The sequence below is a fragment of the Microvirga rosea genome, from assembly GCF_020595095.1.
GTDB classification, from domain to species: domain Bacteria; phylum Pseudomonadota; class Alphaproteobacteria; order Rhizobiales; family Beijerinckiaceae; genus Microvirga; species Microvirga rosea.
Window position 1 is genome coordinate 225,258 of record NZ_JAJDOP010000004.1, and the last position, 57,671, is coordinate 282,928.

A 57,671-nucleotide genomic window follows, 5' to 3' on the forward strand; every position below is an offset into this window, starting at 1 on the left:
AGCGGGCGCTCGGCGGCGTGGCGCGCTTCTTCCGTATCCTGCTCGATGAACTCGGTGATGCCGTTGACGAGCGCATGCTCGATGCGCTTCTCGACCGGCCAGGAACGCCATTCGAGATCGGCGGCCTTCACGGCGCCGGAGCCATCGCCCTTGAAGCGCGGCGCGGCCTCGAGCAGCCGCTCCGTCGCGTCCGGACGGCGATTGAGCACAACATCCTCGCACAGCTCGCGCAATTCGGGATCGATCTCATCGTAAACCGCGAGCTGTCCCGCATTCACGATGCCCATGTCCATGCCGACCTTGATGGCGTGGAACAGGAACACCGAATGCATTGCCTCGCGCACGGGCTCATTGCCGCGGAAGGAGAACGACAGGTTCGAGACACCGCCCGAGATATGCGCGTGCGGCAGCGTCTCGCGGATGATGCGCGTCGCCTCGATAAAGGCGACGCCATAGCCGTCGTGCTCTTCGATGCCCGTCGCGACCGCGAACACGTTCGGATCGAAGATGATGTCCTCGGGCGGGAAACCTACCTCCTCGGTCAGGATCTTGTAGGCGCGGGTGCAGATCTCGACCTTGCGCTCGAGCGTGTCCGCCTGCCCTTGTTCGTCGAACGCCATCACGACGACCGCAGCCCCATAGGAACGGCAGATCCGCGCGTGCTCGATGAAGGATTCGATCCCCTCCTTCATCGAAATGGAGTTCACGATCGCCTTGCCCTGAATGCACTTCAGGCCTGCCTCGATCACGGCGAACTTCGACGAATCCACCATGACCGGAACCCGGGCGATATCGGGCTCCGCCGCCACCAGGTTCAAGAATTCCACCATGGCCTTCTCGGAATCGAGAAGACCTTCGTCCATGTTGATGTCGATCACCTGCGCGCCGTTGGCGACCTGATCCCGCGCCACGTCGAGCGCGGCCGCATAATCGCCATTGGTGATGAGCTTGCGGAACTTCGCCGAGCCCGTCACGTTCGTGCGCTCGCCCACGTTGACGAAGGGAATATCGGGCGTCAGCACGAAAGGCTCGAGGCCGGACAGCCGCATCATCGGCTTCACCACCGGCACCTGCCGCGGCGCCTTTCCGGCAACGGCCTCGGCGATGGCGCGAATATGATCCGGCGTCGTCCCGCAGCATCCACCGACGACATTGACGAGACCCGCATCGGCGAATTCCGCCAGCATGCCGGCGGTCGCCTCCGGACGTTCGTCATAGAGGCCGAATTCATTGGGCAGGCCGGCATTCGGATAGGCACAGACGAGGGTGTCGGCCGCCCGGCTGATTTCCTGAACATGCGCCCGCATCTCCCGCGCGCCGAGGGCGCAGTTAAGACCGATGGCGAACGGCTCCGCATGACGCACCGAATGCCAGAAGGCCGTCGGCGTCTGGCCCGAGAGGGTGCGGCCGGACAGGTCCGTGATGGTTCCGGAAATCATCACCGGCAGCTTCACGTCGCGTTCCGCAAAGACCTTCTGCGTGGCGACGATGGCGGCCTTGGCGTTGAGCGTATCGAAGATGGTTTCGATGAGGACGATCTCGGTCCCGCCGTCCACCAGCCCCCTCACCTGCTCCGCATAGGCTTCGCTGACCTGATCGAACGTCACCGCGCGATAGCCCGGATTGTTCACGTCCGGCGAGATCGACAGGGTGCGGTTCGTCGGACCGATGGCGCCGGCCACGAAACGGCGGCGACCGTCCTCTTTCTCCGCCTGCACGGCCGCTTCACGGGCAAGGCGCGCGCCGTGGAAGTTGAGCTCGTAGACCAGCTCCTCCATCCCATAATCGGCCTGCGCGATTGACGTGCCCGAGAACGTGTTCGTCTCGACGATGTCGGCACCGGCCCGAAAATAATCGAGATGAACCTGACGGACCGCGTCGGGCTGCGTGAGGATCAAAAGGTCGTTGTTGCCTTTGACGTCCTGCTTCCAGTCCTTGAAGCGCGCGCCTCTGAAGTCCTCCTCCGAGAAGCCCGATCGCTGCAGCTCCGTACCCATGGCGCCGTCCAGCACAAGAATGCGGCGGGACGCAATCTCGCGAAGGGCCTTCACAATCTCGGCGCCATTGGCAGGGCGGGCAACATCAAGCGTCATCGTTTCTTCTTTCATCCGCCCGGATCGTCGGATCCGGGCCTTCTACCTGTCGGCAAAACAGCGAAAAGCCCGGCGCGGGGGCCGGGCGTGGAATTCTTGTCAGGCGGCAACCCTTTCGGCCTGGTTACGCAGCCCCAACAGTCGGCAGATCGCGTAAACCAGATCCGCCCGGTTCATGGTGTAAAAGTGAATTTCGTTGACGCCGCGATCCACGAGATCGATCACCTGCTCGGCGGCGACCGCGGCGGCGATCAGCTTGCGGGTTTCCACATCGTTGTCCAGGCCTTCGAACCGGGCCGCCAGCCAGGCGGGAATGCTCGCGCCGGTCTTCGCCGCGAAATTCGCCGTCTGCTTGAAATTCTGCACCGGAACGATGCCGGGGATGATCGGAATGTTGATGCCCCGCGCCCGCACCCGGTCGAGATAGCGGAAGTAGACGTCGTTGTCGAAGAAGAACTGCGTGATCGCGCGGTCCGCCCCGCAATCGACCTTCTGCTGCAGCACGTCGATATCCGCGTCGAGGGAGGCCGCTTCCGGATGCTTTTCCGGATAGGCGGAAACGGAAACCTCGAAATCGCCCACGGACTTGATCCCGGCCACGAGATCGCAGGTTCTCCGATAGCCGTCGGGATGAGGTTCATAGGCCGTTCCAAGCCCCCCGACCGGATCGCCCCGCAGCGCCACCACATGACGGACGCCCGCATCCCAATAGGAGCGCACGACGTTGTCGACCTCGTCCTTGGTCGCGGCGACGCAGGTCAGGTGAGCGGCGGGCTTGAGCTGGGTCTCGCGAACCAGCCGGGACACCGTGGCATGGGTCCTCTCGCGGGTCGATCCGCCCGCTCCGTAAGTGACCGAAACGAAGTGAGGATCGAGGGGCGCGAGACGCTCGATGGACGACCACAGGGTGGCTTCCATCTCGTCGGTCTTCGGCGGGAAGAACTCGAAGGAAACCTTGATGGGGCAGGAAGCCTGGCGGCTTGGGCGATGCGCGAGCGGCAACATCAGGCGACCTCTCTGTCGGATGCGGCGAGGGGCCAGTCCGTCATGACGCGGCGGTCCTGTCCCAACCAAAGGGAAACGATCAACTGCTCATCGCCATTCTTGGACGGAGCGATCTGGCGATTGAGGAGGCAGTCGAGCCCGGCTTCGTCGAGCCAGTCCGCCACCTGCTCGGGCGCGAAGCCCAGGCGCCGGTGCGCCTGCGTTTCACGCAGGAATTCGAGATTGTGAGGGGCGAAGTCGACCACCAGAATCCGCCCGCCCGGCGCCACCAGACGCGATGCCTCGCGGATCGCCCGCGCGGGATCGTCCAGGTAGTGCAGAACCTGATGGATCACCACGAGATCGAACGTGTCGCGCGGGAAAGGCGGCGCATAAATATCGCCCTGCCGAAGCTCGATGCCGCGCAAGCCCGCCTTTTCGAGATTGGCGCGCGCGACGGACAGCATGGCATGACTGGCATCGAGGCCGACCGTCCGCAGGGCCCGCGGCGCGAGGAGCTGGAGCATCCGCCCGGTGCCGGTGCCGAGATCCACGAGGTTCCGGATCGACTTCTCGCCCAGAACGTCGAGCACCGCCGCCTCGACCGTCGCTTCGGGAGCATGGAGCGACCGGATCCGGTCCCATTCCGGAGCCAGCCGCGAGAAAAAGGCCTGCGCCGCATGAGAGCGCTGGTTGCGGACGGCCTCGAGGCGCGTCCGGTCGTCGAGGAGAAGCGGATCCGACCGGTTCAGGCTGTCGAGCATCGGCCGGATGATCCTCGCCGCGTCGCTGCGGTCCGTCAGGCGGAAAAACGCCCAGGCGCCTTCCCGGTGCCGCTCCACAAGGCCCGCCTCGACCAGGAGTTTCAGGTGCCGCGAGATGCGCGGCTGGGACTGGCCCAGGATGTCCGTGAAATCGGAGACGGACAGCTCCCCTTCCGTCAAAAGAGCGAGAATGCGCAGGCGCGTTTCCTCCGCGGCGGCCCGAAGGATGCCGAGAGTCAGATCCAGCGATGGCGATGCGGCGTCCGACACGATCAAAACTCGCTCTCACATATAAAGATATATTTATATCTTCTTTGAGAGAGGAGGCAAGTCAAACCTTGGGTGGCCGACAGGTTTTATAGCCCGGACCGTGAGAATCCCGGAGGCAGGACGAAGCGAGGCCGTCCGGAAAGCCACGGCCACGGTCGCGCGGGGGGTTGGTAAGGCCGGAAAGGGACAGGCCGGCCGAAGGAGGCGCCGATTACCGGAACGGCGGCTCGTCGAAGCTGCGCAGCTTGCGCGAATGGAGCGATGTCCGCTGATCGCGCAAGATGTCGAGGGCCGCAAGACCGATCATCAGGTGTTCCCCGACCGCCCTTTGGTAGAAGGCGTTCGCCGCCCCTGGGAGCTTGATCTCGCCGTGAAGAGGCTTGTCCGAGACGCACAGAAGCGTGCCGTAGGGAACCCGCAGCCGATAACCCTGGGCCGCAATCGTCCCGCTTTCCATGTCCACGGCGATGGCACGGGACAGGTTGATCGGTCGCCGCTCCTGGCTCCAGCGCAGCTCCCAGTTCCGGTCGTCATAGGTCACGACGGTTCCGGTGCGCAGGCGCCGCTTGAGCTCCTCGCCCCGTTCCCCCGTGACCCGTGCCGCCGCCTCCTGCAACGCCACCTGGACTTCGGCCAGGGCCGGAATGGGGATTTCCGGCGGAACGGCGTTGTCGAGAATCCGGTCGCGGCGCAGATAGCCGTGGGCGAGCACGTAATCGCCGATGGTCTGCGATTGGCGCAGCCCGCCGCAATGGCCGACCATGAGCCAGCAATGAGGACGCAGGACGGCCAGATGGTCCGTGATGTTCTTGGCGTTCGACGGGCCGACCCCGATATTGACCAGGGTGACCCCATGCCCGTCCCGGCGGGTCAGATGGTAGGACGGCATCTGGAACCGATGCCAGGGCGAGGAGCCGATCAGCTCCGCGACCGCATCCTCCGAGAGCCCTCCTTCCACCGTGATGCCGCCCGGCAGGATCAGCTTTTCGAACGGACTTTCGGGATCGGCGAGTTCGCTCACGGCCCAGCGCACGAACTGGTCCACGTAGCGGTGATAATTGGTGAGCAGAATCCACGGCTGCACCGACTGCCAATCGCTGCCGGTGTAGTGCACGAGACGGCGCAGGGAATAGTCGGTGCGCGCCGCGTCGAACAGGGAGAGCGGACGGGGAACGTTTTCATGAAAATCCCAGATGCCGTCGGCGATCTCGTCACCCACGCTGGCGAGAAGCGGCGTCGGGAAGAACTGGGCAAGCTCCGCAGCGGAATGCGCGCCGCGACCGAGTTCGTCGCCCCGCTCGAAAACGTACGGATACGGAATTTCCTGGCGGCTGACGCCGACCTCGAGAGTGACCCCATAGTCGCGGACCAGGTGTCTCAATTGTTCGAGCAGGTAATTTCGAAAGAAGGCCGGCTGGGTGATGGTGGTCGCGTAGGATCCCGGCCCCTGGAGCTTCGCATAGGCGCGCTGCTTGACGGGCGGGAGCGACGTCGCCTTGTAGACGACCCGCAGCTCCGGATAGCGGAACCGCTCCCTCTCCTCGGCCGTCGGCGGGATCTTGGTGGCGAAGAAATGTTCGAGCGCATGACGCTGCGCTTCGATGGCGGCGTCGTAAAGCAGCGTCAGCTTTTCAACGGCTTCTTCGGGGGAGGCGACGGAATGCAAGGTTTTCATCGGATCTGCGGGCACGGTGACGTCATGAGGGAAGTTCGTGCCTCAAGGGTCTTACACTGTTTCAGCCAGGAACCCAACTGGCATCCCGACGGGAATGAAAGTCCCCTTCAGAATGACAGCCGTTCGCCCTGCCAATCGAAGAATTGACCGCTATCCGCCAGGGAGAGGCGGTCCATCAGCGCAATGATTCCCGCCGCGCTTTGTTCCGCGGAGATGTCCGCGCCCCTTCCGCCCATGTCGGTACGGACCCAGCCCGGATGGACGCAGACGACCGTCATGCCGTGCGGGGCCAGATCCGTCGCAAGTGCCTGCATCACCTTGTTGACGGCGGCTTTGGAGGCCCGATAGGCGATCCGGTCCGATTTGGCATGGGCCAGCGATCCCATGCGGCTGGAGATGGTCACGATCTTCGGCGCGCCCGAACGCCGGAGATGGGGCAGGAAGGCCTGAGCAACCCGAAGCGGCCCGAGGGTGTTGATCCTGAGCGTTTCCAGAAAACCGTCGAAATCCATATCGAGGGTGGATTGCCGCGCAGGGCCGATCACCCCCGCATTGTTGACCAGCGCATCGATGGGCTCGTCGACGGAGCGAGCCGCATCGACAATCGACGCCTCGTCGAGAATATCGAGCCTGACGACCGTGAGCCGGCCGCTATCGCGATGCACGCGCAAGTCCGGCGCGATCCTGCCTTCGTCCCGCACGGTGCCGATCACGCGATCGCCGCGCGCAAGCAGGGCGCGGACAAGCTCCTGCCCGATTCCGCGCCCCATCCCCGTGACCAGGGTGGTGGTCATGTCCTTACCGCGTGAACTTCTTGTACTTGATGCGGTGAGGGATCGTGGAGTCGACACCGAGGCGACGCTTCTTGTCCTCCTCGTAATCGGCGAAGTTGCCTTCGAACCATTCCACGTGGCTGTCGCCCTCGAACGCCAGGATGTGCGTCGCGATGCGATCCAGGAACCAGCGATCGTGGCTGATGATCACGGCGCAACCGGCGTAATCCTCCAAGGCCTCTTCCAGCGCCCGCAAGGTATCCACGTCGAGATCGTTGGTCGGCTCGTCGAGGAGCAGCACATTGGCGCCCGACTTGAGGATCTTGGCGAGGTGGACGCGGTTGCGCTCACCGCCGGAGAGAACGCCGACCTTCTTCTGTTGATCGGCTCCCTTGAAATTGAACGCGCCGCAATAGGCGCGGGCATTGATCTCGCGCTTGCCGAGATAGATCACCTCGTTGCCGCCGGAGATTTCCTCATAGAGCGTCTTGTTCGCATCGAGCGTGTCACGGCTCTGATCCACATAGCCGAGCTTCACGCTCTCACCGACCTGGATCGTGCCTTCGTCCGGTTGCTCCTGGCCGGTGATCATGCGGAACAGCGTCGTCTTACCGGCGCCGTTCGGCCCGATCACGCCCACGATACCGCCGGGCGGCAGCTTGAAGGACAGGCCATCGATGAGGAGCTTGTCGCCGAAGGCCTTCTTAAGACCGTCGAACTCGATCACGTTGTTGCCCAGGCGCTCGGCGATCGGAATGATGATCTGAGCCGTGGTCGGCCCCTTCTCGGCAGCCTTGGCGACGAGATCCTCATAGCGCTGGATACGGGCCTTCGACTTGGCCTGGCGGGCCTTCGGAGAGGCCGAGACCCATTCGCGCTCGCGCTCGATGGTGCGCTTGTGGGCTTCTTCCTCGCGGCCCTCCTGCTCGAGACGCTTCTGCTTCTGCTCGAGCCAGGACGAATAATTGCCCTCGTAGGGAATGCCGCGTCCGCGGTCGAGTTCGAGGATCCAGCCGGTCACGTTGTCGAGGAAGTAGCGGTCGTGGGTGACGATCAGAATCGCGCCCGGATAGGACCGCAGATGGCCTTCGAGCCACGCGGTCGTTTCGGCGTCGAGATGGTTCGTCGGCTCGTCGAGGAGCAGGAGTTCGGGCTGTTCGAGAAGCAGCTTGCAGAGCGCGACGCGGCGGCGCTCGCCGCCCGAGAGCTTGTCGACGGCCCAGTCGTCGGGCGGGCAGCGCAGGGCGTCCATGGCCTGATCGACCTGCGAATCGAGGTCCCAGAGCCCCTTGGCCTCGATCTCGTCCTGGAGCTGGGTCATCTCGTCCGCAGTCTCTTCGGAATAGTTCATGGCGAGCTCATTGTAACGGTCGAGGATCGCCTTCTTGGCGGCGACGCCCTCCATGACGTTCTCGCGGACGGTCTTCGACGGGTCGAGCTGCGGCTCCTGGGGCAGATAGCCGACGCGCGCCCCCTCGGCGACCCAGCCCTCGCCATTATAATCGGTATCGATGCCGGCCATGATCCGGAGCAGGGTCGATTTACCGGCGCCGTTGACACCCAGCACACCGATCTTCGCATCCGGGTAGAAGGACAGATGAACATTGTCCAAAACCTTCTTGCCGCTCGAATAGGTCTTGGTGAGACCACGCATGTGGTAGATGAACTGACGGGACACGGAAAACCTGCTGAATAGGGTCGTGATGAGGGAATTGCAGGTCAGTTAGCAGGGGCAGCCAGCCGGGGCAAGGCGCAGCGCGGTCGCCCCCTTCCGGGCGGCGATCCCGACTAGGCTCGGGCCCGACCCCAAGCACTTCACCCGCAATCGGGTTTGAAAATCCGAGGCGGTTCCCTCAAAGCCCGAACGGATAGGTCTCGGGCATCCCCTCCCCGTGCGCCTCGGTCAGAGGGGTCACGGCCCTGGTCTCGTCGAACCAGACGAAGGCATCGAACTGGTCCGCCAGCACCGCTTCGAAGTAGTGGCTGTAGAGCTCCGTGTCGGGCCGGTAGATCACGCCGATCGCCCGCTCCAAGCGTGGCCGCGACAGGGCTTTCCGCAAGGCGAGGCGGCCGCTTCCCCGCCACTCCGTGAGAAACCGGCCGAGACCCGCGTCCCGAAACACCCGCTCATGGCTGTCGGACCTGGCCGGGCGAATGTCCTTGATCTCCATGGGATCGTCCCAGTCGCTCGCGGCGGCCACCGTCCCGCGATCCGTTCCGAATCCGATCAACACCGCCTCATCCCGAAAGGCGGTGCGGCACAGCTCTCCGATATTGAATTCACCCTGCCAGCCCATGGCGGTCGCAGCCGCATTGCCGATATGGGAATTGTGCGCCCAGACCACGGCCTTCGCGCCCGGTTCTCGCCGATCGAGGAGGCTTTGGAGCGTGTCGAACATGTGTCGGTCGCGCAGGTTCCACGACTCCGTCGCACCCTCGTACATGATGCGGTAATAATGTTCCGCCGCGCGTACGATCTTGGCATTCTGGACGGCATCGAAGAACATCTCGCCTCCGTCCGCCTCGAAATAGTCGAGCCTCTTGCCCAACAGGTCCTGAAGCTGCTTCAGGAGCGCCTGATCGCACGGCTTCTTCTGACCGGTCAGGACCGCGCGGCCATAGCGGGCCGGATCCGATTGCCACGGGCTGAGGCAGCCGTAACGCCCCCTCGCCTCCCCGGCGGCTTCCGGATCCACCTTGTCGAGATAGTCGAGGACCGCCTGGATGGACCCGTTGAGACTATAGACATCGAGGCCGCGAAACTCCGCGCGGGCTTCCTCGGGCTTTTCCCTGTTATGGTCGCGCAACCAATTGACGAAATCCGCCACGTCCTCGTTGCGCCACATCCACGCCGGAAACCGCTGGAAGGCCGCATCGTCCCCGTCGGGCACCGGGCGATGCCGCACATAGGCGTCGATCCGGGCGGCGTCCGGCCAGTCCGCCTCCACGGCCACGATGCAAAAGCCATGGCGTTCGACGAGACGGCGCGTAATCGCCGCCCTGGCACGGTAGAATTCCGACGTGCCATGGGTCGCCTCGCCCAGAAGGACGACCCTGGCGTCGGCGAAACGGTCGAACAGCGCCCCGAAGGCTTCGACATCCTCCAACGGCGGCAGCGGTTCACCGCTGGCGCGGACGAGGCCGATCGTTTCGTCGAGGGTGTCGTCGCTCTCGCGCTCTTTCCAGGACAGACCTGCCATGATCCGACTCCAAGCGAAGTGGCAGGCGCGCGACGCGCCTAACCTTCACTCACCAACGGAAGGTGCGGCAGCCTGTTCCAGCCTAAATGCCGCGGACCAAACCACCATCCACCAGGATGTTCTGGCCCGTGATGTAGCCCGCATCGTCCGACAGAAGAAACGCCACGGTCTTGGCGATCTCGTCCACCGTGCCGTAACGCCCCATTGGAATGCGCGACGTGCGCTCGGCCTTTTCCGGCAGACTGTCTATGAAGCCCGGCAGGACATTGTTCATGCGTATGCCCGCCTTCGCATAACGCTCGGCGTAGAGTTTCGTGAAAGCCGCAAGCGCCGTGCGCAGTGCGGCCGAGACAGGGAAATCGGCATCCGGCTCATAGGCCGCGAAACTTGAAACGTTCACGAAGGCACCGCGGCCCGCCTTTTCCATGAGCGGGGTCACGAGCCGCGCCGTCCGGACCGTGTTCATCATCACCACATCGAGCCCCGTGTGCCAGTCGGCGTCCGGGATCGCCAGGAGGTCGCCTTTGGGCGGATGACCCGTATGGTTCACCACCGCATCGATGCGCCCGAACGTATCGAGAGCGGATTTGACGAGACGCTCCAGGTCGGCGGGCTCGGTGACCGATCCCTGGACGGCAAGGGCATCGGTTTCACGGGCGACATCCTGCAGGCCCTCCGAGCGAGCCAGAAGAGCCAGGCGGTAGCCACGCCGGTGCAATTCCTTCGCGATGGCGGCGCCCATGCCTTTGCTGGCGGCGGTGACGATGGCGACTTGGGTCATGAGGTCTCCGGGTCCGATCGATGAGTGTGGGAAAATTCAGACGGTTTGCGCCATCAGGGCCGCGAAGGCTGCTTCCGCCGCCAGGACGGTCGTCATCTGAACGGTGTGAGCGAAGCGATAGGCGTCCCCGTAGATGGTCTCGTCGGGGAATTCCGTGATGAGGGTGAGAGGCGTCGGATGCCGCTCTTCCGCGGTTATCAGGCAAGGAATGCCGTTGATGATCTCATAAGGCTTGCCGCCTGAATGGATCGCGCAGATCTCGATCTGGCGCCGGTTGAACTCCACCAGTCCGGGAACGGCCGCCAGGCCATTCGTGACGGCCTCCACGAGCGTGCGGGCGGTCGCAGCCCAGGACGGATGATGGCGCATGATCAGGAAGAAGCCCTTCGGTATCGCCCAGAGTTCGAAACCGCGCGGGAGATATCCGGTGAAGGGCCGTGTCCATTCATGGGCCGGGTAGCCGTGAAGATTGACGTGAAGCTGTGCGCCAGACAACTCCAGCGCCTGGTTCCGCGCCCCGATTTCATAGGTCGGGTTGCCGCGGTCGAACTCCACGTCGCTGCCGAGCGAGGTGTAGCGTGCCGCATGGTGCATATGGCGCGGATTGGACTCGCAAAGGCGGCCGTGAAGCGCATAGCCGTCGGGATTCTCGACCGCGATCAGGGCGACGTTGGCATCCGGATCGGCAAGAAGACGCCGGACCGCCCGCAAGGCACCGACAGGCGCGGAAGTCTCGTTCGCGTGCTGCCCCGCCGAGACCAGCACGGCAGGCCGCGTTCCGGCCCTGTAGATCCCGCGCACCGGCCGTCCTTCCCGCGACACCGCTTCGAAGGTCTCGCCCGGAAGGCCCGCGAGTTCGCGATGGATCTGGTCGAGACCCGGCGCGGCATCGGCGGTTTCGAGCACCTGCTCGGCTTTCGCGGGGTCTTGGGGGCGTCCGAACGGACGAAGCGCCACGTGCACATGGGGATCGCCCTCCCCGGCCCGGATATCCGGCACGATCTGTCCCGGCTGAAGGCTGCGATCCGCCGGAGGCCGGCCGGATCTGTGCTTGAAGAACTCGAGGAGAGAGAAATAGAAATCCTCATGGAGCGCTTCGCGGGTGCTCATCACCTCGTCGCCGTAGGCAAGAGGACGCTCGATCCCGGCGATGGTCACGTCGATGGCAAGCGTCTCCGCATAAGGCTCTTCGGCTGGCCATGCATGCGATGCAACGGCCTGCATGACCTCCCGGAAGACGATTTCGATATCGGTTTCCAGAGCCTCGTCCTGATCCCGGCTACCCGCAGCCCGGATCCAGCCGGTGGGACATAGATCAACTTCTCCCAGATGGTTGGAACGAAGCCGGTTCGGCGCGAAGACCTCGTGCTCCGCGCGTCGCCCGTCGGCGTAGTCGGCAATCACATGGTAGATCAGCGCGTCGTTGCCCGGAACGAAGACCGTTTCCACGCCGTCAAGCATGGCCGCGAGCGGGTAGGCCTCGGACAGGAAACGGATCTCGCTCGCCTGCGGATGAACCGGATACGTGATCTCCACCCGCGCGAGGCCGTCGGTCTCGATCTCCTCCAGGAAGGCATGAACGAGCGGCTTGTAGGCGCTGCGCAGGCGCGCCGCGACACCGGCCTCGGTCAGGATCGCCTCGGCTCCGCGCCGGGCCGGTTCATCCTCGAAGACCCAGGCGTCGAGACGGGCTCCTCGCCTCTCCGGCACGGACCAGGCGGCCACGAGAGCATCGAGGGTGCGCGGCACCCGTTGGTCGAGCAGAATGGTCATCGGGAAGTCTGTCCTGTGGGGTCGAGATAGTCGCGAAGCCAATCGCCGAGAAGGTTGAGGCCAAGCACGGTGAACATGATCGCCAGACCCGGAAACACGCTGACCCACCAGGCGGATTGCAGATAGGTGCGTCCATCCGCCAGCATGCCGCCCCAGCTCGGGATCAGCGGATCGACGCCAAGTCCCAGAAACGTGAGACTGCTTTCGAGCAGAATGTTGTTGGCCACGTTCAGCGTCATGAGAATGACGATCGGCCCGAGCACGTTCGGCAGGATGTGCTGGAAGATGATGCGCCCGTTGCCGACCCCGATGGCGCGGGCGGACAGGATGAATTCGCGGTCCCGCAACGCCAGCACCGATCCGCGCACGAGCCGCGCATATTGCACCCACTGCGCGATGATCATGAAGAAGATCACCTTGTCGACACCCGTTCCGAGGATCGCCAGGAACATGATGGCGATCAGGATGAACGGCAGCGCCAGCTGAATGTCGGCAAAGCGCATGAGCACGATTTCCGCAACGCCCCGGTAATAGCCCGCGACAAGGCCCACGAGCGTGCCGAGCACGACGGCTCCCAAGACCGAAAGAACGCCGACCGTCAGCGAAATGCGACCGCCCACGACGACCCGGGCGAGCACGTCGCGTCCCAACGGATCCGTTCCGAGGATATGGGCCGGGTTCTGGAACGGGGGCAGGAGACGGGCCATCAGGTCCATGCTCTCGCCCCCATCGGGAAACAGAAGGCCCGAGAACAGCACCGCGAGAGTCATTCCGCCTGCGAGCACGACGCCAAGGACGAGCTCGAAGGATCGAAACCACCGGCGCGAGGCAGGGGCGGCCTGAGCCAAAGCCATGAACGTCACTCCGTCCGGATGCGGGGATCGATCAACCCGTAGGCGATATCGACCATGAGATTGATGAGGACGATGAACAGGGCGAGCACGGTGATCGTGCCCTGAAGAACCGGATAATCGCGACCTGAGATCGCATCGAAAGCGAGCGTTCCCATTCCGGGCCAGTTGAAGACGCGCTCCACGATCACGATGCCGCCGACAAGGCCGCCGAACTGCAGGCCGATATAAGTGACGAGCGGGATCGCCGAATTGCGCAGCGCATGCTTGTAGAGCACCACCCGGTCCCTCAGCCCCTTGGAGCGGGCCACCATGATGTATTGCTGCGACAGCGTCTCGAGCATGGAGGTCCGCACCAGCCGCACATTGGTGGCGGTCAGGATGATCGCCATGGTCAAGGCGGGCATGATGAAGCTTTCCGGCCCTTCCATTCCGCTCGGCGGGAGCAACCCCAGCGTGATGGAGAAGAACAGCACCATCATGATCGCCAGCCAGAAATTCGGGAACGACAAGCCGACGAGCGACACGATCCGGATCAGCTGATCGGGCCAGCGGCCCCGGTTGACCGCCGCGTAGACACCGAGCGGCACCGACAGCAGGATCGAGATGAGAAGAGACGTGAATGCCAGAAGGAGCGTTGCCGGCAACGCCTTGGAGATCAGGAGCGAAACCGATGTCCCGCCCATGAAGCTGCGGCCGAAATCGCCGACCAGCAGGCCCTTCAGGAAGGTCAGGTACTGCACGATGAAAGGCCGCTCCAGACCGAGCGCCTGACGAATGTTCTGAAGGTCCTTTTCGGTGATGTTGCTGCCGCCTGCCAGCATCACCGCCGGATCGCCCGACAGCCGGATCGCGAAGGACACGATCAGCGTCACGGCCAGGATGACGAAGATGGCCTGCAGCAACCGCTTGAAGATGAAGCCCGCCATGAGGCAATCTCGCTTTCCGACTTGAACCGAGGCGGTCCCGCTCGAGCGGGACCGCCGTTCTTAAGGTATCGCCCGGACGCGTCGCCCGGGGAGCCCGTTACTCGACCGTGACATCCGTGAAACGGAAGCGGCGGTCGGACGGGGGTTCGAAATTCTTCAGGCGCTTGTTCACCCCGAAGATCGTGTTCTGGTTGTACAGGGGGATTTCCAGAGCCTGATCGGCGACGTAGCGGGCAACTTCCTGGAGGAGCTTCTCGCGCTCCTTGACGTCATAGATGCTGCGCTGCTTTTCGAGCAGGGCGTCGAGCTTCGGATCCTTGTCGTAGGGGTTCCACTTCTCGCCCGAGTGATACATCAGATAGGCGGTATTGTCGTAGTCGAAGGTCCAGCCGCCCCAGGCATTGTGCCAGGCTTCGCCGGTCTTGCCGTTCGGGATGATGTCGTTGAGCAGGACCGGCGGCTCATAGGGCTGAAGCGACGGCTTCAGGCCGAGGGCCTGGAGGAATCCCGCTGCCGCCTGAGCGACTTCACGGAAAGTCGCTTCGTTGCCGCGGAAATCGATCTTCACCGGAGCGCCGGGCTGCACGCCCGCCTGCTGCAGCATCTGCTTGGCTTTCGCGAGATCGAAGGGCAGCGGCTTGAGGTTCGGATCATATCCGAAGGACAGATCCGCCTGGAAGCTCGCGATCGGCTTGCCGTGACCGAGCAGCACCGCCTTGATGATCGCCTCCCGGTCGATGCCCATGATCAGCGCCTTGCGAACGTTCACGTCCTTGGTGATGCCGTTCTTCGTGTTCAGGCGCAGCGCCACGACCGTCGGGCCGGTGATGCTGATGAGGCTGAGCTTCGGGTCCTTCTCGACCGTCGGCGCGAGGCCGAAGGGGATCTGGGTCGCGATGTCGATGCGGCCGGCCTGCAGTTCCGCAATCTGGGTGTTGGCTTCCGCGATCATGCGGAAAACGACCTTGTCGAGTTTCGGCGTGCCGGCCCAATGCTCCGGAAAAGCCTCCAGATTGATGCTGACCTTCGGCTCGTAGCTTACGAATTTGTAGGGGCCGGTTCCCACCGGATGGGTGTTGAAGTACTCGTCACCCTTTTCCTGGAGGTACTTGGGCGGGACGATCATCGCCCCATAACCCGCAAGCTTGGTGAGCAGCACTGGATCCGCCTGCTTCATGACGAAATCGACGGTATTCGGGTCAACCACTTCCACATGATCGATGGAATTATAGTTGGATTGCTGCGGACCCTTCTTGCCTTCGTCGCCGAGCAGACGATCGAAGGTGAATTTCACGGCGTCCGCGTTGAACGGCTCACCGTTGTGAAACTTCACGTTCTCCCGCAGCTTGAACCGGATACGGCTGTTGTTGTCGAGAAACTCCCAGCTGGTCGCAAGACCAGGTTTGAGTTTCATATCCGGCCCGCGTGCCGTCAGGCCGTCGAAAATGTTGTTGCCGACCGACGACCAGTCGACAAGAAACGTATCGATCGGGTCCCAGCTGCCCGGATCGATGGCGACGGCAACGGTCACCGTTCCCGCCGCCTGCGCCTGCGGCGCAGCGAGAGGCGCAAGCGCGGCTGCGGCCGCAAAGCTCAGCGCCTTGAGGGTGGTCGACATCTTCATTCTGCTCTCTCCTCTGGAAGTTCTTGTCATGCGGCTCCGCGGAGCTGATCCGCTTCGACCGCGACCCAATGGCCCGGTCCCACCTCGCGCATCCGATGAATCGCGGGCTCCTGGCCGACGGGCCGGACGGGGCTCGGAATTTCGCCTTCGATGCGTGTCTTGGCTCTCTCGCGCTCCGGATCCGCAATCGGAACGGCCGAAAGAAGCTTGCGCGTATAGGAATGCTGAGGGTTCTCGAACACCGCCTGCCGGGTGCCGATTTCGACGATCTGTCCGAGGTAGAGTACGGCCACCCGGTGACTGATCTTCTCCACCACCGCCATGTCGTGGGTGATGAAAAGATAGGACAGCCGCCGCCGCTCCTGCAGCTCCATGAGAAGGTTCACGATCTGCGCCTGGATCGACACGTCGAGGGCGGACACGGACTCATCCGCGATCACGAGTTTCGGATCGCTCGCCAGGGCCCGCGCGATGCAGATGCGTTGGCGCTGACCGCCGGAAAACTCGTGCGGATAGCGTTTCGCATGCTGCGGCTGCAATCCGACCTGCTCCAGCAATTCATGCACCCGCCGATCAATGGCCTTGCGATCTTTGAGAAGGCCGTGGACGACGATGGGCTCGGCGATGCTGAAGCCCACAGTGTGCCGCGGGTCCAGGGACGCGAACGGATCCTGGAAGATATACTGGATCTGCTGGCGCAAGCCCCGCCGCTCGGAGGGTGACATGGCGTTCATGTCGCGGCCGTCGAAACGCACGGTCCCGCCGGTCGGCTCCACCAGCTGCTGAAGCGTCCGGCCGATGGTGGATTTGCCGCTGCCGGATTCACCCACGAGCGCCAAGGTCTCGCCCGGGAAAATGTCGAAGCTGACCTCTTCCACGGCATGCACCCGGTGCGTGACGCGACCGAAGAACGTCTTGCCCACGTCGAACCGGGTGGTCAGCTTTTCGACCTGAAGAATGGGCTTCGTGTAATCCGCCGTGTCCTGGACATGGGTCGCGCCTGTCTGCTTCGGCACGCCTCCGTCCATGATCATGACGGGCGTGCGCTTCGGCAAAGGCTGTCCCGTCAGGCTTCCGAGCCGGGGAACGGCGGACAGGAGCGCCTTCGTATAAGGATGCTGCGGCGAGGCAAAAATCTCCCGCACGGGAGCCTGCTCCACCTTCTCACCCTTCCACATCACCACCACATCGTCGGCCATCTCGGCGACGACGCCCATGTCGTGGGTAATGAAGATGACGGCCGTGCCCATCTCGGCCTGGAGATCCCGGATGATGTTGAGGATCTGAGCCTGAATCGTGACGTCGAGAGCCGTGGTCGGCTCGTCGGCGATCAGCAGCTTCGGTCCGCAGGCGAGCGCCATCGCGATCATCACGCGCTGACGCATACCGCCCGACAGCTGGTGCGGATAGCGATCGAGCAATGTGTCCGCGTCCGGGAGACGAACCTTCTGCAGAAGCTCTTTGGCTCTCAGGCGCGCGTCGCGAACATTCAGCCCTTCGTGCAGGGTCAACGCCTCGCCGATCTGGTTGCCGATGGTGAAAACCGGATTCAGCGATGTCATCGGCTCCTGGAAGATCATCGCGATCTCGTTGCCGCGAATCTCCCGAAGCCTCGCATCGGAGGCGCCGACAAGGTCGAGCGCCGGTCCGTCGGACGGGCGAAACAGCACTTCGCCGCTGGAAATCCGCCCGCCGGTATAATCCGTCAGGCGCATGATCGCGAGGGATGTGACCGACTTGCCGGAGCCGGATTCCCCTACGATAGCGAGCGTTCGTCCCGGTTGAACGTCGAAGCTCACGTTCTTCACGGCCTGGAAAGGGGTCGGACCGGCGCCAAACTCGACCGAAAGAGAACGAACCGAAAGAAGCGGGCCGTCCTGCCGTTGGGAAGAGGGTGAATTATCCGACATGGATCCTGCTCATCGAAAAGTCGCTGGCGCTAAGGAAAGGCCGCTGTACCTCTTTAATACCTTTCCACATCGCAGTCGCTGCCGACCATCGTCAAGCCTGCCCCGACCGTGAGCCGGCAATATTCCGAGGAAAGGAGCCTGATGCGACACCAGGCTTCTCCGGCGACCGCTACTCCGTTACCCATTCGCCGCCGCGCATGAGCGGCTCGGCTCGTCCATCGGCCGTGATCCCATCGACATCGACCTGGCCTGAGCCGATCATCCAGTCGATGTGAATCAGGCTGCGGTTGGCGCCACGGGCCGCCAGCTCGTCCTCGCTCATCGATCCGCCGTCCTTGATGCACTTGCTGTAAGCCTGGCCCAAGGCAATGTGGCTCGATGCGTTCTCGTCGAAGAGCGTGTTCAGGAAAAGTAGCCCGCTTCGGGAGATCGGAGAGGAGTTTGGCACCAGCGCGACCTCTCCGAGCCGGCGGGCGCCCTCATCCGTCTCCAAGACCTTGCCGAGAACGGCCTCCCCGGTGCGGGCCTTGCTCTCGACGATCTTTCCGCCCTCGAACCGCACCTGAATGTCCTGGATCAGCGTGCCCTGGTAGGAGAGCGGCTTGGTGCTCGTCACGGTGCCGTCCACGCGATCCTTATGCGGTGTCGTGAACACCTCCTCGGTGGGAATGTTGGCGTTGCAGACCACGCCGTTCTTGGCCTTCGTGGAGCCCCCGTTCCACTCGTGGCCGTCCGCGAGGCCCACGCGAAGGTCCGTGCCCGGCCCCCGGAAATGCAAGGCCGCGTAGCTCTTCGCGTTCAGCATGCGGGTCCGGGCCTGGAGGCTGGCGTTGTGCTCCTGCCATGCGCCGATGGGATCGGGCGTATCGACGCGCGATGCGGCAAAGATCGCGTTCCACAGCTTGGCCACGGCGACGTCTTCGGGATCGTTCGGGAAGACCGCCTTGGCCCAAGCGGGCGTGGCGGCGGAGACGATGGTCCAGTTCGTATCGAAGCCGGCGATCAGGTTGAGGGCCGGCATATAGGCCTTCGAGCGGGCCCGGTTGGCGCGGGACACCTTCTCCGGATCCTGCTGAGCCAGAAGCGACGGGTCCTCGCCGACGATTGCGAGACGCGCGGCTCCGTTCTTGAACGCCGTTGCCATGCCCTCGTAAAGCCAGGCCGACGCCGTGTCGAACGTATCCTCGTGGCCGTAACGGAACCGCATGAGAGCGGCCTGCTCGTCGGAGAACAGCGTCGTCACCAGGGATGCACCCGCCTTATAGGCGTGTTCCGTGATGCGCCGGGCAAGAGCGACAGCCTCGAGAGGCGCCGTCATGACGACTTCCTGGCCCGGCTTGAGGCCGAGCCCCACCCGCACCGCCACCTCGGCCAGACGGTCGAGACGCTCCGCGTGCGAAGCGGCTTCGGACGGGTTCCGGAATTGCTCGTTCATGATCCTGCCTTTTGGAAAGAATGATGTTGGGGGCAAGCTACACCCCCTGGCACCGGGCGCAACCCTCATGCGGCGCCGTCCACCCGCGGCGCCTGCGACACCACGTCAGAATCCATCGCGACGCTTTTGACGATCGCGTGAACCCTAACCCCAGGGGCGAGGCGCAGGTCCTCGGCGGACTTGCGGGTGATGCGCGCCACGAGGCTCTCGCCCCCGCAATCGAGCATGACGTCGGCCCCCGGCCCGCCGGAGGCGTCGAGGGATACGACCGAGCCCGGCAGGACGTTCAAGGCACTCATGGATAGCGGGCGCTCCAGGGACAGGATCACGTCGCGGGCGCGAATGCGGACCCTCAAGGACGCTCCCACGGGAAGCCCGATGCGCGGGACCGTCAACGGCCCGGCCCTGGTTTCGAGGACCGTCAGGGCAAACTCGTCCTCGTGACGCAGCACCCGTGTCTCGACGAGGGTGCCGGCTTCCATTGGCCCATGGGAGGCGAAGAGATCCGTATGCCGCAGAACCTCGGCGGCGGCGCCGATCGCGGCGACGCGGCCCTCGGAGAGAACCACCACGGATGTCGCAAGCCGTGCAATCTCCGGCACCGAATGACTGACGAGCACGATCGGCACCTGCCCCTCGTCCCGAAGGCGCTCGATATAGGGATAGATCTCGGCCTTTCTGTCATCGTCCAGCGACGCCAGGGGCTCGTCCATGAGAAGAAGCTGCGGGTCGGCCAAAAGCGCTCGGCCGATCGCCACCCTCTGCTTCTCGCCGCCGGAGAGCGTCGGCGGCCTGCGGTCGAGGAGGTGCTCAATTCCGAGAAGCGCCACCATAGTCCCGAAATCGGCGCTCCTTTCCTTCCGGGGCGTGAACCACCTTCCGAAAAGCAGGTTCTGCCGAACGGTCAGATGGGGAAACAGCCGCCCCTCCTGGAAGACGTAACCGATCCGCCGCCGGTGCACCGGCACATCGATTCCACGTGACGTATCGAGCAGGGGACGGCCGTTGACGGCGATCCGGCCCTCCGACGGGCGGATCAGACCGCCGATCGCGTTGACGAGGGTGGTTTTCCCCGCTCCCGAACGGCCGAACAGGGCGGTCAAACGCCCCTGCGAGTGAAATCGCGCCTGAAGCGTGAAGGCACCCTGCCGATGCTTGATGTCCACATCCAGGCTCATCAGGCTGCAAGCCTCCGTTGGAGCCGGCGCGCAAACAACTCGGACCCCCAGAGGGCCATGAGGGAGAGGACGATGGAGACGAGCGTCAGGCGGAGCGCCCCGCCCTCCCCTCCGGGAACCTGCGTGAAGGTATAGATGGCGGTGGGCAGGGTTTGCGTTTCGCCTGGAATGTTCGACACGAACGTGATGGTCGCACCAAATTCACCCATCGCCCTGGCGAAGGACAAGACCATCCCGGCCAGGATCCCCGGAAGGATCAAGGGCAGCGTCACCAGGAAGAAGACCCAAACCGGACCGGCACCGAGCGTCTCCCCGGCCTGTTCGAGCCGCCTGTCCACCGCCTCGACGGAAAGGCGGACGGCGCGAACGAGCAGCGGAAAGCCCATGACCGCGCAGGCCAATGCCGCGCCGGTCCAGCGAAACGCGAACACGATACCGAAGTGCTCCGCCAGGAACGCACCCACGGGTGCGCGGCGACCGAAGGTCAGCAGAAGCAGGTAACCGACCACGACAGGCGGAAGGATGAGCGGGAGATGCACGACAGCATCGAGGAACTGACGGCCGAAGAAGCGTCCGCGCGCCAGGAGCATCGCGACGGCGATTCCGGGCACGAGGCTCCCGACCATCGCCGCTATGGCGACCTTCAGGCTCAAGGTCACCGCTGCCCACTCGGCAGGAGAAAGCCACTCGCTCAAGAACCGGAAACCGACTTGTCGAGGATCGTGAATCCTTGCTTTTCAAAAAGCGGCCTGACTTTCGGCGACCGCAGAAAATCGAGAAACGCCTTCGCGTCCGGGTTCACCGACGCCCTGACCCTCGCAAGAGGATAAACGATGGGCGGGTGGCTCCCGTCAGGGAAGGTCCCGGCGATCCGGACGCCCGGATCCGAGGCGGCGTCCGTTCGATACACGATCCCGAGCGGCGCCTCGCCGCGGGATACGAGAAGCAGCGCGGCGCGCACACTCTCGGCCTGCACCACGCGATCCTTGACCCTGTCCCAGGCCCCGAGCTTTTCCAGGGCGCCCTTCCCGTACTTCCCTGCTGGAACGGCATCAACGTTGCCCATAGCGAGACGGCCGTCCTTCAAGGCTCCGGCCAAGTCGAAACCGGGCTGAACGGCGAATTCGCGGGGATCGTCCCCGGCCGCGACGAGCACGATCGAATTGCCGAGGAGATTGACGCGGGAATCCGCATCGATCAGTCCTTTCGCCGCCAGATCGTTCATCCAGTCGAGATCGGCGGAGAAAAACAGATCGGCCGGCGCTCCCGCTTCGATCTGCTTGGCGAGCACATTGCTGCCTGCATAGGATATGGCGATTGTCCTGCCTGTTTCCCGCCGCCAAGCCTGAGCCGCGTCATCGAGAGCATTCTTCAGGCTCGCGGCGGCGAAAACGACCAGATCCCGGTTCTGCGCCATCGCCGGCAGCACGGCTCCCGCCGCAATCGCCGCACCGACGAGGAGCGTTCGCAGGAAGCGCCGCCCGATATCGAAAATCCGTCCCATAAGCTGCCGTCCTCGGCTGGAATCCCGTTGCGCATCCTAACGGAGCAGCCTTCGTCTTCAAGCTGCCCGGCGCCGGGAACGGGGCTCGCGCGACACTTTTCGGTAGACGGAACGTCCGAGCCTGTATCCGAGCAGCGCGAGCACAATGGCCGTATAAACCAGCGGCTCCGGCGGCCAGGATTTCACGACCAGCAGGAAATGCAGCACAGCCCCGATGGCCGCCACATAGACGAGCCGATGGAGCCTCGCCCATGCCTGCCCGCCGAGCCGGCGGATCGCCGCGTTGTTCGATGTCAGCGCCAGCGGCACGAGGATCACGAAGGTGGCCATGCCGATCGTGATGTAGGGCCTCTTCACCAGATCCGCCCCGATCGCTTCCAGATCGAGGCCCTGGTCCAGCACCAGATACGTGACGAGATGCAGGACGGCATAATAGAAGCAAAGGAGACCGGTCGCCCGGCGATAGCGCAGCAGATTGATGTCGAAGATCTGACGCAAGGGCGTGATGGAGAGCGTCACGACCAGGAAACGAAGCGCCCACAGCCCGAGCGCCTGCTCCAGATAGCGCATGGGATCCGCGCCGAGATTGTCGTTGATGCCCTGATAGAACAGCCACACCGCCGGAATGAAACCGACGAGATAAACCGCGATCTTCGGCACGGGAGGAAGCTTGAAGCGCGCTTTGGCTTCCCGGCGTGGGCTGCGGGCGTCCATCAGTAGAACTTTCGCAAATCCATGCCGGAATAAAGCTGGGCCACCTGCTCGGCGTAGCCGTTGAAGGGCAATGTCGGCCGTCTTTTGACGAACAATCCGCCTTCACCGATGCGGCGCTCGGTCTTTTGGCTCCAGCGCGGATGATCGACGCTCGGATTGACGTTCGCGTAGAAGCCGTACTCGTCGGAAGCCTGCCGGTTCCACGAGGTCTCGGGCTGCTTTTCCACGAAGCTGATCCGCGTGATCGATTTGATGCTCTTGAAGCCGTATTTCCACGGCACCACGAGCCGGATCGGTGCGCCGTTCTGGTTCGGCAAGGGGTCGCCATAAAGGCCGACCGCCAGGATCGCGAGAGGATTCATCGCCTCGTCGAGCCGCAGACCTTCCACATAAGGCCAGTCGAGAACCGGGAACATGGATTGAAGCCCTGGCATCTCCTCGGGACGATTGGCGGTCTCGAACGCGACGTACTTGGCGCTCCCGAGCGGCTCGACCCGCTTGATCAGGTCGGCCAGGGCAAAACCGTCCCACGGGATGACCATGGACCACCCCTCGACGCAGCGCAGGCGGTAGATCCGCTCCTCCAGGGTGCTGGTCTTGATGAGGTCATCGACGGAAAACTCTGCGGGCTTCCCCACCAGGCCATCGACCTTCACCGTCCAGGGCGTTGTCTTGAGGCTCTTGGCGTAGGTCGCCGGGGCCTCCTTGGCGACGCCGAATTCGTAATAGTTGTTGTAGCTGGTCACATCCTCGCGGCCGGTCAGCTTCTCGTCGGTCGAAAACGGGCTCTTGACCGTCGTGAGGGAGGCGGCCCCGGACGAGCCTGGGAAACCCGCCGCGAAAGCGAGACCGGCTGCGCCGCCCATAAGTTGACGGCGGTTCAGGTAGACGCTCCGAGGCGTGATCTCGGAGGGGAGGATATCGGAAGGGCGGCGGATGAGCACGGCGGCACCTCGTTTGGAACCCACATGCTCTGGGTACACCCGAGCGAGGCAAACGTGAAAGCACGTTTGCGTTATAATGCCCGCTCCGGTGGGAAGGCGTTTCCGCCGGCCTCAGGCGTCGGCGACGCGCTGCCCGTGCTCGTCGAACAGGTGCGTCTGCCGGGCCATCGGCTTCAGCCCCACAGGGTCCGAAGGTTTCAGGCTCACCCGGTCGCGAACCACGACGGTCAGGTTGCCGCCCTCCGCCTTCACGATCACTGTCGTGTCGGAACCGGTCGGCTCGACCACCGCAACCGTCGCCGGAATGGTCCCGGCCGTCCCGGCCGCGACGATTTCCAGATGCTCCGGGCGGACGCCATAGGTGGCCTTGGCCCCTGCCTGCAGGGGTGGCCGGCGATCGAGCGGCAGGAGGGCCCCGCTCGGCAGGCGAAGGCCGCCCTCCTCCAGGGTGCCGTCGAGGAAGTTCATGGCGGGCGAACCGATGAACCCGGCCACGAACAGGTTGGCCGGACGATCGTAAAGGTCGAGGGGCGCACCGATCTGCTCGACGATGCCGTCATGCATCACCACGATCTTGTCGGCCATGGTCATGGCCTCGATCTGATCGTGCGTCACGTACACGGTCGTGGTCTTCAGGCGCTGGTGCAATTCCTTGATCTCGGTGCGCATCTGCACGCGCAGCTTGGCGTCGAGGTTGGACAGGGGCTCGTCGAAGAGAAACACCTGCGGGTCGCGCACGATGGCCCGGCCCATGGCCACGCGTTGGCGCTGCCCGCCCGACAGCTGGCGCGGGTAGCGGTCGAGGAGCGGCAGAAGCCCCAGCGATGAAGCCGCGTCTTGGATCCGCTTTTTCTGCTCAGCCTGGGAGGCGCCCTTCAGCTTGAGGGAGAAGGCCATGTTCTCCGCCACCGTCATGTGCGGATAAAGGGCATAGGACTGGAACACCATCGCGATGTCGCGATCCTTCGGCGGCACATCGTTCACGACCCGTGGCCCGATGCGGATCTCGCCGTCGGTGATGTCTTCCAAGCCCGCGATCATGCGCAGCAAGGTCGATTTCCCGCAGCCAGAAGGGCCGACCAGGATAACGAACTCGCCGTCCTCGATATCGACGTTGACGCCCTTGATGATCGCAACCGGTCCAAAGGACTTGCGGATATTGCGGATCGACACATTGGCCATGTTTTACTCCGTGACAGATCTGCGCCGTCTCACGGGGCGCCGGTGTTTCCTTCGTCCGCCCACGGCTGTGCCGCTCGAGCGAACTTCTTTGTGATTTCGCGTGGATTGGTGATCGCCGTCCCTACAACGACCGCATGCGCGCCCCGCTCGAATGCGGCGGCAACGAGTTCCGGCGTGTCGAAGCGGCCTTCCGCCACCACCGGCACCGGTACGGCGGCCACGAGAGCGGAAATCAGGTCGAGGTCGGGCCCCTTGTCTTTCATCGCCGCCGTCTCGTCCGTATAGCCGGACAGGGTCGTTGCCACGTAGGTTGCTCCAAACGCGGCGGCCGCCCGGCCCTCGTCCAAGGTCGAGATGTCGGCGAAGACTTCGCGCCCGAGTTCTTGTCGAATGCGGGCGATCAGGCTTTCGGCCGACTCGCCGTCTCGGAGGCGAGGCGTCGCGTCGAGGGCGATGATGTCCGCGCCGGCCCGCGCGATGCGTGAGGCGGCTGCGAAATCAGGCGTGATGTAGACGGGAAAATCGTCATTGAAGACCTTGTCGATCCCGATGATCGGCATGGTGGTCAACGCGCGGATGGCCGCGACATCCTTGATGCCGTTCGCCCGGAAGCCTTTGGCGCCGCCATCCATGGCGGCCCGGGCCATGGCGGACATGAAGATCGGGCCGTGCAGCGGATTGTCTTCGCGGGCCTGGCAGGAGACCAGGAGCGCGCCTTTCGGAATATGCATGGACAATCTCCTATTTCACGGCACCGGCTGTCATGCCCTGAATGAACTGGCGTGACAAGGCAATGTAGAGGAGCGTGATCGGGGCGGCCGCGATAGTCAGGCCTGCGAACAGCATACCCCAATCGGTGGTGTATTCCCCCATGAAGGTCGTCAACCCCTGCGGCAGGGTCTTGGCCGAGTCGGTTTGAATGAACACGAGAGGGAAGAAGAAGTCATTCCAGATCGGGACGGCGTTCTGAATGGCCGCGATGGCCATGGGCGGCCTCGCGAGAGGCAGCATGACCGACCACATGATGCGCGGCTCCGACGCCCCATCGATCCGCGCCGCATCCTCGAGCTCCGCGGGAAGCGAGCGCAGGAATCCCGCCATGATGAACACCGCCGATGGGAGGCCGATCGCCGTGTAGGTGACGATAAGGCTCCACCGGCTGTCGAGGAGATTGAGATCCCGCAGCAGAATGAACAGGGGAATGACCGCCAGCTTCAGCGGCAGCATGAGGCCCGCGAGAAAGAACAACAGGATGAAAGTGTTCGTGCGGGATTCGTAGCGGGCGACCGCATAACCCGCCATGGTGCCGAGAACCAGGATGAGGATGATCGACGCGCCGGTCACGATGATCGAGTTGACGAAATAGGTCGGCATCGACGTTTCGCCGAGCACCCGGGCAAAGTTCTGGACCTGAGTGAAGTCGGGCAGCGCGAAGGGATGCTCGAAGATCTCGCCGGTCGTCTTGAAGGCGGAGAACACCATCACCACGACCGGATAGAGCATGATGAAGGAGTTCATGATCAGAATGATCTGGGCCAGAAAGGCGAATGAGATAGGACGCGGCTGCGCGCTCTCGGTCATGGTGGTCAAAACTGGATCTCCCGACGGCGCAGCCACAGGGTCAGCATCGATGCGAACACGACGATGAACAGGAACAGGAGGGTGGCGAGCGCAGAGCCCTGCCCGAAATTCTGGATGCTCGCGCTCTGGTTTCCGAACGCCGTCCGGTAGAATACGAGGCCCAGAACATCCGTCGTCCCGAAGGGGGAGCCGTCGAGCCCGACCATCACGTAGGGAATTTCAAACCAGTTGAAGGCGCCGATGAAAAGGAGCGTGAACAGGATGGTTGTGCTGGGCGCCACAAGGGGCCAGACGATGCCCTTCAGGAGTTGCCATTCCGTCGTGCCGTCGAGGCGGGCGGCCTCCACGATCTCGGAGGGAATGCGCTGCATGCCCGCGAGGTAAACGAGGGTCGGAAAGCCGATGAAATGCCAGGCATTGGCCAGGATGAGCGCACCGAGAGCGGTCGAGGAATCGCCGAGCCAGGGCTTGGCGAGGGAATCGAGCCCGACCGAATAGAGCGCCTGGTTCACGATGCCGAAATTCGGATTGAGAAACAGCTTCCAGAGGAAGCCGACGATGATCGTCGACAGCACCACCGGGACGAACACCGCAACCCGATGGAAGCGGAAGCCGAAGGGCTCCTTATAGAGCAGCCAGGCGAGGAAAAACCCGCCGCCGTTCTGGATGATCATCAGGGCCACGAGAGCATAGACATTGTGCAGAAACGCGTTCCACACCACGGGTCCCATGGTTGCCCCGAAGAGGACTTCGCGGAAATTCGCAAGGCCGATGAATTCGCCCCGCGCCAAGCCGCGCCACTCATAGAAGGCGTAAGCGAAGGCCGACAGGATCGGATAGACCACGAACAAGGACATGAAGACGATCGGCGGGACGACGAGAAACGCCACCCAGCTACGATGTTTCAGCGTTCTAGCCTGTTTGGGCGAGACGGGCATGGGCGGAACCCCAAAAGAAAAGGCGGCGAGCCCGCGAGCCCGCCGCCATGGTCGGTGTTATTTCTGGAACGGCTTGTAGTAGGTCGCGACGCCCTTGTTGATCTCGGCGGCAGCCTGCTCGGGGGTCTGCTGACCCGCCAGCATCTTCTGAACGTTCGACTGCAGCAGAACCGAGCCGCTCGGCTCCTGATAGCGGAACCGGACGAGCATCAGGTAGGACATGGAATGCTCGGCGAGCTTCGCCACCTCCTGCGTGATCGGATCCTCGATCTTGATGCCCTTGATCGGCGACAGGTTTTTCAGGGTATTGGTGAAGGCCGTGCCGTATTCCGGCGTCGCCAGGAAGCGAACGAACTTCAGGGCGGCGTCCTTCTTGTCGGACTTCGCATTCACCGCATAACCGCCGTCGTAATAGGTCGCGATCAGCGCCTCATCCCCCGCCTTCAGGACCGGAGCCGGAAAAACTCCGAGATCGAGGGTGGGGTTCTGGTTCTTGAAGTTCGCAACCTCATATGACCCGCCCGCGAACATCGCCGCGCGTCCGGCGACGAAGAGCTGCTGCGACGACGGGTAATCGACTCCGGTGAAATTCGGCGCGAAGTACTGGCTCACATCCTTCAGCTTGGTCAAGGCGTTGACGAAGCGCGGATCCGTGAAGTTCGCCTTGCCGGAAACGATATCCTCCTCGAACTGCTTGCCGAGCATGGAGGAGAGAAGACCGCCGACGATGGTCTCGTTTTGCCACGCCGTGGCTGTTCCGTTCGAGAACGGATTGATGTTCTTGGCCTTGAGAGCCTGGCAGAGAGCCATCAGCTCGTCCCAGGTCTTGGGCGGGTTCACGCCCGCATCCTTGAAGATCTTCTTGTTGTAGACCACGAGCTGGGCCTGCATGGCGAACGGCACCGCATAGACCTTGCTGTCGGAGCGGAGAGTTTCGGCCGCCAGGGCGGAGTCCGGGAAGTTCGCCAGCTCCGGAACGTTCTGCTTGTCGAGGGCAAGCAGGTAGCCGGGCGTTGCGATGGATTCGAGATTGCCGTAGGCGCGCGCCTGGATCACGTCGGGACCACGGCCGGCCGCGAGAGCGGTCGAGAGGATGGTCTGGTAGTTTTCCGGAGCGTAGGTCTCGAACTTGACCGAGATGTCCGGCTCCTTCTCCTGAAACTTCTTGATGATGTCCTGGTAGAATGTCTTGTCCTCCTGGCGCCAGCTCCAGAAGGTCAGCTCGGTCTTGGCCATGGCGGCCCCGGCGGAAAGAAGGTAGCCGCCCATGGCGACGCCCATCAGCATGCGTCTCGTCAAATTCATCGTGAGTCCCCTCATTGTTGGATTCTCCTCCTTTAACACCGAAAAATTTGCCTTTTGAGGTCCATCTTCCGGAATCCCATCGGTTCAGCCTTCGGCCGCGATGACCAGAACGGTCGCGTCGTCATGCGTTTTGACGCGCCGGAACGTCTGCCTGGTCTCGTCACGGCGCTCCCGGTCCCGCAATTCGCCGAGCAGCTCTTCCCCCTTGCCTGCGGCCAGGGCCCTGTAAAGGGTATCATCCGTATAGGCATCGAACACATCCACAAGGCGCATGAAGCCATCGGTCGCCAGGACAACCGGCGCCCCCGCCTCGACAGGGGCCGAGAAGCGGAGTTCCCTCCCCGCCCACGGACGCAGCGGATTCACGACCCAGTATCCGTCGGGATGATTCAGCTTCGTTCTGTTTTCGAGAATCTGGCGCCGAACCGCGTCCGGCAGGTCTGCGGATCGGTCATGGCCGTCCTGAAGCGCCGCCAACGTCCGTCGTTCGAAGGGCTTCGCCCGCTCGTCCGTCCAGCGGAGAACTCGTCCCTCCGACAGCACGAGCGCGACGACATCTCCCAGGAAGAAGCCCTTCAAGGCAAGAGACCCGGGCGGCTCCCTTACGGCTGAGATCAGTCCCAGACAGGCGGAAGGACCCGCCTCCTCCGGGACTGGAACGCCGGCAGCCCGTGCGAACGCCTGAGCGGCGTCATCTTCGAGCTGCCGCAGCAGCTCATCCACCCGGCCGTCCGGATGTCCGGCATTGGCCAGCTGGTCTCCGATGAACCGAGCGAGCCACGCGGCATCGCTTTCAGCCCCGGCGATCCGGCCTTCGGACACCCCGGTTGCGCCATCGACGATCCATGCGAGATCACCCTGCAGACCACACGCGTCCTCGTTGACGCGGGAGCCGGGAAGCGATTGCCGGTAAAGGGACCGGAAGCGGGTATGATGGCCAGTTTCGCTCACGCTTCACTGGTCTCATATTGGTCGCGTCCTGTCCATAGTGGTCTTATGGTTTTCACAGGTCCGAACGGACAGCTATCGCCGCGGAATTTACGAGACCAGATCGGCTGCTTCGTCCACAACGGACCACTCGTGCGTAATCTCGGCGACAGCGCCGAGCATGATCGAAGCCGAACAATATTTCTCTTTCGACAAGGAAATCGCACGCTCCACCTTCGCAGGAGCCAGGTCCCTTCCGGTCACCCGGTAAACGATATGGATCTTCGTGAAGACCTTAGGATCGGCCTCGGCGCGTTCGGCCTCCACTTCGACCACGCAATCGGTGACGTTCTCGCGCCCGCGCCTGAGAATCTGCACCACGTCGAAAGCCGTGCAGCCCCCAAGGCCGATCAGCAGCATCTCCATCGGCCGAATGCCGAGATTGCGCCCGCCGTATTCCGGAGCGCCATCCATCACGATGGCATGGCCGCTGCCCGATTCACCGACGAATGCCATCCCGTCGACCAATTTCACTCGTGCTTTCATGGTAAAACCAAACCTCGCCTTTGCTCTTATCCATCGCCTTATAGGGCCTCGCCGCAGGAAGCAGAACGATTTTCGCCGCGAGGCACGACCGGCGGGTCATGCGGAAGCACGATGATGTTCTTCATCGCGCGGACTTGCGGCGCGGACTTTTGACGGGCATGTCTCCTGACCGGGTCGCGAAGCGGCAATTGCGAAACAGCATGGAGTTTGGATCATGGCGGGAGTTTCACGGGTGGGGGTTGCGACCCGCTACAGCGATCTCGTGATCCTGGACGATGTCGCCTATTTTTCGGGCTACGTGCCTGAAACGAGCGTGGGGCAACCGGTGGCGGAGCAGACCAGGGACATTCTCGAACAGATTGCCCAATCCCTGGCCGAAATCGGCAGCGACAAGACCAAGGTTCTGCACGCCACGATCTGGCTCGCCGATATGGGGAATTATGACGCGATGAACGAGGTATGGGACAGCTGGGTTCCGGCAGGACATGCCCCTGCCCGCGTCTGTGTCGAAAACAAGCTGGCCGATCCCAGTTACGCCATCGAGATCCAGGTCACGGCCGCCCTCTGAAGAGACGGACGGCGCTTCCTTCAACGAAGAGAGGTGCCCGTCCAGGACGGGGGATCGCTGGCCGGAAAGGACTCGAGATCCGCCTCCTCGACCATATCGCCTTTTGGGTTCTCATCGGTCACAGCATCGGTCACGGTCGCAAACTCGGTGTGTCCGAACCCCTTCCTGTAGTCGAGAACCGAGAACACCTCCGGGACGACCTGGAAGAATGCGACTCCCTCCAGGGCTTCGGAGGCATATCGGGTCAATTGGGGATACTTGAGGACCATCATTCGCCCGGCCCGCTGAATCTCGGACAGGTCGGTCAGAAGCGTCGCCCGGCCCGCCAACGACAGGCCGCGGATATCTTCCCAGCTTTCATAAGGCAGGTTGATGGCCGCGGAAATCCGATCATCATAGGCGATGTTCTGAGCCTTCTGAGACTGGACCGCACAACCGAAATACAGAAGCAACCCGTTGTTGGCGAATGAAACCGTGGTCGCCTGCGGATAGCCGTCCTCGCGCAGGGTTGCGAGGGTCATATGTGGCGCCCGGTTGAAGATTTCGATGATCTGCCGCCGCAATATCTCGTCCATAACCTTGCACTCCAAGGCGGAAAGCTACCCTGCCACGATGAAAACCAGTTTGGCGCTGCGTTCAAACGCCAACAAGATCATCCTTTATCGCCACTGAAACCGCCGTTCGTCATTCGAAATAATGTTGCATATCTTTCGTTCGACCGGGAAAACGGCTCGTCCTATTAAATTTTTCAACGCCGAAATTGTTGCAGAATAAGGAAAAAAACGAATGTAACAAAATCCACTCTCTGGCCGGAGAGCAGACAGCGTTCCGGTTTTGCGCGAAACCATGAACAACGCGAAACATGGAGGTCGCCATGACCCAAGACTTCGATCTGATCGGTGCACTGACAAGCTTCTCCGTCGGAACTCTGGATGGCCGCGATGCCATGATGGTGATCGAGATCGCCGCGACCCCCGATGATTTTGCGCGCGGCATTCGGCATCAGATGCCGGTCGCCATGACGGCGGATCGGGCCCGCGAACTCGGTGAGGCTCTCCTCATGGCGGCCGAGGCGGCGCTCATGGGCGATGCGCCGACGAATGCGATGAACTGACAATTGTTCTTCCCGCTGCGACGCCTGTGCGGCAGCGCTTCAAAGGTGAAGCGGCGGCATCCGAAAGAACAGAACCGGGTTCTCAAGCGTCGTCGAGGATGGAGTTAGCGTTTTGAAGGGCCTTGGAGACGCTCTTCCTGTTGCTTCTTCTCGCCGGTTCGGCAATCGACCCCCAGGCCGGTCGGTATGACCAGCGGCAGCTGAGCGTCGATGCCAGACACCTCGCGAAGAATCTTGAGCTCGATCAGCGTGGCAAACTCGTTGATGTCCCGCACCGGCTGCATAAAGGCGCCAATTCCGCCGATAACGCAGTCACGATAGTAGATATCGAGAATATCCATATCCCAAGTGGCCTCCGGGTTCTTAACCATGACGGGAAGTCCGTTAATGGTGACGCCCGATCCTGCGATCTGATCGCGGGCGTCCGTCACCGCCCGTCCATCGTTATTGGTGCCGTCCCCTGAAACGTCGATGACCTGACGAACCGCCTCGACCTCCGCCTGTCGCAAAAGCCTCGCACTGAAATCCAAAGCGGCGGAAATCGACGTGGTCGTTCCACGCCGTGTAGGCTGGAAGGACAGTCTTTGGGCAAAAGTGCTGGCTGAATCGGGCCCATCGACGACCGTCCAAGGGACCACGATGGTTTGATCGTCCATCGACGACCACTCCACATAAGTTACGGCAATTCTTCCAAGAATGCCCCTCTGGATGGCCTTGTGCACAAGCGGCGATCTGAACGCCTCGACGAATCCGTCGCGCTGCAGCTTCTGCTCATTTGGGTCCATGGACGAAGAAACGTCCACCGCAATCACGAGAGCAAGATCGAGTTTCGGTTCTGCTTGAGCGGGACTGATCAGGGGAAGGATGGCGACGGACAGGCACAGACACAGGAACCGGGGCAAATGAAACATTGCCGCCTCCATTGAGGATGATTCCCAGCCGCAAACGGGCATACGCAACGGTTCCGCCCGGATTAAGGCGTGAACGGAATCAGGTCTTCGGAAGTTCCAAGTCCCTTGGGAATTTCCGCCGCTCGGACGGAACCTCGAGGCGCAGGGGGCAGGACGGCCCGCCAAGCATGTTTGATCGGCTCGCCTCAATCCAGCCTTTGAGTGTCCCCGAATAGGTTCAGAAATCGAGCTCGAGGAGAACCGGCTGGTGATCCGAGGCCTGAGTTTCCTGATTATACGTAACGGCCCTTACCCGGGACTTGAGATCCTCCGTCACGAAGATGAAATCGCAGCAATGGGGAGGTCCGTTCGTCTGATCGTAAATGCAGAAGGAACTCGGATGAGGCGCATCGCCCTCCAAGACCCGCCAGGAATCGAGGAGTGCCGGCGCTCCGTTGTCGAAGGTGTCCGAGATACGCTGTTTGATGGGATCGTCCGGGCGCATGTTGAAATCCCCGGTCAGAATCGCGGAGGACGTCGTCGGGAATCGCACATAGGTCCCCTCCCCGTCGACCCGAGGCACCGTAACCCTATCGTGAGCCGTGCGATGCGCCTCGCGGATGCCTTCCACTTGCGCGCGCCGCAGTTTGTCCGACGAGTATTCCAGGTGGGTCGTCATGATCCGTAAAGGACCGGTCGCCGCGGCAATGTTGGCTTCGAGAACGAGCCGCGGCATGTTGCGAGTCGCCGCCGCTTCCCACGGCAAGGTATAGCGCAGGACCTGCGCGACCGGGAGGCGAGAAAGGATCATGTTGCCGAAACGGCGCCGCCGGCCAGCCTGGCCCGGAATATCCAAGGCCACGCCTTCGACAGCCGCGTAGCCCGGCAACAGGTTCGCGAGCACGGCGAACTGGTCGGCGCCATCGTTGCTCTTGAGATTGTCGAAGTTGTCCGACACCTCCTGAAGGCACAGCACATCGAAATCCGCGATGCTGCGGGCTTCGTCGACGATGCGCTGAAGATCGACACGTTCATCGATCCCCAGTCCCCACTGGATGTTCCAGGTGATGAGCCGGAGCATGACTGATCCTGTTTGGCTTATTGGCCTACTTTGCTCAGGACGTCGGCCTTGAGGAAGCGCTCGATGACGATCATGAACAGAACGGACGGCACAAGAAGAATGAGAGCGGTGATGGACGCGATCTGATAGTTCCCGCCCATGCTGGCGTTGTATAAGAGGAGCGGCAGGGTTGTCACCTGCGGCACGCCGACAAAGAACGTCCCGGTGAACTCGTCCAGGGACTCGAGAAAAACGAAAATGGCGCTGGCCATGATTCCGGGCGCAGCCAGCGGCAGGGTAATGGTGAAGAAGGTCCGCAAAGGCGACGCACCGATGTTGCGCGCCGCCAGCTCGAGATCCTTGTCCACCGCAGCGAAAGCCGCCGCCGCAATCCAGACGGAATAAACAAGGCCATGGGCCGCGTGGACCAGAACCACCCCGGTGATCGTACCCGTCAAGCCGATGCTGTAGAAGACCCGCGCGACGTTGATGTAGATCGCAACCGACGGAAAGGCTTGCGGCAGCAGGAACAGGATCATCAATGCCGTCCGCCATGGCAGCTTGAGGCGAGCGAGCGCATATCCCGCCGGAACCGAGACCGCCAGGGCAACCACAACCGTCAGACAGGCGATCCCGACGCTCGTCGCCAAGGACGACATGGCATCGCCGGTCGGACGAAAAACGACCTCCCAATAACGAAGGCCGTAGGACACGGGCAGCTTGAACGGCGCGTACCAGCGCTCCGCCACCGACCATAGCGCCAGGTTCGCCAAAGGTCCGAACAGGAGAAAGGCGAAAACGGCCAATCCAAGCATCTTGAGCAGGACTGCGCCGGCCGACCAGATCTTCCCAGCTGTCGCGGAGCGAACCACGGCGGGCCTGCGGTTGTGCTTCGGCAACCCGAGAGGAAGCGGTCCGGAGGCTCCGGGTGTCAGCTTCATCTCCCCGCTCATATCTGCGCCTCCCGCTTGACGTTGTGGCGCAGATAGATCCAGGCGACGGCTCCGGCGATCACATAGGAGATGACGCCGAGCGCGTTGGCGGTTGCGTAGTCTCCGTAGGAATTGATCCGGAACGCCATGTCGACGGTAAGCATCGTCGGCTGCGATCCGGCAACCATCATCGGCACCGAGAGAACGGACAGCATGGTGACAAAAGACAGCACGAGACCGACGAGCAAAGTCTGTGCGACCTGCGGCAGCACGAGCTCGATCAGAACGCGCAAGCGCGACGCGCCGAGATTCCGCCCGGCTTCAATCGTGGCCCTGTCGATGGAAGCCATCGCCCCCGCCAGCATGAGCGTCACGAATGGCACCTGCTTCCAGACAAAGGTGATGATGATACCGCGCCAGTCCAGAAAGCTCGTCGCCTGGATCGGCTCCATCAGGCCTAGGGCGACCAGCGAGTTGTTCATGAGACCGTTTTTGGCGAGAAAGGTGCGCATGCACTGAGCTGCGACGATGAACGGAATGAAGAGTGGCCAACGGTAAAGATTGCGCAGGACGGCGATCAGCCACGGGGTTTCGCTGAGGGTCAGGATGCCTGCGATGGCGATCGACAGCACACCCGTCAGAAGTGTCGAGACGATGACGATGAAGAGAGTGAAAAGAATATCCGTGGAATAGAGTTCATAGGCCTTGTGGAACGATCCGAGCGAGAACCGGCCGTCCGCTCCCGTGAAGGCGGATGAGAGAGAAAAACCCAGCGGGTAGAGAAACAGGACGCCGATCATCACCAATGCGGGGGCGATGAGCAGAAGTCCGAGAAATGAGGGTCTCGCCATGGTTGGACTTGGATCCGATCCCGCCGCAGAGCCGGCCTGAGGGAAACGAGACGGGCGGCGAGCAAGGCGCCGCCCGTCCTGTCGAAGGTGCGATCAGTTCGAGACCTTCTTCTCGTATGTCTCAAGAATGTCGTTGAAGTAAGGACCGATCGGGAAGGCCTTGCCGTTTGCGGCCAGAGCATCCGGCGGAATATCGGCAAAGAGCTGGTTCCAGACTGCCTGGTCGAGTTTCCCTTCCAGGTTCTTGGCGTCGATTCCGGGATACCAGTTGAAGCGCTTCACGATACCTTCGGCCTGAACCTCGGGGCTCGTCGCCAGGGCGACGAACTCGGATGCCAGCTTATCCTGAGCGGTCTTTTGCGGGATCGCGTAGTACATCGGCTGGCCGGGCATGCCCGGCGAAACGAGCTTCAGGCGCATGTTCGGCGGCAGCTTGCCTTCGGCCTTCCAGGAATAGAACATATCGACCCAGACAGGCCCCATGGCGATTTCACCGCGATTGAGCATGTCGAGGGTGCCGGCATTGCCGGGGGTGATGACGACGTTCTTGTTGAAATCCTTGAGATCGGCCATGGCCTTGTCCCAGGAGGCTTTTTCCGAAGCGTCGTAAGGCCCCTTCTCGAGTTTCGTTCCGTCGCCGCCGAAGGCCGCGACCCAACCCGTCACGAATGCAACCCCGGACATGCCGCCTTTGATGCCGTTATAGCCGAATTGCTTCGGGTTCTTCTTCACCCATTCGCGAAGGTCCGCATAGCTGTTCGGCGGTTCCTTGATCAGATCGGGATTATAGGCGATCGCCGTCTGCGAATGGAACATGGGCATGACGTACCCGGACACGTCCGTGCCGAGCGAGTTCGCTGCCGTGTCGCGCGTGACCAGCTTGCCCGTCGGAAGAGCGTCGCGGTACTTCTTGAGCAGGTTTTCCTGCACCATCGTCCCGGCCGCCTTCTGGTGAATCACGACGACATCGAAATCCGCCGGTGCGCTCGCCTTGTTCTGGGCTTCCAGCTTCTCGTAGATCTTCTGAGAGCCCCCATCCCCCGGCCCCGTCCCAACCGCGACGACCTTGACGCCGGGATGCTGCTTCTCGAAGAGCGGACCGAGATAATCCTTGATGTAGTCGACCATGTTCTGATCGCCGGCGGTTGCCACGTTAAGGGTCTGGGCGCTGGCGGCGCTCGTCATCAGAAGTGCCGCGAAACCTGCGGCATAGAGGGCATTACGCATGGATTCCTCCCTGGGGGTGATCACTGGGAAACAGGTGCAACGACGCCACCGGCAGCCGCAGGCCGACGGGGCGTTCGAGGGCGTGGTACTCGTCGTCCGTCACGGTAAAATGACGGTCGCCGATTGCCACCACATACCTGTAATGTCCGCCCGGATACGTTCTCTGCGTAATTGTTCCGGGCAGAATGATGGAGCCTGCAACGCGGGCGTCCGGATCATGGAGCGATGCGGCGTCATCCCGGAAATAGGCTGTCAGGGACCCCATGGGGATCTGCCCGACGAAAGGTGTCGAGAGGCCGTCACGGGTGCGAATTTCCACGTCCTGGCCGGAGGAATGAACCTCGAGGTCGATCGTGTTCTCCGCCCCCATGAAGCTCGCCACGAACGGTGAGTTCGGACGATCGTAAACATCCTTCGGCGGCCCCACCTGGACGATATGCCCCGCATCCATGACGACGATCCGGTCAGCCATGGTCATGGCTTCCTCGCGGTCATGGGTGACGTGGATGGCCGTGAAGCCCAGACGGGCCTGAAGCGATTTGATTTCCGATCGCAGCTGGATGCGCACCTTCGCGTCGAGATTGGACAAAGGCTCGTCCAGTAGCAGAATCTCAGGTTCGATCGCCAGCGCCCGTCCGAGCGCCACGCGTTGGCGCTGGCCGCCGGACAGGTTGGTCACTTTCCGGTTCTCAAGGCCTGACAGGTTGAGCATCTTCAGGATCGATGCGACGCGCTTGTGGATCTCGCTCTTCGGAACGCCCCGCAGCTTCAATCCATATCCCACATTTCCGAGCACGGTCATGTGCGGCCACAGAGCGTAGGACTGGAACATCATGGCCATGCCGCGCTTCTCCGGCGGCACATTGACCACATCCCGCCCAAACAGGCGGATCGCGCCTCCCGCGGCCTTCTGGAAACCGGCGATCGTTCGCAGGAGCGTCGTCTTTCCGCATCCCGACGATCCTAGAATGGCAATAAACTCACCGGGAGCCACGGAAAGGCTGACGCCGTGCAGCACCTGCTGGCTGCCGTAGCTGACCTCCAGGCGATCAACGTCGATTGCGGGCAAGACATTATTGTCCACAGTCCCAAGTCCCTCCCTTATGGCGCTTTTCGCGTCTCTTATGGGATCAGACAATCACATTTAGATGACGGTGAAAAGCCTTTGATTCGAAGGGGATCAAACTTTTAGCCGGCTAGCCCATATGACCGGCAACGGGATTTTCTGCACGCTTGACGAATGGGAATGCCTACCCAGGAGATGCCGTCCGAGGCTCGAGGGATCGAGACAACCTGGCCGTATCAGATGACCTTGCCTCGCGCGTCGATGGACAGCAGGGCCGGCTCTCCGCCTGGATGACAGAGCGCCATCCGGTTGAACAGATTGACGACCGGACAGGCATGGTTGGGAAGCACGAGGAGCCGTGTCCCGACGGGAAGGTCGCCACCCTGCCGCCTGATGAAGCCATGTTCCTCCGAAAGCCGCACGACAGGCAGCCAATCGGCCTTCCCTTGAGAGGAGAACGGCATGGCGAGGCCGAAACCCGAACCGCCGGAGCTGTGGGCACCGAGATCGGAAGTCAGTGCCTTGGATCCCGCATCGATAATGTAATGGTCCGCGTTTGCGCTGATGATCGTCGTCACGACCCCGAGGGAAATGTCCTCGTGCGAGGCCAGCCCCAAGCGGACGGCCGTCAAATCAAGAAACACATAATTTCCGGGTCTGATCTCGTGGATGCCTTCGAAGCCGGGCGATGCGAGAACGGTCGGCGTCGAACCCACCGAGATGCTAAAATCTGAAAAACCATAGCGACGCATCCGCTCCTTCGTGGAATGCATCAGCTGCTGTTCGGCGCGCGCGACCTGCGCAACGCCATCTCGATCGGCACACGCATAGGCATGGCCCGCATGAGACACCAATCCGTCAAAGACGAGCTCGGAGCAGGCAGGAAGACAGCGAGCCAAATCCTCGAGAGCCTGAGAATCAGGCTCCACGCCGCAGCGATGCAATCCCACATCGATTTTGATGCGGACCGGGATGCTGTGGCCGGCCATTTGCGCCGCTTTGTTGAGGGCGTGAAGTCCCTGAGGGCTGTCCGCGATAAAGGTCACACAGGCACGGGTTCGCTGTGCAGCCTGGAGAAGCGGCAAGATGCGCTCGGGATCGATGACCGGATACGCAACGAGGATATCCTTGAACCCGGCATGGACAAACACTTCCGCCTCACTGGGTTTGGAGGCCGTCAGCCCGTCCGCGCCATGCTCTCGTTGCAGCATGGCGAGCTCGACCGACTTGTGCGTCTTCACATGCGGTCTGAGGCGAACGCCCGCCTCCGAAGCGATGGACGCAACGCGACGGATGTTCCTGAGCAGCCGCTCCCTTTGGACAAGAATGAAAGGTGTCCTCAGGTCCGGAAGGTCCACCCAAGCTGTTGCGTTCATAAGTCTCAATGCTCCCGCCCAGTATGTATGGCCGGCAAGCGCCCAGGCTAGGGATCTGTCGATCAGAATTTCCTGGCGCAGAGGATGAACCGGTCATGAAGCCACGTCCGCAACCAGTCGTGTGGCCCTGCGATGCTACGCTGCGCCCGATGGATACGTCGATAGCTCCCACGGGTGATATCCGTGAAACCGGCTTGCTCCGCAATCGTCTTGAGGTTCTCGAATGTCAGACCATTGCGAAACGGCAATTGCTGCAGGATCGCCGTATGTTGTTGCGCCAGCGAAGGGTCCCTGTGGAGATCCGGGCCCGAAAACCTTTCCAGGAGGTTCATGGCCTTCTTCGCAAGGCGGCCCCGCCACGGCAGGTTCACGAAATCGCCGTCGAAGATCAGGACGCGGCCGCCCGGCCGGAGCACGCGATACCAGTCCTGCAAGGCCGCCTCCGGATCCGTGAGCGTCCAGACGAGATGCCGGCAGACGACCGCATCGTAACTCCCGTCAAGCTCCCGCGTATTCTCCGCGTCGCTGAGGATGAACCGAGCCCGTGGATTGTCCTTATGCTTGGCGCGGGATCGCTCGATCATGGCTTCGGAGAAGTCGATTCCGGTGACGCGGTGGCCGAGGGACAACAGCACTCCGGTGACCTCTCCGGTTCCCGAAGCGAGCTCCAGCACGTCGAGGGGCTTGTCTCCGAAATGCGACCGGATCTCCTCTGCCCAGGCGTCGTGCTCGGGCCCCTTGAGGATGCGGTGCCCGAACGACTGATCGAATGTTTCGGCCCGTTTCGACCAGTAGGTACGGATGTCCTCCTTCAAGGACCAGTTGGCGGCGGTATGCATAACGCTTGTCATTCGGCGGCTCTTAACGAAGATAGATAGGGTTCGACAAGGAGCGATCCGCGTGCCGATCGCTCAAGATGAATCCCGACGCGATAAGCATCGGATGTCGCTCGCTTCTGCAGAACGTCTTCCGGCTGCCCCTCTTCCGCAATCTGCCCGTCTTTGAGAACCAGGAGACGCTCGGCAAAGCGAGCGGCGAGCGACAGGTCGTGAAGCGCAACAATCGTGATCATGGACCGCTCACGGGTGACCCGCTGGACGATCTGCAGAACCTCAAGCTGGCGGCGGACATCCAAGGCGCTTGTCGGCTCGTCGAGCAAGAGCACATCCGGTTCGCGGACAAGGGCCTGAGCAATGCCGACAAGCTGCCTTTGTCCTCCGGAGAGCGTACCGATGTGACGCTGGCTCAAGGCTTCGAGATCGAGGCTCTCCAGGACGGTCTGCACGAGTCTCAGGTCGCATAGGCCCGCCCGGAGGTCCACCCCGCCCGACAGGCTCTTGCGTGCCAGAAGCACGACCTCGAAAACCGTCAGGGCGGCACGCGCCGACAGGTCCTGCGCCAAATGGAAAACCCGGCGGCCACGTTCCCGATCCTTCAGGCAGGCAAGGTCCTGCGTTTCAAGCAGAATCCGTCCCCCCTGGGGCTTGGCCGCACCGGAGAAGCAACGGAACAAGGTGGACTTGCCCGAACCGTTGGGGCCGACAAGAGCGGTCAGGGCACCACGCTCCAAAGGCCCGGCCGCCAGCCGGTTCAGGACTGTCTGCGTACCGTAGGCGAAGCTGAGACCGTCGATGGTGAGGGACACGGCGTCAGGCTCCTCTGCTGCGTATCGAGAGGATGAGACTGATAAAGAATGGAACTCCGATCAGACTGGTAATCATGCCGATCGGATAAATGATACCCGGCGTGATGGCTTTCGAGAGCGTCGAGGCCAACGACAGGATGACGGCGCTCATGACGGCCGAAACCGGGAGAAAGAAGCGCTGATCCTCGCCGATCACCAAACGGGCGATATGAGGGCCGACGAGGCCGACAAACCCGATGGCGCCGACGAACGCGACCGAGATGGCCGCCAGAAGCGACACCAGAGCCAAGATTTCCAGGCGAAGCCGATCAACCTTGATGCCCATGCTTTCCGCGCGCTCGTCACCGAGACGCAGTGCAGTGAGAGCCCAGCCCCGCGCGAGCATCCACGGCAGCGCGATGCTCAGGGCCACGACGCAGATGGCGATTTTCTCGAAGCTCGCCCGGCCGAGACTCCCCATGATCCAGAAGACGATCTGCTGCAACTGTGTCTCGTTCGACCGATACTGAATCAACGCCAGAAGCGCATTGCAGGTGAACAGAAGCGCAATGCCGACAAGAACCATCGTTTCGGCGCTGACGCCTCGAAGTTTCGTCAATCCGAACAACGCCAGAGATGCCATGAGGGCAAACACAAAGGCGTTCATGGTCACGGCAAGCGTTCCCGCAACCGGCAACAGGACCCATCCGAACGCAAGGGCCAGGGACGCGCCGACACTGGCCGCCGCGGAAACTCCGAGGGTGAAGGGGTCGGCAAGAGGATTGTTGAGGATCGTCTGCATCGCTCCCCCGGCCAGTCCGAGCATGGCGCCGACCAGCACGGCCATGAGAGCGATGGGAAGACGCAGATCGAACACGACCAGCCGGAGGCGCGCATCCGCCTCCGAAGGATCGAACAGGGCGCCGATCACCTGGCGAAGGGTCGCGGGACCCGGACCGATGGAAAGATCCATGAGGAACGTGGCCAACAGAACGCTCACGCCCAACCCTACGAGACCAAGCCGCCGGCGCGCCGTGCGCCGGTAGCCGGCAACCGCCGTGAGCGTGACGCTCGTCATTTCATCACGGCCCAGAAGATGCCGGACGGTGCGACCGGCAGGAACTTGGCATGAAGCTCTTCCCAGTTCGCCTGCGGGTCGACGTCCTTGAACCGGTCGGGGTGCAGCATCTTGGCGATAGCCTGTACGGCGATGAACGAATAGGGCGAATTGTAAAACTGATGATAGAGCACCATCACGTGCTTCTCGCGGACGGCCCGGAGAAGTGACAATCCAGGGCGCTCCATGAGTGCCTTCAGGCGGGACTGAACTTTCTCGTCCGTCGCCTCATAGCCCATGGGAGCTGCGATGCTGCTCGGCATCGCTTCGGACCAGTTGGCTCCGGTCATGAGGAAATAATCGGGATCGTCCGCGACAACCTTCTCGATGTTGACGTCGCCGCCGCTCGTCGAGCTGAAAAAGCGACTTCCCCAATTACGTCCGCCGGCATCCTCAACGAACTTTCCGAAGTTCGTCGCGCCCCATGTGGAGCAGCAGTTATTCGGATTATAGCCCGCTGCCCGCTCCATGAAGACGAGCGGACGGTCCTTTTCCTTGATATTGCCGACCCGGGTATAAACGAGGCGCATCTGGCGCAGATAGAAATCGGCGAAAGCAAGCGCCTCTTTTTCCCGGTCCATGATGCGGCCGAGAAGAATGAGGCTCGGCAGGGTATTCTGGCTCGGATCCTCGCGCCAATCGATGAAGACGACAGGAATGCCGACCTTCTCCAGCTTGGCGATAACACCGGTTTCCTGAGCCTTGAAGTAGTTTCCAAGATCGAGAACGACCACATCGGCGTTCAAAGCGACGACTTTCTCGACGCTGAAGTCACTCGTGTAAGGATTACCGAAATCGGCGATCTGGTCCGCTTGGGGGAATTTGCCGCGATACTTGCGCCAAGCGTCCGGATCATTGACCTTGAGATCGTCTCTCCAGCCCACGACTCTCTTGAACGGATTGTCCTTGTCGAGCACCGCGAGCCCATAAAGCTGGCGCCCTTCTCCAAGGATCATCCGTTGAACACCCTTTTTCACCCGAACGGTTCTGCCGGCAAGATCGGTCACCTCGATGCTGTCCCCGGCACTCTGGGCCTGCGCCTGAGGCGCGACAAAGACGAAAGCCAGGACAAAGGCGACAAGCAGAGCGAAGGTGATGGAATGGTTGCATGCTTTGGCAAACTGACCATCGCATCGTCTTACAGTCGACATGGCTATCCTCATCGGTCCAGGGGTCAAAGCCCCGCGTTAAGGTTCGACATCATAGGGCGTCGGCCGAACCGCTAACCTCAGGCAGGAGGAAAATCAATGAAAAATCAATATGTTAGAACCATTCAAATCTAGATCTAGATTTGAATGGTTCTGAAAACGAGGAGACTTGCCAGCAACTCCAAACAGATACTTTGATCATTTGGAAGCCGGAAAAATTCCTTCGCCTGCACGCCCGTACTCTCCCTCCCCATACCGGTCAGAAGCGTTGGGTCTCTGATTGGGGGACGAGCTTCTTCGGCAGCCGAGCCGTCGGTTCGTGGAACAACACCGCTCATAGACCTGAACTGTGTTGCACGATTCTACGGCCGTGGGCGTAGCTCTACCGGCACTCTGACGAGATCGCGGTCCCAGGTGACCTTGCATTTCGCAAGTTGGTACCGCGTCAGATACAGATATCCACGCGTCCCGAAGTCTTCATACGACAAGGTTTGCGCCGCCGGATCGATCAGGCTCGGGTAGAAGAATGCCTCAGGATTCTGGCAGGACTTGTCCCAGAGAAGCTGCACTTCCGTCACGAGAACCGGCTTGGTCCAGGTCACGAGGTCTTGTGAGGTCGAGGTGTAGATCCCCTCAATCTCATGACCGTCCTCTCCTGGGCGCTTATCGCCGAACACGGCCATGACGGTGTCGCTATCACGGATTTTGACGATACCGCCGATAAGTCTGCCAATGACGTTCGGCGCAACGGGCTGACACACGTGCTGGCCGGTATGATCGACGCGGCTGCGGAACGGATCGATGAAGCTGACGGAAAAATCCCTGCCGTCCCACGCCCTCCACGAAGTCGGGTCATCGAGATTGTTTGTGCGTATCAGACAATTGCCGCGGCGCTGCTCTCGGTACCCATCGGCAAAAATGAACGCATAATACCATCCCCCACGCTCGATGATGTTGGAGGGGTTGGCGTAGCCGACCCGAGCGTTCCGGTCGGTTGGGTACGTGTATGGCAACGTCGCCACCATCGGAGGCACTTGCGACGAAGCGGGGACGAAGCGGCGTCCGCCATCGTGGGACACGAGGCCGGTGATGGTGTTCAGGAGACAGGCGCTGTAACGGCCGGCAGGACATTGTCCCGGCGTTCGCTCGCCACGCAACTCAGTGTGAGCGAGCGCATAAACCGTCCGGCCATCGGACGTGTAGACACTCCCGATCCAGCTCAGGTCATCGAAGTCGGAGAGGCGTGCCGACCCACGGCCCTGGTAAACGAGCTCGCAGCTCGGCTTGAGAGCATCGAGACTGGCGCCGACGAGGGTCCTATTGTCGTTGTGACTGATGGTCAGGCGCACCTCGCCGTCCGCACTCCGGAACGCACGGGCCGAGGCATCTGGAACATGGCTTTTGACGCAAGCGTCCCTTGACCAGTCGAAGACCGTCTCCACAGGGCCGTTCGGGGCAAGCATGAAGTCCCGGCGCTCGGCTATATCAGCACGAGCGCCGGTCCAGAGAACGCTTCCCGCCAGGAGAGAGATGGCAAGAAGCGTCAGTGGCCTCTTCATCGACAGCGTCCTACGCCACCTTCTGAACGGGCGCAGTCACCGGCTTCTGCATCACGTCGACCATCTTCGTATCGACGTTGTTTTCGACAAGGAACTGTCTCATCTCACGATAGGTGTGGTGATAAGCGCGGTTGAACTTGTCGAAAAGGGACTGGTCCCAATACTCCTCCAACTTGAAGTCCTTGCCCGCAAAGACGTCGAAGCTCGGGATCTGGAAGGTCTCGGCGAATTCCACCGTCCGGCTGTCATAGGTGAAGTAGATCGAAGGCGTGCCGTTCGAAAGCGCCATCAGGTTGCCGTGGAGACGATAGCCGAGAACGAGGTCCTTCTGCTGAACCAGATCTTCGTAATCGGAGACGACATCCGAATAGAAGAGGCGCTCGCGATGAAGCCTTTCCATCGTCTCGTCCATATACCAGTCCGAAACCCACTTGTTGGCGCGGAGGGCCGCGAACGCCTCCTCCTTCTGCTCCTGAGTTCCGAAGACGATCTTCTTCTCCTCGACCTCACCCTGCGCCATCAGGACGACATCGAAACGCTGCGCAAGATCCTTGACGAAGTCACGGTGGAACGTGAGATATCGCTTGATATCCTGCGCATATGCGGGAGAAACCTCACGTCTCATGGTCACGCCGACATAGCGGACCTTGTCCAACGACGGGAGCTGGATCTTCATGTCCGGGTTGTTACGGCGGAATGCTGTCGGGCAGCCGACGATCCGGACATTGCGGATTCCGATATCCCACAGAACCTGGGCTGAGTAAGCGCCGCGTACACCGATCGACGTCGTCGAGTCGGCCATCATCCGGAGTACCGTCTTCGTTTCCTCCGACAGCTCGATCTTGCCCTTCACCGGCGCCTGAGCGCCAATGCCGTACGCGATGACGGGTATCTTGAGACGTTTCAAGACCTCGATCGTCTGGCTCCACCGCATGTCCTTATGAACGTAATTGGAGCCACGAAGGAACACATAGTCGTATTCCTCGTTCAGACGATCGATGTCGTCCATGTTCGGATTGGCAATCGGCAGAACTCCAAGCTTGTCGAAATTCAGGAGTTTCAAGGACGAGTCGAAAACGAACGCGTCGCCGATATTGTGGTAATGATTGATGTGCGCTTGGATATCTTTGTAACGATACCAGCGAACGTTGTCGTGATCATAAACTTCTCCCGAAGGAATCATCACAAGAATGCGTGCCACGTTGTCTCTCCTTCTGGCTGCAAAGCGATGGTTGTAATGTCAGGCCGAGCGCGCGACGGGCGCACTGTTCCGGTCGGCCGCAATTTGGTAATAAAGATCGAGGTGCTTTTGAGCGCACTCTTTATAGGTCATAGGCTCAGCAATACCTGCGCGCAGGCGATCCCATAGAGACGGATCTGTCAGGGCTTCGGTCATGCGGTCGATAAGATCTTCCGAGGACCCCGCGCGAAAGTGAAGCCCGTTGACCCCGTCGGTAATTTTTTCGGCCATCCCCCCGATATTGCTGCAGATCAACGGACGGCCGTGGAAGAACGCCTCCTGGATGACGATTGGGGAGTTCTCCCACCAGATCGACGGAATGATCGCCCAATCGATCGACTGCATCAGCCTCGGCATTTCGCCATTCTGGTATGATCCATAGAACCGCGCGCGTGGGCCCGCCTGCTCGATCAGCTTCTCGATCTTCTGCTGAAACTCCACGGGCTGGCGTTCGAGATTGCCTCCAAAGATCATCAGCTGTGCGTCGTCGCCCCAGACAGCTTCCGGAATGCGCGCAACAGCGTCGAGCAGAACGTCGACCCCTTTGAAGGATGTGATCTGTCCAAAATAGGCAAATCGGCCTCTTCGGCTCCCCGGCGGAAGCGGCCGTGGCGCTGCAGGCTGGCCAATATCGAGCCCGTTCTCAATCACGGTAAATTTGGAGCGATCAAGACCCCAGTCGACATAACGGTCCACCAGGAACTGGCTTGGCGAAACAAAATGGTCGGCCAGCTCGAGAAGTCCGCGAATAAATGTTTCCCGCCGCAAGAACCGTGCGGGGGAAATCTCCGGGAAGCAGGCATTGCAATCGGCCGGCGACGACTGGCGGCACAGGTTGTTGCTGCGTGTCTTCACCATCTGCCCGTGATGATGGCAGATCGACAGGAACTCGTGAAATGTCACGACGACGACCGTGTCCGGCAGCGCACGCTTTACGGCGTAAAGGCATTCCAGGCCTAATCCGATAAAATGGTGAAAGTGAATGACATCCGGCTTCAGATCCAGAACGACGCGCAGGAAATCACGCTCGATCTCGTCCGTGTTGCGGTTGGATAGGAAGAAATGGTCGTACTCGTCCGCGTGATAGAGGATCTCGCCTTCCTTTTGACGCAGGCTGAGCAACGCGGTCCCGCTGTGACGGACCACAGGATGTCCAACCCGTGCCACGAAGCGCGAGCTGACGCCGTCGAGCGAATTCAGGCCCTTATGCAGATTATATGACGCGACCTCAGCGCCTCCCAGCGAGAAGCTGGGATGACCATGAGAGACGACGAGGACGCGCAAGGGGTGATAAGTCATTCGGCACCTCGCATGTTAGAGACCAGCAGGGACCAACGTCGATCAAAGCTCCACCGATCGACATGTTGAACAAGCCGCTGCCAGGGAATGCTGGCCTCGAGGCTGTCGCTGTCCGTTGCAACCACCTCGACATCCGGTAGCCATAGGGACGACGTGCCGGCCAGCTTGAGTTTCAAGCACAGGTCCCGAGACCTTTCCTTGACGCTCATATAGGATTGACTGAATCCGCCGACATCGCAGAAGGCCGAGCGGGACAGCACGCAACACGCCGTCGTTCCCGCCATGACCTCCGCAGGTTCCGTTCCGCGAATGACATCACACGGATAGCCCAGGAAGTTGTCGACGAGGCGACGCTCTCGCGCATCAAGAACCGTTCCGGCAAAGCAGATCGAGTTGTCCTCGAAAATCACCGTCGGGCTGACGAGTGTCTTTCCGCCCCGTTTCCGATACGCCCGCTCCAACGCGGAAAGCCAGCCTGTCCGGCGGGGCAGTACTCCGGCGGATAGAAAAGCGAGTGTTTCGACAGCCGTCGCCTGGACGGCCGCCTCAAGCGTATCGCATGAATCCTGAACCGTATCGGCTGCGACAAGCCGAATACCGAGCCCGTAGAACTTCGCCAGCCGTTGGACCTCCGCCGCGATCCTGCTGAAAAGTTCGACAGGAACGCAGACGAGAATCGGGACGTCATGCATCTCCGGATCAAGCGCCAGGAGCGAGAGGGTCACGAGAACTTCCTCGGGATCGCGCCTTCCGCCTAGAACGAGAGCAAGCTTTGCAGAAGTTTCGTCATAGCCGAAGTCGTGCTGTTGGACAGCCTTGGGCTTGGCATGATCGAAGGCTTGAATCATCGGCCCCATATGAGTTTCGATGGCCATACTGGTCGAGGCCGAACGTGGATCCAGCGCCGCCATGACCTTTTCGAGCGAGCGCCGCGATACCGCGCGAACGGGCTTGAGCGGGTAAAACCCCGCCTTGTCGTCTCCCACCTTGATCTCGAAGTAGATCGGCTCCCGCCCTTCGGTCGAAAGCCCCGGCACGAAAGCGAGGAAACCGTGGTCGTGCCGATGGGGATCGACACTATGACCGAAATTCGCATCGTGCTGGAATGCCGCTGTCACATCTTGACGCGACAGGCGCGTCCATGTCCCGTCGACACGCGATGCTTGCTTGCCGACATGCAGGACGACCTCGGTCACGGATCGCTCCGGATCGAGCATCCAGCCGCTCACCAGCAGGCCTCCCTTCGGGAGCTCCAGAACCGTATCCATTCCAATGCGGACCGGCTCCTTCAATGTGGAGACGGTGTCCCGCCCATCGAAGCGCGCTCCTGCCTTTTGCAGCAAACGGAGCGTCTCCAGATCTGCCGCGGCGCGGGGAAGCACGTCCCGCACGTGAGCAGGCACATCGATCGGCGCCAGATGTACGCGCTTGTCGTAAATTTCGAGCGTCCGCCAGCCTTGTGGACCACGAAAAAAGAGGCGCTGCAACTGCTCGAGATCAATGGCGGTATCGCCGGCCTGGAGGATCCCGATGAAGCCATGGCCCCGGTCGCCAAGATCGCTGCGCTCGACCTTGGCAGCCACGAACTCCGCCGTCACGAGGCCATCATAGGCAGCGATCAGACGAGATCGGTCGGCCGGCAGCTCGCTGGCCCAACCCTGGAGGAAGATCTCACCCGTGTCGAGAACACCCATGACCTCGACAAATCCATCCGTACGCGCTGTCGCGGACAACATGGAAAGCGCCGCAGCGGTTCGTTTGGGGTCCGCCTTTCCACTCACCAGAGCCTGCGCGACGCCGTCCGCCACCTTCGGAAACCCATCTTCCGCGTCTGCCGCGACGATGTTCATCAGGCTCATCAACGGGAGAGCCCGTCGGACGAGCGTATACCTCGCCGGCTGTCCCTTGCGGCGCATGACAATGGAGCGAATACGAACGCGACCTGCAACCTTGACCGGAATGATCGCCAGGAAGCCGACAGCAGCCTCCGGGGCCGCGTCATGGCGGTTCCAGGTGACCACGTTCGCCGTCATGGAGAGAGCCGGATCGCCGTTGAGGAGAACCGGCACGGCGCCCGGCATGCTGTCCGTCACGCCGCTGAGGAGCAGCAGGTCTTCTCCGACCGGCGACGCGATGACGGTCTCGCCATCCGTCGGCATGGCGACCTGGTCGTTTATGAAGTTGCCTGCGATATAATCCGAACGCGCGCCATGCGCCTGGTCGGCCGGCAACATGTGGCGTAGAGCAATCGTCATGAAAATTCCTATCGTAAAGCGATCACGAGAGTAGAAATCGCACTTGCGGCGGAAATTCCGGCAAGCGTGATGAGAACCGCGACAGCCCGGCGCATGGGGCGGTCAGCGGCACTCGTGAGTTCTTTGATCCTCTCGTCGAAGCCCGCGATCATCTTATCGAACCGCATATGGAAAACCTCCACATCCGCGATCCGCTGTGCCAACTCGCCGTGATTGGACCGTACGACCTCAAGGGCCGCGCCTATTCCGTCCTCTTTCGAGGACATCCGCTCTACCTGATCGGCGGTATCGCGTATCCCCTCTACGGCTTCCCGAAGGATCAGCTGGGAACGATGCTGGGCCGCGATCAAAACCTCAAGTTGCTGGAGCACCCTGTTGAGAGGCGCGCTGATCACGGCCTCCGCGGCCCGTTCGCCCTGGCTCGGAGCCGGGAGGACTACTTCCTCGTCGGTGGCGCGGGACACCGCCACAACCTCGACACTTGCCAGATCTTGACCAACCGCCTCAGGCAACTCGATCTCGAAGGCGTAGCCGCCATCGCCGATCCCATTCCGTCTCAGATCGATCCGCTGCTTATCCGCAATCCCTGACGCAACAGTGCGGCCACGGAAAAGAACGCGCACGAGAAGGCGCTCCTCAGGCCGGGTCCGATCCCAAACCCAGCCATAAAGGCGGCGACTTTCAATGGCGTCGAGGCGCCCTTGAATCTGACTTTCAGCCGGCCTGCCCTGCGGTCCGGCTGACACTTTCGCTTCTGCGCTGCTCATGAGTTCATCACTCCTGGCGTTAGGCGGCCTTCGCCGATGCCTGGTTGCCTCGGTAGATATCCAGGTGCCGGTCGGCCGTCGTGGTCATCGTCGGAGGGGGCCGAATTCCTTCGACCAGTTTTTCCCAGAGTTGAGGCTCAGTCATCGCCTGCTTCATGGCGCGTGCCAGTGCGGTCGGATCATCGGGGCGGACATGGATGCCGTCGATCCCGTTGCGCACCGCCTCTGCCATCCCGCCGATACCGCTCACGATCACAGGTCGCCGGTGGTGGAACGCTTCCTGGAGGACCAAAGGCGCGTTTTCCCACCAGATCGAAGGCATTACGACCCAATCCACGGCCGCCATCAGCCGTGAGATATCGCCCGGACGATAGGGCCCGAGGCGGACCACGTGAGGTTCGGTCTCGCCCACAAGGGCATCGACCTCATCCATGAAACTATCGGATTGGAAAGGCGCTCCCCCATGGAGTCGCAATTCCATCTCACCGGCCTTTTCCGCAAGGAGGCGCTGGACAGCCTTGAGAAGCACAGGCGCTCCCTTCCACGGATTCAGGTTTCCGAAGTATCCGAAAACCGCACGGCGACCATCCGCCGATGGTCGGTGTGGGGCGATCGGCGCGTCAGGGCGGCCATTCGGAACGACTTCTATTTGACTTTCAGGGATCCCCCATTCGACAAATCTCTGCTTGATGAAGCGGCTCGGCGCAATAAACTGGTCGACCTGCGAGAAAAGGGTCTTGACGTATCTTTCCCTGAGCAGAAAGCGATCCGCGCCAACATCGGGGAAGCAGCCTCTACACCGATTAGGCGATGCACGCTCGCAACGCTCCCTGCCTGTCGTACGCATCATCAGGCCGTCGTGAGCGCAAATGGCGTAATAATCATGAAGTGTCATGACGATCCGGGCCTGAGGAAGCAGACGACGTACAATCGCAATGAACTCCACGCCAAGCAGCAGCACGTGATGAATGTGCACGATATCGGGCTTGAACTCTTCCAAGAGATTGGTGAGATGCGGAACGACCCCGTAGGTGTCGATCTGGCTCAGATAAAAGTGGTCGAAATGACCACTCCATAAGACCACCTCATCAGGCGCATCGGTAACGACCTGAAAGTTGGTACCCGGTCTTGGCTCCCTGTGAACCCGGTTCGTGGCGGCCAAGAACATCGTTTGGACGCCGTCCCGCGAGCGAAGCTCCTTGAAAAGGTCGTGCGCGAAGATCTCCGTTCCGCCCGGGTGCAGGTCAGGATGATTGTGGGCAACTACGAGGATCCGCATTTTCAGCCCAGCTTCTCGGGTACGGTGGCGATGATCACGTCCTGATAGTGCGTGCTCTCGATGCCCCTCCAATGACCCAGGCTGACGCGCTCGGCATGCAGCCCTGCCTCACGAACCGCATTCTCGACAAGGTTCCGGTTGAATCCGATTGCCGCAAGAGGCGCTGACGGATCGCCATACCATGTCCCGTCCTCCGTCCCGGGCGTGAATTTCGGCCTTGCGTTCGGTCTTTCGAGATCCTCGCCCATAACGAGAAAGGTCGTCATGAAAAGGCGCCCGCCGGGAGCCAGCAAGCGTCTGATCTCCCGGGCATAGGCAGATATTTCCGAAATCGGCAGATGCGTCGCAACGGAAACCATTGCGGCGAAGTCGAAGCTGGCGTCGGAGAATGGAAGCACCACTTCGTGCCCGCCCAGGGACCCGCCCGGATTGTAAAGCTCATGCGCTAGATCGACCTGACAGAACCGAAACCGGGGGTAGACCGTCGTGATGTTCTGAACACACCACTCGATCCCTTCCCTGACCGGGTCGATCCCCTCGTAGCTTCCAGCCTCGCCGTCTAGATACTGTGTCAGCGGAACCGCCATGCGGCCGATACCACAGCCGATATCGAGCACCCTGTCGGAGCGGCGGAGTCCGCCAAGACGTACGAAGTGTCCGAGATACTCGGCGCCGATCGCACGATAGTCTCCATCCCCTACGAAGACACTTTGGGGCGCTGGAGCAGGAAGGAAGCGATTGCGCTCGATCATCTCCATCATCTGGGAGAGCCGTTGATCATCGGCCTCGGAAAGGAGAGGTTTATACGCAGAGACCATGCTGCCGATTTGCGCATTCATGCTGCTTTGCTCCTTTTGGCGATGCGAACCTGTGTGTTCATGATTTGGGTGATCGTTTCTCCCCAACGGGAAGCGTGCAAGGCGCAGTTGTATTGCCAGGCTACTCCCTTCATGTAGTCCATGTTCAACGACATCGACTTGCGCTCGAGATGATAGAGCTCGACTTCAGGCGCGTAGAGAATCCTGCGCTCTTCCGACGTGATTTTCAGGCAGAGGTCACTGTCTTCATAATCGCCGATCACATAGTCCTCTGAAAAGCCGCCCACTTTTTCGAAGAGTGCTCGCGGGGTTACGAGGCACGCGCCGGTAACGGCGGGAACGATCCGCTCCACCAGGGCCGGCGGATAGTTGCGCGGCAGCCCCTTGAAATAGTGGTGATTGAGCCAACGGCCGCGATGATCCTGCTCGAAATACATACCCGCATGCTGCAGAGATCCATCCTCGAACAAGAGCTTCGGCCCAACGGCGCCGACCCGCTTTCGAGCGTCAAGGCGAGACACCAGCGCGGGCAACCAGTTCTGAGAGAGCGGTATGATGTCGGAGTTGACGAGCGCCAACACCTCTGCGCGCGCGAACGATGCGCCGACGTTGCAGGCTCGTGCATAACCGGCATTACGGTCCATGATCAAAAGCGACATCGGGAGCTCATGAACCAGGTGGAGCCCTCTCAGAAGGTGCTCGACTTCGACAGCCTGTTCGGGCGAGTCGAGAACATAGATGAGCTCGGCGTTTCTTCTGAACCACGGATCGATCGCAAAGGCCGCGATTTGAAACCGCAGGAAGTCCAGCGCCTTATAGAGCGGAATTACGACCGAGACTCTCGGCCGCGCCGGAGGCGAGCCTATCTGGCGGATTTCGGGGCGGCTGGCGGGCGACTGCACGCGCTCGTGCAGATTGACGATAACGGGTTTGAGAACCTCGTCGAGCAGCTTCTCGTCCACATGCTGCGGGGGAACCGCTCGAAGCGCAGCCGCTCGTGCTCCCGCCGGGTCCAGCGGCTGCGGTGCCGGTACGAGCATATGATATGCGCCGGAATTCAGGAGAAGGCGGAACCGGGGCTGGAGGACGGGCGCTGCTCCGCCGACGGAAGGTGCAAGAGCTGCAAATCCTGTGGCGCCTACTTGACCTGCGCCGCCCTCAACTCCGACCGCGACCGGATACCGTCGCAAGCTTGAAGTCATGTCGTGAACCGTGCCGTCCCGACCGACCGCGGCAATTCCGGCAACAAGATTCAGGGGGTCGCGATACCACCCTGACACGAGGGTTCCCGCCGCGGTTGAGAGAGCGCAGGTGATCTCCGCCGCCAATCCCGACGGTCCGGAACTGACTCGCTGGCGTTCGAGCGGAGCACCGATTTGAGCCTCGATAGCGGCTGCCATTCCCTTTGGCGCGAACCCGGCCAGCTCGATCAACAAGTGCTCGCGCAATGCGACCGCACGTTTCGCATGGTCCCTGAGCCAGCTGACGAGACTCGGAGGCTTCTTCGATGGCGCGGCCAGAAGGCAGGCGTGGATTCCATCGGTGCCGATAAAGATGAGCTGGGCCCGTTGGCCGCTCATATCGCTCTCCGAAACCAGCAAGTGAAAAATCTCGCGTCCTTTTGCCAAAACGGTTCGGTACGGCTCCCCTCTCAGGCGTGCGACACCATGTCGGCTGAGACGATACACGGCGTTCACCTTACCGACGGACACAGCAAGAGGGGCTTGTACGAGGGCGATATCGTCGACTGTTCTCGCAACGATCGTCGCGGGAGGAACCGCCCTTTCACCTCTGTGAAGGAGAGCTGAAAGGATGCGCAGGAATGTGGTGCTTCGTTGAAGCCGGAAGAGGCTGCTCCATAGTGTGACGAAGGTCGACGTCAACGTTGCGGCCGCGTGCTCCTCGAGGTCCCTCAGAAGCCCTGCTGCGTCTGCGGTCGGCATGGCGGCCGATGGTGCGAGGGTCAACTGAGCCTGCGAACCGAGGGCGCCGGTTGACAACTCAATCTGGAGTGGTGACTCATCGACTAACTTCAATGCCCAGAGGAGTCTCGTGCCTCCGTCTTTCCGCTCCAGACGCAATGACGCGGTGCGAGCAACGACGGCACCTGCGGCAACCGAGAGCGTAGCAGCCCCTCTTACCGTTTCGGGAACATCCCATAGGATAAGCGCGGTGCCGATGCCGAGAAGGCTGACATGCAACTCCCCTTCACTTACATCAGATTGAGATGTCTTAGAGATATCAAGCAGCGCCATACTTAATCAGAGCCTTAGAGAATGGGCGCTGCAGACTTTGCTGCAGCGCCTTTCGCCTTAATGGACGGAGAAGTAGTCGTTCGGATTGCTCTGAACGTCTTCGGCGTTGACATTGACAAGCGTGACCGAGTCGCCATTCCCAAGGTCGACAAGCGTGTTTCCACCGACTTGGTGGACACGGCTCGCGATATCCTCGACGGAAGCGATATCCGTGCCGTTGATGCCCTTCGAGATTTGGAGCAGATCCTCCCCGACCTTGAAGTCCATAACGACGTCGTTTCCGCCACCGCCGGAGAACACGAAAACATCCTGCCCGGAATTGCCGTGGAGAATGTCGTCGCCGGCTCCGCCCTGCAGAATGTCGTCGCCGGAACCACCCCGGAGCACGTCATCTCCAGCTCCGCCTTGCAACAGATCATTGCCGGAATTGCCGTCGAGGATGTCGTTTCCGTCTCCACCTTGAACGACATCGTTGCCATTCCCGCCGCGGAGGTAGTCGTCGCCTGCCCCGCCCTGCAACACATCGTCCCCGTTACCGCCGAACAGGATGTCGTCGCCTGCTCCGCCTTGGACGACATCGTTGTTGTTGCCGCCGAAAAGGGTGTCGTTGCCGGTGCCGCCGAACAGCGCATCTTCGCCTTCGCCGCCGAAAAGAAGGTCATCACCTTCGCCGCCGAACAGCGCGTCGCCGCCGCCGCCGCCGAAGAGGAAATCATCCCCGCCGTTGCCGAAAATCACATCCGGCGAATGGGTACCGTGAAGAGTGTCGTGATAGGCACCGCCCTCGAGAGTTGCCATACCTGTCTCCTTGCTGCTTGGGCCGTTGAGAACAGCCCATCGAATGGAAGAGGTGAATCGAAGCGGTCGAACCGGCTTTTCCGACAGAGGAGCACGGCGTCATAGCGCCCCTGTTCGCCGCACCGCAACATTGCGAGAGGTGCACTGATTTGTAAAGTCTGATCTCAAATAAATCTGAGATTTTATTTAAGTATTACTGTAGCCGTATTAAGTTATTGTTTTAAATCGATAGCAACTACGAAGTATTTATTTTTTAGTTCGAATTTCGAATTACATGAAAATATCTCATAAGTTGCCGACATTTAGCACCTGCGATACGATCTCGCGGCAGCGCACAATCCACGAACCGAACGCGGGCATACGCAGTTCTCAGCGAGCCACGGAGGACTGTCTTAAGTGCTTGGGTTCAGGCGGTGGGTTCTGTGTTCACGTTCATTCTTCTCGGAATGCCCGGTTGAAGCTCTCGGTGATGGGCGCGAGGAGGTAGTCAACCGCTCTACGAGGCTTATTGAGAATGAGAATCTCGGCCGGCATCCCCGGATAGAGCTTGATATTGTCATTCCTGGACAGACTCTCAGGCTCAATCGAGGCGCGAACGACATAAAAGGCGGATTCGTTTCGTTCATCCACCTGTTGATCCGCCGACAGGTAGGTCAGCGTCCCGGACAGAGGCGCTGTGCTGCGGTTGTTGTAGGCCGTGAGCCTGACTTGAACCGGCGCCCCCGGACGAACGGAGTCGATGTCACGAAGGCCGACTTTCGCCTCAATGATCAGCGGCTCGTGCTCAGGAACGATTTCCAAGATAGGTTGGCCCGGAGCTATGACGCCCCCCGGAGTTCGCGTCTTGATATTCGTCACGACCCCGGCCTGAGGCGAAACGATTTCGATTCTCCGGAGAACGTCGCTGGCAGACGTCATGCGTTCGATCGTGTCGGCGAGTTCAAGCTGTGCCGCCTGTAAATCGGCTGCGACCTGCTGCTGGAAATCGTTCTCGATCGACAGGATCTCAAGCTCCGCCGCCGCCTTGGCCTGCTCGGCCTTGGCTTTGCGCGAGACGAGCTCGGCGGCTCTTCCGATGAGTTCGCTTTCTCGCGTTTGAAGTTCCGTCAGACGTGGACGTGGGGCGTAGCCCTTTTCGACAAGGGTCGCGATGGCATTGAGCTCACGTCCGAGCAGCTCCGTTTGACGAGCGTTTGCCTGCGTCTGAGCATCCACTGATTTGAGTTCGGCTTCCTGCTGCTCGACCGTCTTGCGCTGGATGTCGACCCTTCGGGCGAACATTTCGCGCCGTGACAGAAAGACGTTTCGCTCCGCTCGCACGACCTCCTCGGCGATGGGGCTGGGCGAGCTCGTCACATAGCTCGGAAAAGCGAGTTCGTTGTCCCGAACCTGTTCGGCCCGCAGGCGGACAAGCCGCGCCTCAAGACCCAAGCGCTTGGCGCGCAATTGCTCCAGCTCAGCCTTCGCGCGCGTATCGTCGAGCTGGATGAGGGGCTGTCCAGCCTGCACCACATCACCTTCCTGTACGAGAAGCGTCTTGAGAATTCCGCCCTCCAGATGACTGACGGTCTTACGCTTCGAGTCGACGATAACCGTCCCGTTTGCGATGGCCGCGCTGTCGAGATGAGCCGCGAAGGCCCAGCCGACGAAACCTCCGACCCCGACGAGAATCGCCACCAGCCCCGCCACGAACGGCGTGCGCAGCGAGGGTCCGGCCTGCTCTTCGGTCTCCCAGCGTTCAACCCAGTTTCGCTGGGGGTCCTTGATCGGCGCGACAGGGACAGGACGCTTCTGGACAAGGATTTCAGTGCTTCCCACGAGGAGTTTCTCCCTGGATCGCCCGAACGGCATGAGCCGGAACGGGCTTTGTAACCTTCGTGTCTCGATCGTTGATGCCAACGATGTCTGCACGGGGCCCGAACTGAGCCACGCGACCGTCCTGTAGGACCAGAAGTTTATCGACAACCTGCATGATTGATGGACGATGGGCGATCAGAATAACGATCGCACCGTCTGCCCTCGCCGCCTCGATCGCGCGAATAAGGGCCCTTTCACCTTCCGTATCCAGGTTCGCGTTGGGTTCATCCAGCACGATGAGCCGCGGTCTCCCATAAAGGGCGCGGGCGAGACCGATGCGTTGCCTTTGGCCGCCCGATAGAACAAAGTTTCCGTCTCCGAGCCGCGTGTCATATCCAAGCGGAAAGCGTCCGATCATGGCGTGCACGTCGGCGAGGCGAGCGGCGTCCAGCACCAGACGCGGATCCGCCTCCTTCATTCGCGCAATATTCTCTCGAATTGTGCCGTCCAGAAGCGATACCGCCTGGGGAAGGTATCCTACCATCTCGCCGAAGGACTCGCGCTCCCAGAGAAAGACGTTGTGCCCGTCGAGATAGATTCCTCCCGTCGTAGGCTTGAGAACGCCAACCAGCAAACGCGCGAGGGTAGATTTTCCGGCCGCCGAGGGACCAATTATTCCCAACACTTCGCCAGGAGAAAGGGAAAACGAGACCCCCTTCAGGATCGGTACGTCTGAACCGGAAGCCGCAT

General features: G+C 61.5%; 52 protein-coding genes (2 of these 52 cut by a window edge). 3 read left to right on the top strand and 49 right to left on the bottom strand.

Annotated elements, in window-relative coordinates; translation table 11 throughout:
• The 26 genes from metH to LJD17_RS12655 form a co-directional block, all read right to left on the bottom strand.
• Positions 1-2,093 carry the 5' portion of a methionine synthase gene (metH, locus tag LJD17_RS12530; RefSeq protein WP_227384522.1) on the bottom strand. The gene continues 1,663 nt to the left of window position 1, outside the view, so the window shows 2,093 of its 3,756 coding nt (coding positions 1-2,093); its start codon is at positions 2,091-2,093; its stop codon lies off the left edge, out of view.
• Between the two features lie 99 nt (positions 2,094-2,192).
• Positions 2,193-3,098 (bottom strand): methylenetetrahydrofolate reductase [NAD(P)H], encoded by a 906-nt coding sequence (metF, locus tag LJD17_RS12535; protein WP_227384523.1) that lies wholly within the window; start codon positions 3,096-3,098, stop codon positions 2,193-2,195.
• A complete protein-coding gene (locus LJD17_RS12540; protein ID WP_227384524.1) occupies positions 3,098-4,111 on the bottom strand; it encodes an ArsR/SmtB family transcription factor in 1,014 nt (337 codons plus the stop codon). Before LJD17_RS12540 ends, metF begins: the two co-directional genes overlap by 1 nt.
• Before the next feature lie 211 nt (positions 4,112-4,322).
• A complete protein-coding gene (locus LJD17_RS12545; RefSeq protein WP_406600800.1) occupies positions 4,323-5,801 on the bottom strand; it encodes an AMP nucleosidase in 1,479 nt (492 codons plus the stop codon).
• Positions 5,802-5,893: 92 nt separating this feature from the next.
• A complete protein-coding gene (locus LJD17_RS12550) occupies positions 5,894-6,580 on the bottom strand; it encodes an SDR family oxidoreductase (RefSeq protein WP_227384526.1) in 687 nt (228 codons plus the stop codon).
• A gap of 4 nt (positions 6,581-6,584) precedes the next feature.
• Positions 6,585-8,237, bottom strand: a complete 1,653-nt coding sequence (gene ettA, locus LJD17_RS12555) for an energy-dependent translational throttle protein EttA (RefSeq protein ID WP_227384527.1) — start codon at positions 8,235-8,237, stop codon at positions 6,585-6,587.
• 175 nt (positions 8,238-8,412) lie between these two features.
• Complete coding sequence (locus LJD17_RS12560) at positions 8,413-9,759, bottom strand: erythromycin esterase family protein (RefSeq protein WP_227384528.1); 1,347 nt, start codon at positions 9,757-9,759, stop codon at positions 8,413-8,415.
• A gap of 82 nt (positions 9,760-9,841) precedes the next feature.
• Positions 9,842-10,540: an SDR family oxidoreductase gene (locus tag LJD17_RS12565; RefSeq protein WP_227384529.1), complete on the bottom strand. Its 699-nt coding sequence runs from the start codon at positions 10,538-10,540 to the stop codon at positions 9,842-9,844.
• Between the two features lie 36 nt (positions 10,541-10,576).
• A complete protein-coding gene (locus tag LJD17_RS12570) occupies positions 10,577-12,313 on the bottom strand; it encodes a M14 family metallopeptidase (protein WP_227384530.1) in 1,737 nt (578 codons plus the stop codon).
• The gene (locus LJD17_RS12575) at positions 12,310-13,167 is read right to left on the bottom strand and encodes an ABC transporter permease (RefSeq protein WP_227384531.1); all 858 of its coding nucleotides are present in this window, start codon (positions 13,165-13,167) and stop codon (positions 12,310-12,312) included. Before LJD17_RS12575 ends, LJD17_RS12570 begins: the two co-directional genes overlap by 4 nt.
• 5 nt (positions 13,168-13,172) lie before the next feature.
• Positions 13,173-14,093, bottom strand: coding sequence for an ABC transporter permease (locus LJD17_RS12580; RefSeq protein WP_227384532.1), 921 nt, complete (start codon positions 14,091-14,093; stop codon positions 13,173-13,175).
• A 97-nt stretch (positions 14,094-14,190) separates the two neighbouring features.
• Complete coding sequence (locus LJD17_RS12585) at positions 14,191-15,747, bottom strand: ABC transporter substrate-binding protein (protein WP_455030418.1); 1,557 nt, start codon at positions 15,745-15,747, stop codon at positions 14,191-14,193.
• Positions 15,744-17,627, bottom strand: coding sequence for an ABC transporter ATP-binding protein (locus LJD17_RS12590; protein ID WP_227384533.1), 1,884 nt, complete (start codon positions 17,625-17,627; stop codon positions 15,744-15,746). Before LJD17_RS12590 ends, LJD17_RS12585 begins: the two co-directional genes overlap by 4 nt.
• A gap of 169 nt (positions 17,628-17,796) precedes the next feature.
• Complete coding sequence (locus LJD17_RS12595; RefSeq protein ID WP_227384534.1) at positions 17,797-19,062, bottom strand: aminopeptidase; 1,266 nt, start codon at positions 19,060-19,062, stop codon at positions 17,797-17,799.
• 65 nt (positions 19,063-19,127) lie between these two features.
• Positions 19,128-20,240 carry a molybdenum ABC transporter ATP-binding protein gene (gene modC / locus LJD17_RS12600; protein ID WP_227384535.1) on the bottom strand — a complete coding sequence of 371 codons (1,113 nt, stop codon included), beginning with the start codon at positions 20,238-20,240 and terminating at the stop codon, positions 19,128-19,130.
• On the bottom strand, positions 20,240-20,935 hold the full coding sequence (gene modB, locus LJD17_RS12605) for a molybdate ABC transporter permease subunit (protein WP_227384536.1): 696 nt from the start codon (positions 20,933-20,935) through the stop codon (positions 20,240-20,242). Before modB ends, modC begins: the two co-directional genes overlap by 1 nt.
• Positions 20,932-21,744: a molybdate ABC transporter substrate-binding protein gene (gene modA / locus LJD17_RS12610; RefSeq protein ID WP_227384537.1), complete on the bottom strand. Its 813-nt coding sequence runs from the start codon at positions 21,742-21,744 to the stop codon at positions 20,932-20,934. The genes modB and modA overlap by 4 nt, the downstream gene beginning before the upstream one ends.
• Before the next feature lie 57 nt (positions 21,745-21,801).
• Positions 21,802-22,458, bottom strand: coding sequence for a protein-methionine-sulfoxide reductase heme-binding subunit MsrQ (msrQ, locus tag LJD17_RS12615; protein ID WP_227384538.1), 657 nt, complete (start codon positions 22,456-22,458; stop codon positions 21,802-21,804).
• A complete protein-coding gene (msrP, locus tag LJD17_RS12620; protein WP_227384539.1) occupies positions 22,458-23,402 on the bottom strand; it encodes a protein-methionine-sulfoxide reductase catalytic subunit MsrP in 945 nt (314 codons plus the stop codon). Before msrP ends, msrQ begins: the two co-directional genes overlap by 1 nt.
• Before the next feature lie 111 nt (positions 23,403-23,513).
• Positions 23,514-24,584: an ABC transporter ATP-binding protein gene (locus LJD17_RS12625; protein WP_227384540.1), complete on the bottom strand. Its 1,071-nt coding sequence runs from the start codon at positions 24,582-24,584 to the stop codon at positions 23,514-23,516.
• Positions 24,585-24,613: 29 nt separating this feature from the next.
• Complete coding sequence (locus LJD17_RS12630; RefSeq protein ID WP_227384541.1) at positions 24,614-25,315, bottom strand: N-acetylmannosamine-6-phosphate 2-epimerase; 702 nt, start codon at positions 25,313-25,315, stop codon at positions 24,614-24,616.
• 10 nt (positions 25,316-25,325) lie between these two features.
• Entirely contained in the window at positions 25,326-26,165 is an 840-nt protein-coding gene (locus LJD17_RS12635; protein ID WP_227384784.1) for a carbohydrate ABC transporter permease, read from the bottom strand.
• A 5-nt stretch (positions 26,166-26,170) separates the two neighbouring features.
• The gene (locus LJD17_RS12640; protein WP_227384542.1) at positions 26,171-27,103 is read right to left on the bottom strand and encodes a carbohydrate ABC transporter permease; all 933 of its coding nucleotides are present in this window, start codon (positions 27,101-27,103) and stop codon (positions 26,171-26,173) included.
• Between the two features lie 57 nt (positions 27,104-27,160).
• Positions 27,161-28,408 carry an extracellular solute-binding protein gene (locus LJD17_RS12645; RefSeq protein WP_227384543.1) on the bottom strand — a complete coding sequence of 416 codons (1,248 nt, stop codon included), beginning with the start codon at positions 28,406-28,408 and terminating at the stop codon, positions 27,161-27,163.
• 84 nt (positions 28,409-28,492) lie between these two features.
• Positions 28,493-29,359 carry a hypothetical protein gene (locus tag LJD17_RS12650; RefSeq protein WP_227384544.1) on the bottom strand — a complete coding sequence of 289 codons (867 nt, stop codon included), beginning with the start codon at positions 29,357-29,359 and terminating at the stop codon, positions 28,493-28,495.
• A gap of 87 nt (positions 29,360-29,446) precedes the next feature.
• Complete coding sequence (locus LJD17_RS12655) at positions 29,447-29,881, bottom strand: OsmC family protein (RefSeq protein WP_227384545.1); 435 nt, start codon at positions 29,879-29,881, stop codon at positions 29,447-29,449.
• Positions 29,882-30,095: 214 nt separating this feature from the next.
• On the opposite strand from LJD17_RS12655, the gene LJD17_RS12660 reads away from it, so the two are divergent.
• Positions 30,096-30,449 carry a RidA family protein gene (locus LJD17_RS12660; RefSeq protein WP_227384546.1) on the top strand — a complete coding sequence of 118 codons (354 nt, stop codon included), beginning with the start codon at positions 30,096-30,098 and terminating at the stop codon, positions 30,447-30,449.
• A gap of 20 nt (positions 30,450-30,469) precedes the next feature.
• Here LJD17_RS12660 and LJD17_RS12665 read toward each other — a convergent pair whose 3' ends face one another.
• Positions 30,470-30,970: a pyridoxamine 5'-phosphate oxidase family protein gene (locus tag LJD17_RS12665; protein WP_264478382.1), complete on the bottom strand. Its 501-nt coding sequence runs from the start codon at positions 30,968-30,970 to the stop codon at positions 30,470-30,472.
• On the opposite strand from LJD17_RS12665, the gene LJD17_RS12670 reads away from it, so the two are divergent.
• Both LJD17_RS12670 and LJD17_RS12675 read left to right on the top strand, forming a co-directional pair.
• Positions 30,971-31,192, top strand: a complete 222-nt coding sequence (locus LJD17_RS12670; RefSeq protein ID WP_227384796.1) for a hypothetical protein — start codon at positions 30,971-30,973, stop codon at positions 31,190-31,192.
• Between the two features lie 131 nt (positions 31,193-31,323).
• Positions 31,324-31,563 carry a hypothetical protein gene (locus LJD17_RS12675; protein ID WP_227384548.1) on the top strand — a complete coding sequence of 80 codons (240 nt, stop codon included), beginning with the start codon at positions 31,324-31,326 and terminating at the stop codon, positions 31,561-31,563.
• Positions 31,564-31,667: 104 nt separating this feature from the next.
• Here the strand turns inward: LJD17_RS12675 and LJD17_RS12680 are convergent, their stop codons facing one another.
• The 22 genes from LJD17_RS12680 to LJD17_RS12785 form a co-directional block, all read right to left on the bottom strand.
• A complete protein-coding gene (locus tag LJD17_RS12680) occupies positions 31,668-32,474 on the bottom strand; it encodes a DUF1194 domain-containing protein (protein ID WP_227384549.1) in 807 nt (268 codons plus the stop codon).
• A 217-nt stretch (positions 32,475-32,691) separates the two neighbouring features.
• Complete coding sequence (locus LJD17_RS12685; protein WP_227384550.1) at positions 32,692-33,534, bottom strand: endonuclease/exonuclease/phosphatase family protein; 843 nt, start codon at positions 33,532-33,534, stop codon at positions 32,692-32,694.
• Positions 33,535-33,551: 17 nt separating this feature from the next.
• Entirely contained in the window at positions 33,552-34,328 is a 777-nt protein-coding gene (locus LJD17_RS12690; RefSeq protein WP_227384785.1) for an ABC transporter permease, read from the bottom strand.
• A gap of 134 nt (positions 34,329-34,462) precedes the next feature.
• Complete coding sequence (locus LJD17_RS12695; protein ID WP_227384551.1) at positions 34,463-35,296, bottom strand: ABC transporter permease; 834 nt, start codon at positions 35,294-35,296, stop codon at positions 34,463-34,465.
• 93 nt (positions 35,297-35,389) lie between these two features.
• Positions 35,390-36,523 (bottom strand): ABC transporter substrate-binding protein, encoded by a 1,134-nt coding sequence (locus tag LJD17_RS12700; RefSeq protein ID WP_227384552.1) that lies wholly within the window; start codon positions 36,521-36,523, stop codon positions 35,390-35,392.
• Positions 36,516-37,592 (bottom strand): ABC transporter ATP-binding protein, encoded by a 1,077-nt coding sequence (locus tag LJD17_RS12705; protein WP_227384553.1) that lies wholly within the window; start codon positions 37,590-37,592, stop codon positions 36,516-36,518. Before LJD17_RS12705 ends, LJD17_RS12700 begins: the two co-directional genes overlap by 8 nt.
• A gap of 233 nt (positions 37,593-37,825) precedes the next feature.
• The gene (locus tag LJD17_RS12710) at positions 37,826-38,965 is read right to left on the bottom strand and encodes an alanine racemase (protein ID WP_227384554.1); all 1,140 of its coding nucleotides are present in this window, start codon (positions 38,963-38,965) and stop codon (positions 37,826-37,828) included.
• Positions 38,966-39,027: 62 nt separating this feature from the next.
• Positions 39,028-39,816 (bottom strand): class I SAM-dependent methyltransferase, encoded by a 789-nt coding sequence (locus tag LJD17_RS12715; RefSeq protein WP_227384555.1) that lies wholly within the window; start codon positions 39,814-39,816, stop codon positions 39,028-39,030.
• Entirely contained in the window at positions 39,813-40,610 is a 798-nt protein-coding gene (locus tag LJD17_RS12720) for an ABC transporter ATP-binding protein (protein WP_227384556.1), read from the bottom strand. Before LJD17_RS12720 ends, LJD17_RS12715 begins: the two co-directional genes overlap by 4 nt.
• Before the next feature lie 4 nt (positions 40,611-40,614).
• Positions 40,615-41,667: a FecCD family ABC transporter permease gene (locus tag LJD17_RS12725; RefSeq protein WP_227384557.1), complete on the bottom strand. Its 1,053-nt coding sequence runs from the start codon at positions 41,665-41,667 to the stop codon at positions 40,615-40,617.
• A complete protein-coding gene (locus tag LJD17_RS12730) occupies positions 41,664-42,857 on the bottom strand; it encodes an ABC transporter substrate-binding protein (RefSeq protein ID WP_227384558.1) in 1,194 nt (397 codons plus the stop codon). Before LJD17_RS12730 ends, LJD17_RS12725 begins: the two co-directional genes overlap by 4 nt.
• A 359-nt stretch (positions 42,858-43,216) precedes the next feature.
• Positions 43,217-44,413, bottom strand: a complete 1,197-nt coding sequence (locus LJD17_RS12735; protein ID WP_227384559.1) for a hypothetical protein — start codon at positions 44,411-44,413, stop codon at positions 43,217-43,219.
• A 10-nt stretch (positions 44,414-44,423) separates the two neighbouring features.
• Complete coding sequence (locus LJD17_RS12740; RefSeq protein ID WP_227384560.1) at positions 44,424-45,614, bottom strand: polysaccharide pyruvyl transferase family protein; 1,191 nt, start codon at positions 45,612-45,614, stop codon at positions 44,424-44,426.
• Positions 45,615-45,653: 39 nt separating this feature from the next.
• The gene (locus tag LJD17_RS12745; protein WP_227384561.1) at positions 45,654-46,952 is read right to left on the bottom strand and encodes a glycosyltransferase family 4 protein; all 1,299 of its coding nucleotides are present in this window, start codon (positions 46,950-46,952) and stop codon (positions 45,654-45,656) included.
• Positions 46,949-49,207 (bottom strand): glycosyltransferase family 2 protein, encoded by a 2,259-nt coding sequence (locus tag LJD17_RS12750; RefSeq protein ID WP_227384562.1) that lies wholly within the window; start codon positions 49,205-49,207, stop codon positions 46,949-46,951. The genes LJD17_RS12745 and LJD17_RS12750 overlap by 4 nt, the downstream gene beginning before the upstream one ends.
• Positions 49,208-49,215: 8 nt before the next feature.
• Positions 49,216-49,974 carry a hypothetical protein gene (locus LJD17_RS12755; protein ID WP_227384563.1) on the bottom strand — a complete coding sequence of 253 codons (759 nt, stop codon included), beginning with the start codon at positions 49,972-49,974 and terminating at the stop codon, positions 49,216-49,218.
• Positions 49,975-49,993: 19 nt separating this feature from the next.
• Positions 49,994-51,259, bottom strand: coding sequence for a glycosyltransferase family 4 protein (locus LJD17_RS12760; RefSeq protein WP_227384786.1), 1,266 nt, complete (start codon positions 51,257-51,259; stop codon positions 49,994-49,996).
• Positions 51,256-52,092 (bottom strand): class I SAM-dependent methyltransferase, encoded by an 837-nt coding sequence (locus LJD17_RS12765; protein ID WP_227384564.1) that lies wholly within the window; start codon positions 52,090-52,092, stop codon positions 51,256-51,258. The genes LJD17_RS12760 and LJD17_RS12765 overlap by 4 nt, the downstream gene beginning before the upstream one ends.
• Complete coding sequence (locus LJD17_RS12770; protein WP_227384565.1) at positions 52,089-54,038, bottom strand: glycosyltransferase; 1,950 nt, start codon at positions 54,036-54,038, stop codon at positions 52,089-52,091. Before LJD17_RS12770 ends, LJD17_RS12765 begins: the two co-directional genes overlap by 4 nt.
• 345 nt (positions 54,039-54,383) lie before the next feature.
• Positions 54,384-55,124 (bottom strand): calcium-binding protein, encoded by a 741-nt coding sequence (locus LJD17_RS12775; RefSeq protein ID WP_227384566.1) that lies wholly within the window; start codon positions 55,122-55,124, stop codon positions 54,384-54,386.
• Positions 55,125-55,556: 432 nt separating this feature from the next.
• Positions 55,557-56,942 (bottom strand): HlyD family type I secretion periplasmic adaptor subunit, encoded by a 1,386-nt coding sequence (locus LJD17_RS12780; protein ID WP_227384567.1) that lies wholly within the window; start codon positions 56,940-56,942, stop codon positions 55,557-55,559.
• Positions 56,929-57,671 carry the 3' portion of a type I secretion system permease/ATPase gene (locus tag LJD17_RS12785; RefSeq protein ID WP_227384568.1) on the bottom strand. Its footprint extends 1,021 nt past the window's final position, so the window shows 743 of its 1,764 coding nt (coding positions 1,022-1,764); its start codon lies beyond the right edge, outside the window — the gene reads right to left on this strand; it ends in the stop codon at positions 56,929-56,931. The genes LJD17_RS12780 and LJD17_RS12785 overlap by 14 nt, the downstream gene beginning before the upstream one ends.

What these genes read in the sequence shown, in the direction of transcription:
- metF (WP_227384523.1), bottom strand. Translation starts at nt 3,098, where the DNA reads ATGTTGCCGCTCGCGCATCGCCCAAGCCGCCAGGCTTCCTGCCCCATC.
- LJD17_RS12550 (WP_227384526.1), bottom strand. Translation starts at nt 6,580, where the DNA reads ATGACCACCACCCTGGTCACGGGGATGGGGCGCGGAATCGGGCAGGAG.
- LJD17_RS12560 (WP_227384528.1), bottom strand. Translation starts at nt 9,759, where the DNA reads ATGGCAGGTCTGTCCTGGAAAGAGCGCGAGAGCGACGACACCCTCGAC.
- LJD17_RS12565 (WP_227384529.1), bottom strand. Translation starts at nt 10,540, where the DNA reads ATGACCCAAGTCGCCATCGTCACCGCCGCCAGCAAAGGCATGGGCGCC.
- LJD17_RS12570 (WP_227384530.1), bottom strand. Translation starts at nt 12,313, where the DNA reads ATGACCATTCTGCTCGACCAACGGGTGCCGCGCACCCTCGATGCTCTC.
- LJD17_RS12575 (WP_227384531.1), bottom strand. Translation starts at nt 13,167, where the DNA reads ATGGCTTTGGCTCAGGCCGCCCCTGCCTCGCGCCGGTGGTTTCGATCC.
- LJD17_RS12580 (WP_227384532.1), bottom strand. Translation starts at nt 14,093, where the DNA reads ATGGCGGGCTTCATCTTCAAGCGGTTGCTGCAGGCCATCTTCGTCATC.
- LJD17_RS12585 (WP_455030418.1), bottom strand. Translation starts at nt 15,747, where the DNA reads ATGACAAGAACTTCCAGAGGAGAGAGCAGAATGAAGATGTCGACCACC.
- LJD17_RS12590 (WP_227384533.1), bottom strand. Translation starts at nt 17,627, where the DNA reads ATGTCGGATAATTCACCCTCTTCCCAACGGCAGGACGGCCCGCTTCTT.
- LJD17_RS12595 (WP_227384534.1), bottom strand. Translation starts at nt 19,062, where the DNA reads ATGAACGAGCAATTCCGGAACCCGTCCGAAGCCGCTTCGCACGCGGAG.
- modC (WP_227384535.1), bottom strand. Translation starts at nt 20,240, where the DNA reads ATGAGCCTGGATGTGGACATCAAGCATCGGCAGGGTGCCTTCACGCTT.
- modA (WP_227384537.1), bottom strand. Translation starts at nt 21,744, where the DNA reads ATGGGACGGATTTTCGATATCGGGCGGCGCTTCCTGCGAACGCTCCTC.
- msrQ (WP_227384538.1), bottom strand. Translation starts at nt 22,458, where the DNA reads ATGGACGCCCGCAGCCCACGCCGGGAAGCCAAAGCGCGCTTCAAGCTT.
- LJD17_RS12625 (WP_227384540.1), bottom strand. Translation starts at nt 24,584, where the DNA reads ATGGCCAATGTGTCGATCCGCAATATCCGCAAGTCCTTTGGACCGGTT.
- LJD17_RS12630 (WP_227384541.1), bottom strand. Translation starts at nt 25,315, where the DNA reads ATGCATATTCCGAAAGGCGCGCTCCTGGTCTCCTGCCAGGCCCGCGAA.
- LJD17_RS12635 (WP_227384784.1), bottom strand. Translation starts at nt 26,165, where the DNA reads ATGACCGAGAGCGCGCAGCCGCGTCCTATCTCATTCGCCTTTCTGGCC.
- LJD17_RS12640 (WP_227384542.1), bottom strand. Translation starts at nt 27,103, where the DNA reads ATGCCCGTCTCGCCCAAACAGGCTAGAACGCTGAAACATCGTAGCTGG.
- LJD17_RS12645 (WP_227384543.1), bottom strand. Translation starts at nt 28,408, where the DNA reads ATGAATTTGACGAGACGCATGCTGATGGGCGTCGCCATGGGCGGCTAC.
- LJD17_RS12655 (WP_227384545.1), bottom strand. Translation starts at nt 29,881, where the DNA reads ATGAAAGCACGAGTGAAATTGGTCGACGGGATGGCATTCGTCGGTGAA.
- LJD17_RS12660 (WP_227384546.1), top strand. Translation starts at nt 30,096, where the DNA reads ATGGCGGGAGTTTCACGGGTGGGGGTTGCGACCCGCTACAGCGATCTC.
- LJD17_RS12665 (WP_264478382.1), bottom strand. Translation starts at nt 30,970, where the DNA reads ATGACCCTCGCAACCCTGCGCGAGGACGGCTATCCGCAGGCGACCACG.
- LJD17_RS12670 (WP_227384796.1), top strand. Translation starts at nt 30,971, where the DNA reads ATGTGGCGCCCGGTTGAAGATTTCGATGATCTGCCGCCGCAATATCTC.
- LJD17_RS12675 (WP_227384548.1), top strand. Translation starts at nt 31,324, where the DNA reads ATGACCCAAGACTTCGATCTGATCGGTGCACTGACAAGCTTCTCCGTC.
- LJD17_RS12680 (WP_227384549.1), bottom strand. Translation starts at nt 32,474, where the DNA reads ATGTTTCATTTGCCCCGGTTCCTGTGTCTGTGCCTGTCCGTCGCCATC.
- LJD17_RS12685 (WP_227384550.1), bottom strand. Translation starts at nt 33,534, where the DNA reads ATGCTCCGGCTCATCACCTGGAACATCCAGTGGGGACTGGGGATCGAT.
- LJD17_RS12690 (WP_227384785.1), bottom strand. Translation starts at nt 34,328, where the DNA reads ATGCTTGGATTGGCCGTTTTCGCCTTTCTCCTGTTCGGACCTTTGGCG.
- LJD17_RS12695 (WP_227384551.1), bottom strand. Translation starts at nt 35,296, where the DNA reads ATGGCGAGACCCTCATTTCTCGGACTTCTGCTCATCGCCCCCGCATTG.
- LJD17_RS12700 (WP_227384552.1), bottom strand. Translation starts at nt 36,523, where the DNA reads ATGCGTAATGCCCTCTATGCCGCAGGTTTCGCGGCACTTCTGATGACG.
- LJD17_RS12710 (WP_227384554.1), bottom strand. Translation starts at nt 38,965, where the DNA reads ATGAACGCAACAGCTTGGGTGGACCTTCCGGACCTGAGGACACCTTTC.
- LJD17_RS12715 (WP_227384555.1), bottom strand. Translation starts at nt 39,816, where the DNA reads ATGACAAGCGTTATGCATACCGCCGCCAACTGGTCCTTGAAGGAGGAC.
- LJD17_RS12725 (WP_227384557.1), bottom strand. Translation starts at nt 41,667, where the DNA reads ATGACGAGCGTCACGCTCACGGCGGTTGCCGGCTACCGGCGCACGGCG.
- LJD17_RS12730 (WP_227384558.1), bottom strand. Translation starts at nt 42,857, where the DNA reads ATGTCGACTGTAAGACGATGCGATGGTCAGTTTGCCAAAGCATGCAAC.
- LJD17_RS12735 (WP_227384559.1), bottom strand. Translation starts at nt 44,413, where the DNA reads ATGAAGAGGCCACTGACGCTTCTTGCCATCTCTCTCCTGGCGGGAAGC.
- LJD17_RS12745 (WP_227384561.1), bottom strand. Translation starts at nt 46,952, where the DNA reads ATGACTTATCACCCCTTGCGCGTCCTCGTCGTCTCTCATGGTCATCCC.
- LJD17_RS12750 (WP_227384562.1), bottom strand. Translation starts at nt 49,207, where the DNA reads ATGACGATTGCTCTACGCCACATGTTGCCGGCCGACCAGGCGCATGGC.
- LJD17_RS12755 (WP_227384563.1), bottom strand. Translation starts at nt 49,974, where the DNA reads ATGAGCAGCGCAGAAGCGAAAGTGTCAGCCGGACCGCAGGGCAGGCCG.
- LJD17_RS12765 (WP_227384564.1), bottom strand. Translation starts at nt 52,092, where the DNA reads ATGAATGCGCAAATCGGCAGCATGGTCTCTGCGTATAAACCTCTCCTT.
- LJD17_RS12775 (WP_227384566.1), bottom strand. Translation starts at nt 55,124, where the DNA reads ATGGCAACTCTCGAGGGCGGTGCCTATCACGACACTCTTCACGGTACC.